This is a genomic window from Modestobacter caceresii (assembly GCF_000761485.1).
In the GTDB taxonomy this organism is placed as follows: domain Bacteria; phylum Actinomycetota; class Actinomycetes; order Mycobacteriales; family Geodermatophilaceae; genus Modestobacter; species Modestobacter caceresii.
Genome location: NZ_JPMX01000002.1, coordinates 1 through 44043, shown reverse-complemented (window position 1 = coordinate 44043; position 44043 = coordinate 1). Strand labels below are relative to the sequence as shown.

The 44043-nt window shown below is 74.9% G+C and carries 44 protein-coding genes and 3 tRNA genes; 24 read left to right on the top strand and 23 right to left on the bottom strand.

Annotated features, from left to right (window positions below; all coding sequences use genetic code 11):
* Nucleotides 1-225 precede the first annotated feature (225 nt).
* Nucleotides 226-1071, top strand: a complete 846-nt coding sequence (locus tag IN07_RS00655) for a hypothetical protein (protein WP_052090439.1) — start codon at nt 226-228, stop codon at nt 1069-1071.
* 10 nt (nt 1072-1081) lie between these two features.
* On the opposite strand, the gene IN07_RS00650 is transcribed toward IN07_RS00655, so the two are convergent.
* Nucleotides 1082-1780, bottom strand: a complete 699-nt coding sequence (locus tag IN07_RS00650) for an NYN domain-containing protein (protein ID WP_036332547.1) — start codon at nt 1778-1780, stop codon at nt 1082-1084.
* Nucleotides 1781-1958: 178 nt separating this feature from the next.
* The gene (locus IN07_RS00645; RefSeq protein ID WP_036332545.1) at nt 1959-2354 is read right to left on the bottom strand and encodes an SRPBCC family protein; all 396 of its coding nucleotides are present in this window, start codon (nt 2352-2354) and stop codon (nt 1959-1961) included.
* A gap of 190 nt (nt 2355-2544) precedes the next feature.
* Between IN07_RS00645 and IN07_RS00640 the strand changes: the two genes are divergently transcribed.
* Entirely contained in the window at nt 2545-3084 is a 540-nt protein-coding gene (locus IN07_RS00640) for a GNAT family N-acetyltransferase (protein ID WP_036332563.1), read from the top strand.
* A 7-nt stretch (nt 3085-3091) separates the two neighbouring features.
* Here the strand turns inward: IN07_RS00640 and IN07_RS00635 are convergent, their stop codons facing one another.
* The gene (locus IN07_RS00635; protein ID WP_036332543.1) at nt 3092-4375 is read right to left on the bottom strand and encodes a competence/damage-inducible protein A; all 1284 of its coding nucleotides are present in this window, start codon (nt 4373-4375) and stop codon (nt 3092-3094) included.
* A gap of 150 nt (nt 4376-4525) precedes the next feature.
* Between IN07_RS00635 and IN07_RS00630 the strand changes: the two genes are divergently transcribed.
* Together IN07_RS00630 and IN07_RS00625 are read left to right on the top strand one after the other, a co-directional pair.
* Nucleotides 4526-5371 carry a hypothetical protein gene (locus tag IN07_RS00630; RefSeq protein ID WP_036332541.1) on the top strand — a complete coding sequence of 282 codons (846 nt, stop codon included), beginning with the start codon at nt 4526-4528 and terminating at the stop codon, nt 5369-5371.
* Entirely contained in the window at nt 5368-5703 is a 336-nt protein-coding gene (locus IN07_RS00625) for a hypothetical protein (RefSeq protein WP_036332539.1), read from the top strand. The genes IN07_RS00630 and IN07_RS00625 overlap by 4 nt, the downstream gene beginning before the upstream one ends.
* A 9-nt stretch (nt 5704-5712) precedes the next feature.
* On the opposite strand, the gene IN07_RS00620 is transcribed toward IN07_RS00625, so the two are convergent.
* From IN07_RS00620 to IN07_RS00610, 3 genes are all read right to left on the bottom strand, one after another.
* Nucleotides 5713-7479 carry a SpoIIE family protein phosphatase gene (locus tag IN07_RS00620; protein ID WP_197058295.1) on the bottom strand — a complete coding sequence of 589 codons (1767 nt, stop codon included), beginning with the start codon at nt 7477-7479 and terminating at the stop codon, nt 5713-5715.
* Nucleotides 7480-7637: 158 nt separating this feature from the next.
* Nucleotides 7638-9335: a protein kinase domain-containing protein gene (locus IN07_RS00615; RefSeq protein WP_036332537.1), complete on the bottom strand. Its 1698-nt coding sequence runs from the start codon at nt 9333-9335 to the stop codon at nt 7638-7640.
* A gap of 148 nt (nt 9336-9483) precedes the next feature.
* On the bottom strand, nt 9484-10587 hold the full coding sequence (locus IN07_RS00610) for a glycerate kinase family protein (RefSeq protein ID WP_036332535.1): 1104 nt from the start codon (nt 10585-10587) through the stop codon (nt 9484-9486).
* Nucleotides 10588-10789: 202 nt separating this feature from the next.
* On the opposite strand from IN07_RS00610, the gene IN07_RS00605 reads away from it, so the two are divergent.
* The 4 genes from IN07_RS00605 (at nt 10790) to IN07_RS00590 (ending at nt 14317) form a co-directional block, all read left to right on the top strand.
* Complete coding sequence (locus tag IN07_RS00605) at nt 10790-11173, top strand: hypothetical protein (protein ID WP_156118980.1); 384 nt, start codon at nt 10790-10792, stop codon at nt 11171-11173.
* A 386-nt stretch (nt 11174-11559) separates the two neighbouring features.
* On the top strand, nt 11560-12459 hold the full coding sequence (locus tag IN07_RS00600; RefSeq protein ID WP_036332531.1) for a 3-hydroxyacyl-CoA dehydrogenase family protein: 900 nt from the start codon (nt 11560-11562) through the stop codon (nt 12457-12459).
* A 10-nt stretch (nt 12460-12469) separates the two neighbouring features.
* Nucleotides 12470-13270: an enoyl-CoA hydratase-related protein gene (locus IN07_RS00595; RefSeq protein WP_036332529.1), complete on the top strand. Its 801-nt coding sequence runs from the start codon at nt 12470-12472 to the stop codon at nt 13268-13270.
* Nucleotides 13271-13678: 408 nt separating this feature from the next.
* Nucleotides 13679-14317 (top strand): MBL fold metallo-hydrolase, encoded by a 639-nt coding sequence (locus tag IN07_RS00590; protein WP_036332560.1) that lies wholly within the window; start codon nt 13679-13681, stop codon nt 14315-14317.
* Here the strand turns inward: IN07_RS00590 and IN07_RS26120 are convergent.
* Both IN07_RS26120 and IN07_RS26115 read right to left on the bottom strand, forming a co-directional pair.
* On the bottom strand, nt 14278-15486 hold the full coding sequence (locus IN07_RS26120; RefSeq protein ID WP_052090437.1) for a PAS domain-containing protein: 1209 nt from the start codon (nt 15484-15486) through the stop codon (nt 14278-14280). The genes IN07_RS00590 and IN07_RS26120 overlap by 40 nt on opposite strands.
* Before the next feature lie 2 nt (nt 15487-15488).
* Nucleotides 15489-16157: an EAL domain-containing protein gene (locus tag IN07_RS26115; RefSeq protein WP_052090436.1), complete on the bottom strand. Its 669-nt coding sequence runs from the start codon at nt 16155-16157 to the stop codon at nt 15489-15491.
* A 105-nt stretch (nt 16158-16262) separates the two neighbouring features.
* On the opposite strand from IN07_RS26115, the gene IN07_RS00580 reads away from it, so the two are divergent.
* Nucleotides 16263-17378, top strand: a complete 1116-nt coding sequence (locus IN07_RS00580; RefSeq protein ID WP_036332527.1) for a GAF domain-containing protein — start codon at nt 16263-16265, stop codon at nt 17376-17378.
* Between the two features lie 11 nt (nt 17379-17389).
* On the opposite strand, the gene IN07_RS00575 is transcribed toward IN07_RS00580, so the two are convergent.
* A complete protein-coding gene (locus tag IN07_RS00575; RefSeq protein WP_036332525.1) occupies nt 17390-18130 on the bottom strand; it encodes a GntR family transcriptional regulator in 741 nt (246 codons plus the stop codon).
* Nucleotides 18131-18215: 85 nt separating this feature from the next.
* Between IN07_RS00575 and IN07_RS00570 the strand changes: the two genes are divergently transcribed.
* Nucleotides 18216-19244 carry an ATP-dependent 6-phosphofructokinase gene (locus IN07_RS00570; RefSeq protein ID WP_036332523.1) on the top strand — a complete coding sequence of 343 codons (1029 nt, stop codon included), beginning with the start codon at nt 18216-18218 and terminating at the stop codon, nt 19242-19244.
* A 138-nt stretch (nt 19245-19382) separates the two neighbouring features.
* On the opposite strand, the gene IN07_RS00565 is transcribed toward IN07_RS00570, so the two are convergent.
* The gene (locus IN07_RS00565) at nt 19383-20606 is read right to left on the bottom strand and encodes a metallophosphoesterase (protein WP_036332521.1); all 1224 of its coding nucleotides are present in this window, start codon (nt 20604-20606) and stop codon (nt 19383-19385) included.
* Between the two features lie 36 nt (nt 20607-20642).
* Nucleotides 20643-22220 (bottom strand): CYTH and CHAD domain-containing protein, encoded by a 1578-nt coding sequence (locus tag IN07_RS00560; RefSeq protein ID WP_036332519.1) that lies wholly within the window; start codon nt 22218-22220, stop codon nt 20643-20645.
* 120 nt (nt 22221-22340) lie between these two features.
* Between IN07_RS00560 and IN07_RS00555 the strand changes: the two genes are divergently transcribed.
* Nucleotides 22341-23324 (top strand): endonuclease/exonuclease/phosphatase family protein, encoded by a 984-nt coding sequence (locus tag IN07_RS00555; protein WP_052090435.1) that lies wholly within the window; start codon nt 22341-22343, stop codon nt 23322-23324.
* Between the two features lie 172 nt (nt 23325-23496).
* Here IN07_RS00555 and IN07_RS00550 read toward each other — a convergent pair whose 3' ends face one another.
* Nucleotides 23497-23712: an RNA-binding S4 domain-containing protein gene (locus IN07_RS00550; RefSeq protein WP_036332558.1), complete on the bottom strand. Its 216-nt coding sequence runs from the start codon at nt 23710-23712 to the stop codon at nt 23497-23499.
* 59 nt (nt 23713-23771) lie between these two features.
* Nucleotides 23772-24707, bottom strand: a complete 936-nt coding sequence (locus IN07_RS00545; RefSeq protein ID WP_036332516.1) for an aldose epimerase family protein — start codon at nt 24705-24707, stop codon at nt 23772-23774.
* Nucleotides 24708-24879: 172 nt separating this feature from the next.
* Between IN07_RS00545 and IN07_RS00540 the strand changes: the two genes are divergently transcribed.
* From IN07_RS00540 to IN07_RS00525, 4 genes are all read left to right on the top strand, one after another.
* The gene (locus tag IN07_RS00540; RefSeq protein WP_036332556.1) at nt 24880-25401 is read left to right on the top strand and encodes a DUF1707 SHOCT-like domain-containing protein; all 522 of its coding nucleotides are present in this window, start codon (nt 24880-24882) and stop codon (nt 25399-25401) included.
* 85 nt (nt 25402-25486) lie between these two features.
* Nucleotides 25487-25864: a nuclear transport factor 2 family protein gene (locus tag IN07_RS00535; RefSeq protein ID WP_036332554.1), complete on the top strand. Its 378-nt coding sequence runs from the start codon at nt 25487-25489 to the stop codon at nt 25862-25864.
* A 145-nt stretch (nt 25865-26009) separates the two neighbouring features.
* Nucleotides 26010-26660, top strand: coding sequence for an RNA polymerase sigma factor (locus IN07_RS00530; RefSeq protein ID WP_197058293.1), 651 nt, complete (start codon nt 26010-26012; stop codon nt 26658-26660).
* On the top strand, nt 26657-27706 hold the full coding sequence (locus IN07_RS00525) for a hypothetical protein (protein ID WP_036332514.1): 1050 nt from the start codon (nt 26657-26659) through the stop codon (nt 27704-27706). Before IN07_RS00530 ends, IN07_RS00525 begins: the two co-directional genes overlap by 4 nt.
* A gap of 45 nt (nt 27707-27751) precedes the next feature.
* Here IN07_RS00525 and IN07_RS00520 read toward each other — a convergent pair.
* Nucleotides 27752-27834, bottom strand: a tRNA-Leu gene (locus tag IN07_RS00520).
* Nucleotides 27835-28057: 223 nt separating this feature from the next.
* On the opposite strand from IN07_RS00520, the gene IN07_RS00515 reads away from it, so the two are divergent.
* The 7 genes from IN07_RS00515 to pknB all read left to right on the top strand — a co-directional run bounded on the left by IN07_RS00515 (nt 28058) and on the right by pknB (nt 37258).
* The gene (locus IN07_RS00515; protein ID WP_036332512.1) at nt 28058-28855 is read left to right on the top strand and encodes an FhaA domain-containing protein; all 798 of its coding nucleotides are present in this window, start codon (nt 28058-28060) and stop codon (nt 28853-28855) included.
* A 21-nt stretch (nt 28856-28876) separates the two neighbouring features.
* Nucleotides 28877-29338, top strand: a complete 462-nt coding sequence (locus IN07_RS00510) for an FHA domain-containing protein FhaB/FipA (RefSeq protein ID WP_036332510.1) — start codon at nt 28877-28879, stop codon at nt 29336-29338.
* Nucleotides 29335-30750 carry a PP2C family protein-serine/threonine phosphatase gene (locus IN07_RS00505; RefSeq protein WP_036332508.1) on the top strand — a complete coding sequence of 472 codons (1416 nt, stop codon included), beginning with the start codon at nt 29335-29337 and terminating at the stop codon, nt 30748-30750. The genes IN07_RS00510 and IN07_RS00505 overlap by 4 nt, the downstream gene beginning before the upstream one ends.
* A complete protein-coding gene (locus IN07_RS00500; protein ID WP_036332506.1) occupies nt 30750-32177 on the top strand; it encodes an FtsW/RodA/SpoVE family cell cycle protein in 1428 nt (475 codons plus the stop codon). The genes IN07_RS00505 and IN07_RS00500 overlap by 1 nt, the downstream gene beginning before the upstream one ends.
* A complete protein-coding gene (locus IN07_RS00495) occupies nt 32174-33613 on the top strand; it encodes a peptidoglycan D,D-transpeptidase FtsI family protein (RefSeq protein WP_036332504.1) in 1440 nt (479 codons plus the stop codon). The genes IN07_RS00500 and IN07_RS00495 overlap by 4 nt, the downstream gene beginning before the upstream one ends.
* Nucleotides 33613-35340 carry a serine/threonine-protein kinase gene (locus IN07_RS00490; RefSeq protein ID WP_052090434.1) on the top strand — a complete coding sequence of 576 codons (1728 nt, stop codon included), beginning with the start codon at nt 33613-33615 and terminating at the stop codon, nt 35338-35340. The genes IN07_RS00495 and IN07_RS00490 overlap by 1 nt, the downstream gene beginning before the upstream one ends.
* A 136-nt stretch (nt 35341-35476) precedes the next feature.
* Nucleotides 35477-37258, top strand: coding sequence for a Stk1 family PASTA domain-containing Ser/Thr kinase (pknB, locus tag IN07_RS00485; protein ID WP_036332502.1), 1782 nt, complete (start codon nt 35477-35479; stop codon nt 37256-37258).
* A gap of 28 nt (nt 37259-37286) precedes the next feature.
* Here the strand turns inward: pknB and IN07_RS00480 are convergent, their stop codons facing one another.
* Together IN07_RS00480 and IN07_RS00475 are read right to left on the bottom strand one after the other, a co-directional pair.
* Complete coding sequence (locus tag IN07_RS00480) at nt 37287-37949, bottom strand: aminodeoxychorismate/anthranilate synthase component II (protein ID WP_036332500.1); 663 nt, start codon at nt 37947-37949, stop codon at nt 37287-37289.
* 142 nt (nt 37950-38091) lie between these two features.
* Nucleotides 38092-38838, bottom strand: a complete 747-nt coding sequence (locus tag IN07_RS00475) for a DUF881 domain-containing protein (RefSeq protein WP_036332498.1) — start codon at nt 38836-38838, stop codon at nt 38092-38094.
* A 150-nt stretch (nt 38839-38988) separates the two neighbouring features.
* On the opposite strand from IN07_RS00475, the gene crgA reads away from it, so the two are divergent.
* Complete coding sequence (crgA, locus tag IN07_RS00470; RefSeq protein WP_036332496.1) at nt 38989-39261, top strand: cell division protein CrgA; 273 nt, start codon at nt 38989-38991, stop codon at nt 39259-39261.
* Nucleotides 39262-39853: 592 nt separating this feature from the next.
* Here crgA and IN07_RS00465 read toward each other — a convergent pair.
* Nucleotides 39854-41014, bottom strand: a complete 1161-nt coding sequence (locus tag IN07_RS00465) for a thiolase family protein (RefSeq protein ID WP_036332494.1) — start codon at nt 41012-41014, stop codon at nt 39854-39856.
* A gap of 99 nt (nt 41015-41113) precedes the next feature.
* Here IN07_RS00465 and IN07_RS00460 point away from each other — a divergent pair, with 99 nt between their 5' ends.
* Nucleotides 41114-41515 (top strand): PH domain-containing protein, encoded by a 402-nt coding sequence (locus tag IN07_RS00460; protein ID WP_036332492.1) that lies wholly within the window; start codon nt 41114-41116, stop codon nt 41513-41515.
* Here the strand turns inward: IN07_RS00460 and IN07_RS00455 are convergent.
* The 6 genes from IN07_RS00455 to IN07_RS00435 all read right to left on the bottom strand — a co-directional run.
* The gene (locus IN07_RS00455) at nt 41512-42255 is read right to left on the bottom strand and encodes a rhomboid family intramembrane serine protease (protein ID WP_036332490.1); all 744 of its coding nucleotides are present in this window, start codon (nt 42253-42255) and stop codon (nt 41512-41514) included. The two genes, IN07_RS00460 and IN07_RS00455, sit on opposite strands and share 4 nt — an antisense overlap.
* Nucleotides 42256-42386: 131 nt before the next feature.
* A complete protein-coding gene (locus IN07_RS00450; protein ID WP_036332487.1) occupies nt 42387-42923 on the bottom strand; it encodes a peptidylprolyl isomerase in 537 nt (178 codons plus the stop codon).
* Between the two features lie 106 nt (nt 42924-43029).
* A tRNA-Ala gene (locus IN07_RS00445) sits at nt 43030-43102 on the bottom strand.
* A 37-nt stretch (nt 43103-43139) separates the two neighbouring features.
* Complete coding sequence (locus IN07_RS25560; RefSeq protein WP_197058292.1) at nt 43140-43280, bottom strand: DLW-39 family protein; 141 nt, start codon at nt 43278-43280, stop codon at nt 43140-43142.
* A 116-nt stretch (nt 43281-43396) separates the two neighbouring features.
* Nucleotides 43397-43470, bottom strand: a tRNA-Ile gene (locus tag IN07_RS00440).
* A 72-nt stretch (nt 43471-43542) separates the two neighbouring features.
* The coding region (locus IN07_RS00435) for a DUF3566 domain-containing protein (RefSeq protein WP_052090432.1) at nt 43543-44043 on the bottom strand (501 nt) is incomplete at its 5' end.

The following is a 44043-nucleotide window of genomic DNA, read 5'->3' as shown; positions in this document are numbered from 1 at the left end:
AGACACGCTGCCAGCCTGCCGCCCCCAACCGCCAGCGGTTAGGAGACACGCCCTAGCCGTACCGACCGGGACGCCGGTGCGGTCCGCCGCTACTGCCCCAGCACCGGTTGGTCACCTCCTGTTCACGCAGAAGTCCCCCAGTTGTCAACTGTTCGTCGACCGACCTACTGTGCTCGGGGACCTGGGTCGCCGCTGCGATCGGGGCGTCGACTGCAGGGACCCACCATGCTCACCGTCATCCGGCCGCGGCGTCTGCTCGTGGTCCTGGCCGGGGTGAGCCTCCTGCTGGGAGCCGTCAGCCTCGTGCTGAACCTCGTCGTGCTCGGCGCCGACACGCCGGGCCAGCTGGCGGCGGGGATGCGCTCCGGGGTGCTCGACCTGCTCAGCGTCAACCGGGAGGCGAACCTCCCGACGTGGTTCTCCTCGGCCCTGCTGCTGGCGGCCGCTGCATCGGCGGCCGGAGTGGCCGCGTGGGCCCACCGGACCCGCGACCGCTGGCGGTGGCACTGGACGGTCCTCGCCGCGGCGTTCTGCTACCTCTCGGTCGACGAGCTGCTGCGGTTGCACGAGCGCGCCAACCACCAGGTGGGCAAGGTCGTGGAGACGAGCGGGGTCTTCACCTTCGGCTGGTGGGTGCTGGCCGCCCCGCTGGTGGTCGTCTTCGCCGCCGCGTACGTCCGCTTCCTCCGCGGGCTCCCCGGACGGATCGGGCTCCTCATCGTCGTGGCGGGGACCCTCTACGTCGGCGGCGCCATCGGCATGGAGGTGGTGGGCAGCTGGCTGGCCGACGACCGCGGGATGCTGTCCGCTCCGTACGTCCTGGCCACCACGGCCGAAGAGGTGCTCGAGATGCTCGGCGTGGTCGTCTTCCTCTACGCCGTGACCACCTACGCCAACTCCCGGATGAGCGTCGTCGACGTACCGGCCGAGAGCGCCGCCACGCGGCTGGACGAGGCTGCGGACCGCGGTGGTCGAGGTCGGCCCGATGACGCTGCGCGCACCACCGCCACGGCCCCGGGCGTCTCGGAGTTCGGCGACGACACCGGGATCGGCGGCACCCGCGCGGCCTGACCGGCCTCCGTCAGCCTCGGCGGGCGGCGAAGAGACCGGCGGCGTCCCGCAGGCTCTTGGTCGGGCGCAGCCAGGCGCCGTCCGTCGGCAGGGCGTCCAGCCGGACGCGGTCCAGCGGCTCGACGAACGCCCCGGGCACGTCCTCGATGTCGACGAACTGCAGCAGCTCGGAGCTGATCGCGTAGCCGGCGACCTCGCTGAACGCGACGACGACCACCTCGGTGCCCGCGCGCGCCAGGTCCTCGAGCGGCTCGGCGAAGTTCCGGCCGTCACCGGAGAAGACGACCAGGCGGCGCAGCTGGTGGCTGTGCGCCCGCACGCTGATGTGGTCGAGCATCGACTGGTCGATGTCGTCGTCGGGCTGGAGCTTGGGCCGGGCGAAGACGGCGTAGCCGAAGCTGCGCAGCGCCTCCACCCAGCGCTGCAGGGAGGTGGCGTGCTGCGGCGGCACGTTGGCGAAGACGCAGGCCTCGACCTCCGGCGGCTGTACCGCCCCGAGCTCCTCGGCGCCCTCGACGAACCACGCGGCGATCGCGTCGAACCGCGGCCGGGACGCCGCGGTCGGGCGCGCGCCGATCACGTTCGCCAAGGTCATGTCGATGTTCGGTGCGTCCCACACCAGCAGGTCCAGCGACGGGCGCGGCCCCTCGGACGAGAACCCCTCGTGCCCGTCCACCGATCCGGTCGCGTCGTCGAGGATCTCGGTCATCGGCCCAGTCTGCCGGTCGGGGTCCACCGGCGGGACCGGTGGGCGCACGACCGCGGTGGGCGTGCCGCCCGGGGCCGTCGCCCGACGCCGACGGCGGCCGGTCAACGGGCCGCTCCGACGCACCGACGACAGCACCGCGACCAGCTCACCCCGGCACCGTACGAGACGCACCGGACGCTCAGGTCGGGATGGTCACCAACCGCTTGATCGCCAGCAGGGCCAGCGGGGCGTAGCCGAACACCAGGGGCGCAAAGCCGCTGATCCGCAGGCCGGTCGTCGTCCCGCCGTCCGGGCCCGCGCTCACCCAGTGCGCCAGCCCCAGCCGGGTCGGCCCGACGGTGACCTGCCAGCTCCACCACCGCGCCGCGTCGGACACCTCGTCGACGACGAACGGGACGGAGGTGCGCAGCGGGTCGTGCACCCGGCCGGTGACGCCCTGGGCGATCCGGGGGGCGGTGGCCTCCACCCGGCTGATCTGCGGGGACCACTCCGGCCAGCGGGCGGGGTGCACGAAGCGGTCCCACACCTCGCCGGGGTCGACCGGGCCGGTGGCGTGCAGGGTCACTGTGGTCACCCCGGACGGGTGCCCGCCCAGCTGCCGACTGACACCCGGGCGGGCTGACGACCGGGGTCCGCCCCCGAGAGTGACCCAGGCCGGTCCATCCGCGCCCGACCAGCATGCCCCGCGCCCGCCCACCGCGCAGGTCAGGTTCCACGTGGAACCCCCGCTCGGCGCCGCCCGGGCCGGACGCGAGGATGGCGGCGTGCCCGGGCCCTCCCCCTCACCGGTCCTCCGCGCGATGACGGCGGACGACTGGCCCGCCGTCCGCGACATCCACGCCGCCGGCATCGCCACCGGCCTCGCCACCTTCGAGACCGGGCCACCGACCTGGGCGGCCTTCGACTCCTCCCGCCTGCCCGGTCACCGGCACGTGGCCACCGACGGCAGCGGCACGGTCCTCGGCTGGGTGGCGTGCACCCGCGAGTCGCCGCGGGCGGCCTACGCCGGCGTGGTCGACCACTCGGTCTACGTCGCACCGCACGCAGCCGGCCGGGGCATCGGGCGAATGCTGCTGCAGCGGCTGATCGACTCGACCGAGGCCGACGGCATCTGGACGATCCGGGCCGGGGTGTTCCCCGCCAACACGGCGAGCCTCGCGCTGCACGAGCGGCTCGGGTTCCGGGTGGTGGGCCGTCGTGAACGGATCGGCCGCCGGGTCGTCGACGGGCGGGCGAGCTGGCACGACGTGCTGTTCCTCGAGCGCCGCAGCCGGGTGGTGGGCCGGGACGGCGACCCGGCCTGACCCGCCGTCAGGCCGCGGGGCCGCCGAGCAGAAGCTGGCGCAGCAGGTGCAGGGCCAGCGTCGTCGTCCGCTGGCGCACCGCCTCCCGTGACCCGAGCAGGGTCAGCGAGCGGGCGGCCGCGCCGTCCGGGCCGGCGGCGGCCAGGTGGACGGTGCCGACCGGCTTCTCCGCCGTACCGCCACCCGGACCCGCGATCCCGGTGACGCCCACCCCGACGTCGGCGCCGAACCGGCGCCGGGCGCCCTCGGCGAGCGCGGCGGCGACCTCCGGGCTGACCGCACCCGCGGCGGCCAGCATGCCGGCCGGCACGTCGAGCAGCTGCGTCTTGGCGTCGTCGGCGTAGGCCGCCACCCCGCCGAGCACCCGGCGCGACGAGCCCGGCGGCGCGGTGAACCGCGCGGTGAGCAGCCCGCCGGTGCACGACTCGCCGATGCCCACCGTCCACCCACGCTCGTCCAGCGCAGCGGCGACCAGCTCGTCCACCGTGGGTCCGTCGCTGAACAGCGTGTCGCCGAAGTCGGCGGTGACCGCCTGCACCAGCCGCTGCTGCGCCGGCTCGGCGTCCGGGCCGTACCGGGTCACGATCTCCAGCTCGCCGTCCCGCAGGCAGGTGGTGACCTCCAGGCCGATCAGCTGGTCCTCGACCCGGCGCAGGGCGGCCGCCAGCTCCGACTCCGGCGTGCCCCACAACCGCAGCGTCGACTGGCGCAGCTCGGTGGCCCCGGCCAGCGCCCGGCGCACCGGCTCGGCCGCCAGCGCCGCCGGCCACATGCCCTGCAGCTCCGACGGCGGCCCGGGCAGCACCAGCACCGGGGGCCCGGTCCGGCCGTCGGCCACCGGGACGACGAGGCCCGGCGCCGTGCCGACCGGCTCCAGCACGGTGGCGCCCGCCGGGACCTGCGCCTGCTTGGCGACCCCGGCCGCGGTCGACGCCGGGTCCATCCGCCAGCCGCGGCGGGCGCTGAGCCGGGCGACCGCCTCGGCGATCCGCTGCTCCAGGGCCGGGTCCAGCGCCGAGGGCCGGCCCTGGAAGTCACCGACCAGGGCGGCGGTCAGGTCGTCGGCCGTCGGCCCCAGCCCGCCGGTGGTGATCACCAGGTCGGTGCCGGCGCCGGCCAGGAAGCCGAGGGCGGCCCGCAGGTCCTCGGGCCGGTCCCCGACGACGACGACCGAGCCGACGTCGACGCCTCGGGCGCGCAGCGCCTCGGCCAGCCACGGCCCGTTGCGGTCGGCCACCCGGCCGGTGAGCACCTCGGTGCCGGTGACGACGATGCCCGCGCGTGCTGCCACGGGACCGACCCTAGGGGGGGCGGCCGGACCACGGCGCGGGGGCAGGCTCCCGGTGGCCCTCCGCGGCTACGGTGTCCAGCGCCCTGCCCCGCCGTCCAGCCCGGTCCGACCAGGCCGTCGGCGCCTCGGCGCACCCCACGAGGAGGACACGTGAGCCAGCCGCACCCGCCGATCCCCGAGCCACAGCCACAGCCGGGGCCGGCACCGACCGGCGCGACCCGGCACCCCGCCGACGAGCCGGCCGGGGACCAGCACGCCACCACCGGGCACCCCGTCACCGAGCACGCCGTCACCGAGCACCCGGCCACCGAGCCCGCGGTGACCGGCACGACCGACGATCCACGCACCCAGTCGATCCTGCTGCCGCCCAGCCAGCGCCAGACGGTCGAGCCGGAGCAGCCGGACGCCGGAGCGCACGGCAGCCACCCGCCGTACCACCCCTCCTACGACCCGCCGACCGCCGTGCACGGGACCGGCGCGGTCGACGTCGGCCCCGGGTCCACAGCCACCCCGCCACCGGTCCCGGGCCCGGCCACCACCCCCGGCGCCGCACCCGGCACCCCGTCAGCAGGCGCGCAGGACGGCGGGTCCTCGTCGTCCTCGGTCCGTTCCCGCCTCGCCGCCGTCCGCTCCTCGGGCCGGCCCGGCAAGGAGCTGGTGGCCCTCCTGCTCGGCGTGCTCGGGCTCGCACTGCTCGAACTGGGGCTCAACCTCGACTTCGTCAACCAGTCGCTGTGGGACGTCGTGCCCACGTGGTCGGCGTTCGCCACCGTCGCCGCCCTCGTCGCGCTGGTGCCCTCAGCCGTCGCCCTGGCCGGGCGGCGGGAGTCCGCCCGGACGGCGTGGCGGGTCGGGGCCGGTGGCCTGGTCGCCCTCGCCGCCTTCTGGGTGCTGATCGCCCTCCCGCTCGTCGCCAGCGACCGCGGCTTCTGGCTCACCGCCGCCCTGGCCGCCACGGGCGCCGCGGTGGTGCTGGCCCCGGGCCGTCCCGAGTGACCCGGGGCCGCGGCTGGTTCCTCGGCGCCGGGGTGCTGGCCCTCGCCTCGTTGGGGTTGCCGTGGGCCGGGCAGCTGTCCGGTGCCGGGCACCCGGCGCGGGTCGCCGTCCTCGCTGCCCTGGCCCTGGCGGTGGTGGGGCTGCGCCGCCGGCAGGACCAGTGGCTCACCGCCGCGCTCGCCGCCGCCGGCGTCGGGCTGCTGCTCGGCGGGGTCGACGCGTCGTCCGGCCGGGTCGCACTGGCCGCCGCAGCGACCTGCCTGGTCCTCGGCTGCCGGGCCGCCGGGCACCGCCTGGTCCCGTCCCGGTGGGCCGGGGGCACGGCGGGCTGAGCACGGGCACTACCCGCGCACCCGCACCGCCAGCACCGCGACGTCGTCGTCCACGGAGCCGTCGAGCTCCGCGAGCAGCCGATCGCACAGCTCCTCCAGCGGGAGGTGCGCCCACTGGGCGAGCGCCTGGGCCAGCCAGGCCGTGCCGTCGTCCAGCACGGCGCCCCGGCGCTCCACCAGCCCGTCGGTGTAGAGGACGACCGTCGAACCGGGCACGAGCAGCTGGGTGTGGTCGCTGCGCAGGACGGACGGGTCGACGCCCAGCAGCAGGTCCGGCTCACGCTCGAGCACGGTGACCGTGCCGTCGGGCTCGAGCAGCAGCGGCGGTGGGTGCCCCGCGTTGCTCCAGCGCAGCAGCCGGTCGCCGGTGCCCACCTCCTCGACCGTGGCCAGGACGCCGGTGGCGAGGGTGGCCACCTGCAGGTCCTGCAGCGCCCGGTCCAGCGCGCTGAGCACCGCACCGGGGGCGCCGCGCCGGCTGTGCGCGACGCCCCGGAGCACGTTGCGGACCTGCGCCATCGCCGCCGCCGCGTGCCGGTCGTGCCCGGTGACGTCCCCGATCACCAGGGCGAGCCGGCCGTCGCCCAGCAGGAAGGCGTCGTACCAGTCCCCGCCCACCTGGGCCAGCGACGCCGCCGGCAGGTACCGGACGGCGACCTGCAGGTCGTCGGCCTCGGGCGGCTCGGTGAGCAGGCTGCGCTGCAGCGCCTCCGCCATGCCCTCGACCACGGCGTGCTGGGCCCGCTCGTCCGCCCGGGCCCGGATCCGCTCCAGCGCCAGCGCGGACTGGGCGGCCAGCGCGTGCAGCAGCTCGAGGTCGCTCTGCGCCAGTGCCGGGGGGTGCATCCAGCCCACGCTCAGCGACCCGATCCGCCGGGAACCGCTCTCCAACGGCACCGCGGCCCAGGCCTGGACGCCGGTCGCCGCGGACAGCCGGGCCAGCTCGGGCGAGAACGCCTCGGTGGCCGCGCGGTCGGGCAGGACCACCCGCGCCCCCGTGCGGGCCGCCACGCAGCTGGGGTAGGGCCCGTCCAAGGGCAGCACCGTCTCCGGGCCGACGCCGACCGGGGCGATGCCGTCGGTGAGCACCAGCCGCAACCGGCCCTCGCCGTCGCAGACCCCGAGCACGCCGCCGTGGGCGCCCAGCACGACCAGGCCGCGCTCGTTGACCACCCGGGCGAGGTCGTCGAGGGTCTCCGCCCGCCCCAGGGCCAACGCCACGCCGGAGAGGGCGGCGAGTCGGCGCGCGGTGTCCGCCTCGGCCTGCCGGGCGGCGCGGAGCTCGGCGCCGCGGGCGAAGAGGTCGCTCTCCACCTCCAGCACCCGGCGGTGCCAGCGCTGCCCCCGGCCGCTGGGGTGGTCGGACATGGCCTGCTGGCGCACGTAGTCGGTGATGTCCTCGACCCGCTGGAGCAGGTGCCGGCAACGCCCCTCGTCGTCCGGCACCGGGACGCTGATCAGGCTCCAGAACCGCTTGGTGAAGCCACCGGAGCCGTCGGGGATGTCGAACTCCTGGACGGGCAGGGTCTGCGGGCGGCAGGTGTCCCGGGCCCGCTCCAGGGACGCCCGGATGCGGCTGCCACTGGCGTCGGGGGCGGTCGAGTCGGGGTTGCCGGGGAACGCCTCGAAGACCGGCCGCCCGACCAACTCGGCCAGGGTCCGACCGGTGTTGGCCAGGTAGGCCGGGTTGGCGTCGACGATGACCAGCTGCGGCGTCAGCACCAGGTAGGGGGTGGGCATCGCGGCGAAGAGCGCCGCGTGATCAGGGGACGACACCGCCAGGTGCGCGCCAGGACCCCCGTTGCCGATCGGGTGGTCCGACCTGTTCGCCCCCGCGCTCATGACCCTGGATGCCCCCCATGGCCACTGCCTCGTCGGACCGGGCCTGTGGCGGGCAACATACCGGCGCGGGACCTCGCCGGGGGGCGCCTCGCTCAGTCCTTGCTGGGCTTGCCGTTCCCGTTGCCGTTCCCCGCGCCGTTGCCGTTCCCGTTGCCGTTCCCGTTGCCGTTCCCCGCGCCGTTGCCGTTCCCGTTGCCGGTGGGCGGGGCGGACGTCTCCGGGTCGGGGGTGGTCGCGCCGTCGTCCGTCTCGTCCTCGGCCGGCTCCTGGGTGCCGGGCACCTCGGTCTCGCCGCCCTCTGCCGACTCACCTCCCTCGGCCGGTCCCTCCTCGACCGTCTCGCCGGTCGTCGCGGTGGGCGTCGGGGTCGGGGCCTGGGTCGGCTCGGGGGCGGCGGTGGTCGCCGGGGCGGGAGCCGGCTGCTGGACCACGGTGTCGACCGTCCGCTCCCGGCTCGGCCGGACCGGCGCCGGGGTGTCGCTGGGGGCGACGGCGTAGCTGACCAGGACCGTCTCACCCGCGCGGAGCTCCGTCGCCAGCGGCGCCACGTCGACGACCGTGCCGGGGTCGGCGGAGTCGGTCTCCGTGGGCTGCGCCTCGACGACCAGGTCGAGGGCCTCCAGCTGGGCACGGACGGCGTCGACCGGGCGGCCCAGGTAGTCAGCGGCGTCCAGGACCACGGTGGCCGGGGAGGCCACCACCTCCCCGGGGACCTCCACGGCGGCCGCGATCGGCGTCGTCCCGGTCGGGGCGAAGGCCTGGAGCACGACGGCCGCCATGCCGGCCCCCACCAGCAGCGCGACGAGCGGGACCAGCAGCCGGCCCAGGCCGCCCTGCGGAGCGGGACGGCGGGTGGAGCCCTCGGTGGCCGACGACGCCCCGGCCAGCGCAGCCGCGTCCGGCAGCAGCCAGAAGCTCTGGGTGTCGGTGCGCTGCACCGCCGGCAGCTGTCGCCCGGCGAGCACCTCGTCGATCGCCGCGACGACGGCTTCGCCGTCGGGGTAGCGCTGGGCAGGGTCCTTGACGATGGCGCGCTCGACCAGCCGTCGCACGCCCTCGGGCAGCTCCGCGGGGAGCGGGGCGGGCTGGTCGCGCAGGTGGCGCAACGCGATGGTCACCGAGTTGTCACCGTCGAAGGCGCGCGCGCCGGTCAGGCACTCGTAGCCGACCATGCCCAGGGCGTAGACGTCGCTGGCCGCCGTGGCGTGGGCACCCGCGGCCTGCTCCGGGGAGAGGTAGGACGCGGTGCCGACCACCTGGCCGGTCTGGGTGAGCGGCACGCTCCCGGCCGACCAGGCGATGCCGAAGTCGGTGATCTTGACGGTGCCGTCCCACCGGACCAGCACGTTCCCCGGCTTGACGTCCCGGTGCACCACCCCGGCAGCGTGGGCGGCCGCCAACGCGGAGGCGGTCTGCCGGAGCACGTCGAGCGTCCGGTCCGGCGACAGGCGCTCCTCGCGGGCCAGCACGGTCGACAGCGACTGGCCCTCGACCAGCTCCATGACCAGGTAGGCCAGGTGCTCGCCGGAGCCGTCGACCGCCGACTCCTCGCCGTAGTCGTAGACGGCGGCGATGTTCGGGTGGCTCAGCGCGGCCGCGTGGTGCGCCTCGGCGCGGAAGCGGGCCAGGAACAGCTCGTCACCGGTGTACTCGCTGCGCAGCACCTTGACCGCGACGGTCCGGTCGAGCAGCTGGTCGTGCGCGCGCCACACCTGGCCCATGCCGCCGGAGGCCAGCAGGGTCGCCAACTCGTAGCGGTTCCCGAGGCTCCTCCTCGTGGGCTCCACCACCGTGCGCCGTCCCCTCGTCCTGCGTCGTCATCACGTGCGAACCCCAGCCGGCCGGCGCTGGCGGGCTGGACGCACCGAAGGGGTGGATGCCCCGCCGGAGCGTTCCTACACATGCCGGCGACCGGCTCGTCGGCCGAGGTGAGCAACGTCAGGTCGAGACGGACCGTTCCCGCGCGAGACGCTCCCCTGCGGCAGCCAGCCAGTGGGCCGGGTCGGCCATGGCGCCCTCGACCGAACCGGCCAGCTCGGTGAGCGAGAGCGCACGGGCCACCGGCAGCTCGTCTGCCGCCACGACGCGGCCGGCGACCACCGCCACCGGCACCGCCGCACCGCGTGCCCGCTCGACCAGGTCGCCCACCACCTTGCCCCGCAGCGACTGGGCATCGAACTGCCCCTCGCCGGTCACCACGAGAGCCGCCCCCCGCAGGGCCTCGTCCAGACCCGCGGCGGCGGCCACCGCCTGCGCGCCGCTGACGAACTCCGCCCCCCAGCAGGCCGCGAAGCCGTAGGCGGTGCCGCCGGCCGCCCCGGCCCCCGGCGCCTCCCGGTCGCCCCCGAGCAGGTCGGCCAGCCGGGCCAGCGCCGCGTCGAGCTCGGACACCTGCGTGGGGTCCGCGCCCTTCTGGGGCCCGAACTGGCCGGCGGCGCCCAGCGGCCCGAGCAGCGGTGCGGTGACGTCGACCAGGCACTGCACGCCCCCGGCCGGCGGCGGGACCAGCCCGGCCAGGTCGACCCGGGCGAGCCGGGACAGGGCGCCGCCGCCGGGGGGCAACGGCGCCCCGTCGGCGTCCAGGAAGCGGGCACCCAGCGCAGCCAGCGCACCGGTGCCGCCGTCGGTGGTGGCGGAGCCGCCCAGGGTGAGCATCACCCGGTGCACGGCCGGGTCGGCGAGCACGGCTGCCAGCAGCTGCCCCAGCCCCCGGGTGGTGGCGCCCAGCGGGTCGGGCTGCTCGAGCAGCGGCAACCCGGCCGCCCGGGCCATCTCCACCACCGCCGTCCCGTCGGGGAGCAGCAGCCAGGCGGCGTCCACCGGGCGCCCGTCCGGCCCGGTCACCGGCGCACTGCGCCAGCAGGCGGCCGGCAGGTCGTGCCCGAGCGCCTCGAGCGTGCCCTCACCGCCGTCGGCGAGGGGGACGGCGACCAGTTCGTCGTCCGGCCGTACCCGGCGCCAGCCGGCGGCCAGCGCCTCCGCGGCCGCCGCCGCACCGAGCGTGCCCTTGAACGAGTCGGGGGCGATCACCACCCGGGTCACCCTCGGTCACCGTCGCCGTCGTCGCCGCACCACATGACCGGCAGCCTCGCCGGTGCCGGGGGCGGGCGGCAAGCCGGGTGGGTCGGGCCGGCGAGGAACGTGCCGCCAGCCGGTACCGATCGGCCCGGGAACTGCCGAGGAGGACCGCGACGGCCGCTCGCGCAAGTCCACGACCAGGAGTGCAGGTCCGATGATCGGTGCCATGTCCACGTCCGCCACCCCCGCCCGGGCACTGCGACCCCTCACCGTGAGCGCCGCACCGGCGCGCTGGCGGCGGAACGCCCTCGCCGCCCTCACCGCCGAGGACCGCGCGCTGCTCGCCGAGGCGACCGGCGTGCAGCTGACCGCGGACGGCGAGCGGGCCGACGGTCGCGAGCTGGTGCCGGCCGTCGCCTCCGCCGTCGCCCGGGATCGGCTGACCGGGCTGCTGCCCACCGGCCGACCGGTCAGCCGGGGCTACCTGGAGCAGATGTGGGCCGCACTGCCCCTGGGGCCGGGCTCGGCCGGGACGATCAGCGACATCACCGCGCTGCTGGACGTGCTGGCCCGCCGGGACGCGCACCAGGCCCTGGCCCGCCCGGCCTGACCCAGTCTGACCCGGCCTGACCCGGCCTGACCCGGCCTGACCCGGCCTGACCCGGCCTGACCCGACTCGGCCTGACCCGAGCCGACCCGACCTCGCGCAGGCGTCGTCGGCGTCGGCGTCGGCGCCGTGCCGGACAGGTCGACCTGCGTGGCTAGTGCTCTGGTGCACCAGTGCAACCAGAGCACTAGCGCACCGGTCACCACACGGTCAGCCGCGCCTGAATCCGGTCGGGGGACTCGGGAGGACGTAGGAGGTCCGCGGGCGCGCCGCCGGGTCGACGGGGTCGACTCGGCCTGCTGCCGCGCGGTGCCCCGGCTCGCGGCGCGGGAACTGCCGTACCAGCAGAATGGGCCGCGCCCGGAACGCCGTCAGCAGAGGAGCTGTCGATGCACCCCCAGGACACGCCGTCGACCAGCGAACGGACCAGCACCGCACTGCCGGAGCAGGTCGGGGTGATCGGCGGCGGTCGGATGGGCGCCGGGATCGCCCAGGCGTTCCTGGTCGCCGGGGCACGGGTCGAGGTGGTCGAGGCCGGTGACGAGGCAGCCGAGGCCGCCCGCGGCCGGGTGTCGGCCGGCCTCGAGGAGGCCGCCCGGCGCGGCAAGCTGACCGCTGAGGTCGCCGAGGTCCTCGACCGGCTGACCCTGGTCGACTCACCCGCCGAGCTGACCGAGGACGCCGGCCTGGTGGTGGAGGCGGTGCCCGAGCGCGCCGATCTCAAGGTCGCCGTGCTCACCGCCGCGGAGGCGGTGCTGGGGCCGGACGCCGTCCTGGCGACCAACACCTCCTCGCTCTCGGTCACCGAGCTGGCCGCAGCGCTGCAGCGGCCGGCGCGCTTCCTGGGCCTGCACTTCTTCAACCCGGTGCCGGCCTCGAAGCTGGTCGAGGTGGTCGTCGCGCCGGAGACCGCCGAGGACGTCGTCGCGGCCTCCCGCGACTGGGTGCGGGCGCTGGGCAAGACCGACGTGGTCGTCCGCGACTCCCCCGGCTTCGCGTCGTCCCGGCTGGGCGTGCTGCTCGGTCTGGAGGCGATCCGGATGCTGGAGGAGGGTGTCGCCGACGCCGAGGCGATCGACGCGGCGATGGAGCTGGGCTACCGGCACCCGATGGGCCCGCTGCGCTCGACCGACCTCGTCGGTCTGGACGTGCGCCTCGCGATCGCCGAGTACCTCGCCGGCACCCTGGGCGAGCGCTTCACCCCACCCCAGTTGCTGCGTGACAAGGTGGCCGCCGGAGAGCTGGGCCGCAAGACCGGTCGCGGCTTCCACGACTACGCAGAGGACTGAGAGGACGACGATGTCCACACCCGGCTCCGAGCCCACCGTCACCCGCGCCGACGCCGACGGCGTCGCCACGCTGACCCTGCAGCGACCGGCGCTGTCCCACCGGCTGCGCACCGAGCTGCTCGCGCACGTGCGGGACGTGGCCGCGGACGAATCGGTGCGCGCCGTGCTGCTCACCGGCAGCGGTCGGGCCTTCTGCGTCGGCCAGGACCTCGCCGAGCACGTCGAGGAGCTCCGCTCCGAGCGTCCGGACGCCGGGCCGTCGCTGTCGGTGGTCGAAGCCGAGTACAACCCGCTGATGCTGGCCCTGGCGGCACTGCGCGTCCCCCTCGTCGTGGGGGTCAACGGCGCCTGCGCCGGAGCGGGCCTGGGCATCGCGCTCGCCGGCGACCTGCGGGTCGCGGCCGCCGGCGCCAAGTTCACCACCGCGTTCACCGGCATCGGGCTGTCCAGCGACTCCGCGCTGGCCTCGCGGCTGGTGCACTGCGTCGGCGGGTCCCGTGCCACGGAGCTGCTGCTGCTCCCCGAGCCGTTCCTCGCCGAGACCGCCGCCGAGTGGGGGCTAGTGCACCGCGTCGTCCCGGCCGCGGACGTGCTCGCCGAGGCGACCGCGCTCGCCACCCGGCTCGCTGCCGGGCCGACCCGGGCCTACCGGGCGGTCAAGACGGTGCTGGCGACGGCGGCCACCGACAGCCTCGAGGACACCCTGGCGCTGGAGGCCAGCCTGCAGACCGACCTCGGGGCGACCGCCGACCACCGCGAGGCCGTCGAGGCGTTCCTGGGCAAGCGACCGGCGGTCTTCACCGGCCGCTGATGGATCGAGGCCCCCTCCCTGGAGGGGCCCGGGTTCCACGTGGGACCGCTGGCTGGCGGCGGTGCAGGCTGAGCAGACGTCGACGCCGGACACCGGCCAGTGCGCCTCGGTGGTCACCCGGGCCAGGGTGCCGCAGACGGTGAGCTCGCAGGCGCCGTCCAGGTCGGCGGGGGCCCGGTGCACCTCCACGGCGTGCCAGAGCGCGGCGGCCGGCCCGTGCGCACGGCTGCGGGCGGCGGCGAACGTCAGCGTCTGCGTGGTCACCCCTGGGTCGTCGGCAGCACCGGCCTGCCGGTGCAGGGGCTCCGCCGCCGGCTCACCCCATCGGATGACCCGGCCCGGTGCCCAGGTGTGGACCCGGCGTGGCAGCGTGCACGGCGACGTCCCACCGCCTGCGAGGAGACCCTGGTGCAGCTGACCAAGCACGGACACGCCTGTGTGGTCCTGTCCGACGGCGACCGACGGCTGGTCGTCGACCCGGGTGCGTTCACCGCCGACGACGCCTGGCACGGCGCCTCGGCCCTGCTGGTCACCCACCAGCACCCCGACCACTTCCTGCCCGACCGGGTCCGCGCGGCGCTGGACGCCGACCCGGCGCTGGAGGTGTGGACGAACTCGGCGGTGGCCGAGCAGCTGGCCGGCGCGGGCCCGCGGGTGCACGTGGTCGGTGCCGGCGACGCGTTCACCGCCGCGGGGTTCGGGGTCACCGTGCACGGGGAGTGGCACGCCGTGATCCACCCGGACCTCCCACGGGTCCGCAACGTCGGGTTCCTCGTCGAGGAGCGGGTCTTCCACCCCGGCGACGCGCTCACCGTGCCGCAGGCCGCCGTCCCCACGCTCCTGCTGCCGGCGCACGCCCCGTGGTCCAAGACCGGCGAGCTGATCGACTACCTGCGCGAGGTGCGCGCCGAGCGGGCGCTGGCCGTGCACGACGGCCTGCTCAACGACACCGGCCTCGGTCTCGTGGCCGGGTTGCTCGGTGAGCGTGGCCCCGGCCAGCCGGTGCCCTACGCGCGCCTGGCCCCCGGGGAGTCCGTCGAGGCCTGAGGCCCGTCGGCCGGCGGTGCGAGGGACAGCGGCACCCCGACCCGCGGGTCCAGCTCGGCGATCCGGGCCGCGTAGCGCCGCACCCGGTCCCGCTCGGTGAGCAGCGCGCGCTCGGTCTCCACCTGGTCGGTGACATCGGTCTGGATCCCGATGTACTGGACGACGGCGCCGGTCTCGTCCGTCACCGGGGTCAGCGTGCACTCGTTCCACCAGGTGCTGCCGTCGGCCCGCCGGTTGAGCAGGACCTCCCGGCACTCGGCACCGGCCGCGATCGCCGCGCGCATGCGGCCCACGGCGGCCGGGTCGGTGTCGGGGTCCTGCAGGAAGCGGCAGTTGCGGCCCAGCAGCTCGGCGGCGGGCTGGCCGGCCAGCCGCTCGAACGCGGGGTTGACGTAGACCAGCGGCTGGTCGGGCAGCCGCAGGTCCACGATCGTGACGCCGGTGCCGACCGCGGCCAGCGCCCGGTGCAGAAGCGCCTCCCCCGGATCGCCGGCGGAGCGCCCGGTGAGCAGCGAGACCACGCCGGCCGGGACCGCTGGCACCTCGCCGTCCTCCGTGGACGCACGCCGCAGGGTGTTCGGCGCCACCCGGGAGAGCAGCGCCCGGGCGGCCCGCACCACCGTGTCACGCTCGTAGGTGAGGGCGAAGGCGAACCGGCGCGCCATGTCCGGGCCGTCGTCCCCGAGGTCGCGGGCCAGCAGCGCGGCGCTGAAGTGCGGGCTGAGCACCACGACGTCCCACTCGCCGCGCACCGGGTCACCGGCCGCCAGGTCCGCGCCGCGGAGGCCGGGCATCGGCTCCACCGGCAGGTCCTCGCCCAGGGCGGCGACGAACCCGACCCGCTCGACCAGGTCCCGGTAGCGGAGCCGGGTCGCCGGCGTCACGTGCCGCGCCTCCTGGAACGTCGAGGCGACCACGCAGGTCTCCCCCAGTCGCAGGGCCTGCCGTTCCAGTTGCTTGCTGAGCTCGATCAACAGCGCCTTGGGCGCCTCCCGGACCGGTACGCGCGCCGGCAGGCAGGCGAACGGGGACACCAGCTCGCCGCGTGGGTCGGCGGGCTGGACGGCGGGCAGCCGGAGCGTGCCCGGTCGAGCACCCGAGGCGGCACCGGGCCCCGGGCGACCGAACAGCCAGCCCTGCCCCAGCGTCGCCCCCAGCGCCCGCGCCATGGTCAGGTGCGTGCCTTCTCGATGCCCTCGGCGAGCACGAGCGCCCCGGTCGACTCGGCGTAGGCGTTGACCGCGTTCATGATCTCCGCGATGGCCGGGCCCGGACGTTCCTGCACCAGGCGCAGGTCGAGCTTGACGACGTCGGGCCGCAGCAACGGCATGAAGGCCAGCGAGAGGGACTCGGCACCGACGTCGTCCAGGGCGATCGCCCAGCCGAACTCCCGCACCCGCTCGACGGTCCGCAACAGTTCCGCCGGCCGGGCGGCCAGCGCGCGCTCGGTGATCTCCAGGACCACCCGCAGGTCCCCGGGCACGGGCAGCTCCGGGTCGAACAGCGCCGCCACGGGGGCGTCGTCGAGGACCTCGGGCTCGACGTTGACGAAGACGGTCGAGGGAGCCAGCAACCCCTGCGCCACCGCGCCGCGCAGTGCGGCGGCCCGGCACGCCTGGTCCAGCTCGGTGAGGCAGCCCGCGTCGCGCGCGGCGGCGAACAGCGCGTCCGGCGCCTCGAACGGGCCCTCCGGGCCGCGGGCGAGCGCCTCGTAGGCGACCACCCGTCCGCTGTCCAGCTCGACGATCGGCTGGAACACGCTCCGGACCGCACGGTCCGCGATCACCGCACGGATGTCGGTCGTCCGCTGCTCCCCGAACTGCGCCACGTCGTCCCCCATCGGAGCCGGGCATCGACCCCTGGAGTCTGACAGCATCGTCGTGCTCCGGACGGGTGAGCACACCGGTGGGCGTCACCGGACAGGCCGCAGGCGAGAGGGGGCGCGGTGAGCGCTGCGTACCAACTGCCGACCTGGGCCGTCCTGCCGGCCCGGGCCGACGCGACCTTCGACCGGCTCGCCCGGTCGGCGGCCGAGGCGCTGCGCGCCCCCCGCGCACTGGTGGTCCTGGTCAGCAAGGCCGGGCAGGTCTTCCCGGGCGCCTTCGGGCTGCCCGAGCCGTGGGCCAGCCGCCGTTCGATGCCGTTGAGCCACTCGATGAGCAAGTGGGTGGCCACCAGCGGCAGCCCGCTCGCGCTGCGCGACGCCCGGGAGCACGCCGAGTTCGCCACCGGCCCCTCCGTCCAGGAGCTGGACGCCGTCGCCTACGCCGGGATGCCGCTGTGGGGCGTGCACGGGCAGCCCATCGGCGTGCTGTGCGTCATCGACACCAGCCCCCGGGACTGGACCGAGCCCGAGCTCGCGGCGCTGCACCGGATGGCCGACGACAGCTCCCGGCAGCTGCGGTTCCGGGTGATCGAGCTGGCCGAGCAGGAGGCGCACGCGGTCGCCGTCCGGGACGACAGCGCCGCCCAGAGCGCCGCCGAGGCGGCGCGCGCCGCGTTCGTGCTGGCCGAGGCCGATGCCGACCGGGCCCGGGTGGTCGCCCGGCTCAGCACCGCGCTGCTGCCGGCGGAGACGCTCCCCGAGCTGTTGCACACGGTGGACCGGCTGGTCCGGTCCCCGCTCGGCGCCACGACCGTGCTGCTCGGGGTGGCCGAGGTCGGTGCCCCGGAACTGCAGGTCTGGTCGACGGCGTCCAGGGCACCGCGGGGCACCGGCCCCGTCGCGTGCCTACGGGTGGACGACGCCCACCCACTGGCGGCGGCGATGCGCGAACGGCACCTCGTGGCGGTCGCGACCCCGGAGGAGGCCGGGGCCTTCCCGGGGCTGCTCGAGCTGCCCGGTGCGGGTCCGGTCCTCGCCGTCCACCTGCCGCTCGGTCAGCACCACTCCGACGCAGCGCTGCTGGTCGGCTGGCGACAGCCCCGCAGGCTGGACGCACCGGTGCGGGCCGTCGTCACCGACCTGGCCCGGCCGGTCGGCCACGCACTGGACCGGGTGCTGCTGCGCGACCAGCGGCTGCGGCTGGCCGAGCTGCCGCCGGGGCCGGCCCAGGCCTGACCCGGCCCGGCTCAGCGACCGCCGACGGACACCTCGAACTCGACCTGGCTCACGTCGGGCCGCAGCCGGCTGAACGAGTGCACCAGCGGGTGCCCCGACGTGTCCCGGACGGTGGTGCGCACGACGAGCAGCGGCGAGCCCGCGGTCACCTGCAGCACGTCGGCCTCGTCCGCGGCCGCCGTCCCGACGTCGACGAAGATCCGGGCGTGCGCCAGATCGGCGGAGTACTCCCGGCGCAGGAACTCGTAGAGCGAGCCGTGGCTGAAGTCCTCGGTGGCCGCCTTCGGGTAGCGGGTGGCCGGCAGGAAGCTGCGGACGACGTGGTTGGGGAGCCCGTCGACGCTGCGCAGCCGGACCAGCTCCACGACGTCGTCGGCGGTGCCCACCCCCAGCTCGGTGGCGATCGGCGGAGCGGCCGGGACGACGCGCTGGGTGAGCACCGAGGTGCCCACCTGGGCGCCCTGCTCGGTCATCACCGAGTGGAAGCCGGCGATCCGGTGCACGAAGCTCTCGCGGTACTCGTGCCGGATGCCGGGCCGGCTGACGAAGGTGCCGCGACCCTGCTCGCGGATCAGGTGTCCGTCGGCGACGAGCCCGTCGACCGCCCGGCGCAAGGTGATCCGGCTGACGCCGTACTCGGCGCACAACACCGGTTCGGGAGGGAGGAGGGTGTGTTCCGGCAGCGCGGACGCGCGTCGCCGCAACGCCTCGCGCACGGCGAGGTACTTGGGCCCCGCCTCCGAACTCGCCACGCCCAGAAAGGTACTGCACCATGAGACGTCTAGACGTCATGACGTACGGTTCACCCGCCCGACCCCCTCGTCCGGAGGAGAGCACGTGCGCATCGGAGTCCTGACCGGCGGCGGAGACTGCCCCGGCCTCAACGCCGTCCTCCGGGCGGTGGTCCGCACCGCGGAGAAGCAGTACGGCAGTGACGTCGTGGGGTTCCGCAACGGCTGGCGCGGCCTGCTCGACAACGACGCGATGCCGCTGGACCGGCCCATGGTCCACAACCTGCTGACCCGGGGCGGCACGATCCTCGGCTCCGCCCGGGTGGCGCCGCAGAAGCTGCACGACGGGCTGGGCCGGATGCGCGAGGTGCTCGACGCCCACGGGGTGGACGTGCTGGTGCCCATCGGCGGCGAGGGCACGCTCACCGCTGCGGCGTGGCTGTCGTCCGAGGGTGTGCCGGTGGTCGGCGTCCCGAAGACGATCGACAACGACATCGACGGCACCGACCTCACCTTCGGCTTCGACACCGCGGTCAGCATCGCCACCGAGATGATCGACCGGCTGCACACGACCGCCGAGTCCCACCAGCGCGTCCTGCTGGTCGAGGTGATGGGCCGGCACGCCGGCTGGATCGCGCTGAACTCCGGGATGGCCGCGGGCGCGCACCTGGTGATCACCCCCGAGGAGCCCTTCGACATCGAGGCGGTCTGCGAGATGGTCACCGCCCGGTTCGAGCGGGGCCACCGGCACGTCATCGGGGTGATCAGCGAGGGCGCCACGCCCAAGCCGGGCACGATGCCGCTGCGCGACGGCGGGCTGGACGAGTTCGGCCACCGGCGGTTCACCGGGGTCGCCCAGCAGCTGGGCGAGGAGTTGGAGCGGCGCACCGGCAAGGAGGTGCGGACGACGGTGCTCGGCCACGTGCAGCGCGGCGGCACACCGACGTCCTTCGACCGGGTGCTGGCCACCCGCTTCGGCCTGCACGCCACGATCGCCGCCCACGAGGGGCACACCGGGCAGATGGTCGCGTTGCAGGGCACCGAGATCGGGCTGGTCCCGCTGGCCGATGCCGTGGCGCGACTGAAGACCGTGCCCCCGTCGCGGCTGGGCGAGACCACCGCCTTCACCGGCTAGCGGCCACCGCCCCTGTTCGCACGCTCTCCGTGCGCTCTGCTCGTGCCGCAGCACGTGCACAGCGCGCGGAGAGCGTGCCATGCGGGCGGCCCGGGCCTCAGCGGCGCGGGGCGGTCGGCTCGCCGGGCAGCAGCTCGATCACGTGACCTCCGGGCGCGCGCCCACGCGCATCGGCGGCCCCCAGTAGCCGGCTCCGGAGGAGACGTACAGCTGGGTGTCCCCCTGCTGCGACCAGCCCTCGACCACCGGCTGGTCCAGCAGGACGGCGTAGTCGAAGGGCCAGAGCTGGCCGCCGTGGGTGTGCCCGGACAGCTGCAGGTCGACCCCGGCGGCGCGCGCCTGCTCCACCTGCACCGGCTGGTGCGCCAGCAGGACCACGGGGACGGCGTCGTCCCGGCCGTCCAGCGCGGCGTCCAGGTCGGCGCCGTGACCGGGCAGCCCGGAGGCGGCCGCCGTCCGGTCGTCGATGCCGGCCAGGTCCACCGTCGCGCCCCCGCGGCCGATGGACACCCGCTCGTTGCGCAGCACGTCGACCCCGAGGGTGGACAGGTGCCGCAGCCACTGCCCGGTGTCGACGAAGTACTCGTGGTTGCCGGTCACGAAGTAGACGCCCTGGTCGCTGACCAGGTCGGCCAGCGGGGCGACGTCCTCGCGCAGCTCGCTCACCTCGCCGTCGACCAGGTCCCCGACGATCGCCACCACGTCGGGGCGCTGGGCGTTGACCGTCTCCACGAGCCGCTCGAAGCGCCGCCCGCCGTAGGTGGAGGACAGGTGCCCGTCGGAGAAGGTGACGATCCGGAGCCCGGCCATGGCCGGGTCCAGCCGCGGGATCCGGATCGGCACGCGGCGGACGACCGGGGCCGAGTTGGCCAGGACGACGCCGGTGCCCGCCGTCCCGACCGCGACCGCACCCGCCCCGACCACCAGCGAGCGGGCCAGGAACAGCCGGCGGGAGGGGTCCTGCACGGGGCGGTCCGCCCGGACCGCACCGCCGCCCGACGCTGTGCCCGGCTCCGGCGGAGCCGCCTCGTCGAACGGCTCGGACCGGCGTCGACGCTGCACCAGCCGGGCGACCACGCGGATCGGCTCGGTCGCCAGCGTGGCGAGGAACAGGTAGAACGCCAGGCCCAGCCAGGTGTACCCGACCCAGTCCAGCACCCCGTCCCCCACCGAGAGGCGGCCGCGCAACAGCACGACGAGCACCGGCAGCACGGCCAGGACGACGAGCAGCACCGTCAGCCGGCGCCGGACGCGCCCGGGCCGGGTGGTGCTGCGCACCAACCGCCACCAGAGGTAGCCGTGCAGCAGGACCATGACGAGCAGCACGGTCAGGCCGAAGCCGAGCAGGCCGATCAGGGACACCGGCGCGCTCCTGGGGTCGGGGTGGTGCGCCCGACGCTACGTCGACTGGGTCTTCAGCACCGTGCGCAGCTCCGGCCAGCGCAGCCAGAAGTCCCGCTCCGCCTGCTGGCACCGGGCCTCCTCGAGGGCGTGCAGGCGGCCCCAGGTGAAGGCGTTCTCACCGGCTGCGAACGCCGCCCGGCCGAGCTGGACGCAGAGCGGCCGGGTGATGAAGGTGTCCTGCCGGTCGCCGAGCACCTCCTGGACGCCCTTCAGCGTCGACACCAGCTCGGCCACCGGTGCGCCCAGCACCGGCACCGCCGCCTCGGCGGTGTAGCGCAGGCGCTTGGCGGCCTTGCGCACGTCGTGCAGGGCCTCGGCCTCGTCGCTGTCATGGGCCGCCTCGACGCTGCGCCGCAACCGGCGGCCGGTGCGCGCGACGACCTCGCGGAGCACCTCCTCCGCCGGCCGGGCCGCGGCCTCGGTGAGCGGTGGCGCCTCGACCAGCGCGTCGAGGTCCTCGCGCAGCTGCAGGTAGGCGGGTGTGTTCAGCGCCTTGCGCGCCTGCGCGTCACCGGCCTGCTCGTCCCGGACCGCCTCCTGCTGCAGCCGGGCGACCACCGGGCCGAGCACCAGCTCGGCCGGCTCGGCGTCGACCAGGTCCCGCAGGTGGGCGACCGCCACCTCGCCGTCCCGGCTGGGGGACAGCGCCGACCCGACCTGCGCGAGCTCCTCGCGCAGCGGGTCCGTCTGCGTGCGGTCGAGCACCGGGCGGAAGGCGGCGAGCGTGCTGCGCAGCCGACGGCAGGCGACCCGGACCTGGTGGACGCCGTCGGGCTGCCCGGTGCGGACCATCAGGTCGGCGTCCTGCAGCGCCCGGACCTGCGCGGCCAGCGCGGCACGGACGACGTCGCCGGCGGGCGTGCCCGGCGCGTGCCGGTGCTTCTTCTTCTTGCCCTTCTTCTTCCCGGCCCGCTCCGGGGCCGCGGCGGGCGGCTCGACCGCTCCGTCGGCGTCCGCCAGCCGGTGGGCGAGCACGCGGGTCAGCTTGGCCGGCGAGGACGCCGGCCGGGCGCCGGCCGTGACGAGCAGCCCGGCGACGTCGGCGAGCAGCTGCTCGTCGCCGTCGACCAGCTCCACCTCGACCTCGCGCCAGGTGGTGACCACGGCGGCCTCCCCCGGCGCGGCCGGCAGCGCGGTGCCCGTGACGTGGTCGTCGGCGACCTCGACCAGCACCCGGCCGTCGGCGTCGACGAGCTCACGGACCACCCGGCGGGTGCGCAGCGAGGCCACCTGGGCCGCCGGAGCGCGGCGGACGATGCCCAGCACCGGCTCCAGCACGGCCTTGGGCGGGGTCTTGGTGGCCCTGCCGAGGGGGGAGTGCAGCTCCCGGCGCGCGCCGGCGACGGCCGGCAGCTTCACGTGCCAGCCGGCGTCCGGGCCGCCGGTGCGCCGCCGCATCGTGACCCGGGCCCGGGCCAGCCGCAGGTCGGTGGTGTCGTAGTAGGCGGCCTCCAGCGCGTGCTCGACCGGCTCGCGGACCTCGACCACGCCCGGCGCACCGCCGAGGTCGGGCAGTTCGAACGCCTCGTCGACGTCGAACTTCCGCTCGATCTCCACATGCTCGACAGCCACCGGCGTCACTCCTCCTGCACCGGGCCACCCTCTGCTGGGCGCCCCGTTGTGAGCCCTCCGTCCTACCGCACGCGGGTGAACAGCGCACCCGGCGGTGATCACCGTCCCGCGCTGGGCACCATGGACCCCGTGCCCCGCCGACCTCCCGCGCGCCGTCGATGGACCCCCACCGTCTTCGCGGTCCCGTGGGCCGTGGCGGCGACGCTCCGGCTGACCGGCACCGAACGCGGCTTCCCCCTCGTGCCCGCACTGGCCTTCACGCCGTACGTCGCGGCCACCAGCGTGCTGCCGCTGACCGCCGCGCTGGTGTCCCGTTCACGCGGTGCCACTGCGTTGTCGGCCGCCGCAGCCACGGGGCTGGCGGCCGCGGTGCTCCGGCCGACGGCGCCCGCCGCCCCGGCGCGACGGCCATTGGGGCCACGGCTGCGGGTCGTCTCGGCCAACATGCTGCACGGCCGGGCCGATCCAGCCGCCCTGGTGGCCCTCGCGGCCGACCAGGAGGCCGATGTGCTGGCCCTGATGGAGGTCACGCCCGAGGCGGTCTCCGGCCTGCTCGCGGCCGGGGTGGCCGACCTGCTGCCCGCCGGACACGTGGTGCCCGCCGGCGAGGGCCAGCCCGCCGGCGCCGGCGGGGCGCTCTGGACCCGGCTGGAGATCCGGGGGCGCACGGTGGTGCCGGGACGCTTCGGGCAGCCCGCGGCCCGGCTGGTCGTGCCCGGTGCGCCCGACGTCGAGCTGACCGCGGTGCACACGGACCCGCCGACCAGCTCCCCCGCTCAGGTCGCCAGCTGGGCAGGGGACCTGCGACTGCTGCCCGACCCGGAGCCGGGGGTGCTGCGGGTGCTGGCCGGCGACTTCAACGCCACCCCCGACCACGCCGCCTTCCGACGGCTGCTGCGCCGGGGCTGGGTGGACGCCGCGGCAGCGGTCGGCGCGCCCCGGCGGGCCACCTGGTGGCCGATGCGGGTGTCCCAGCCACGGCTCACCCTGGACCACGTCCTGGTCGACCCCCGGATCGCGGTGGACGACCTGCAGGTGGTGCACGTGCCCGGCACCGACCACCGGGCCCTCGTCGCGGACCTGCGGCTGCCGGCGCTCAGCTGACCGGAGGGACGGAGTGTCCCGGGCGGCGGGTTCGCGGCACCGCCGCCCGGGCAGTGACCTCATGCCCCGCATCCCGACCGGGTGCACGCGAGTTGTATGACATCTGCGTTAACTCACCCGACCGCCCGCGCAGGGTGACCGCACGCGCACGGGCACGCACCCGATCGGCAGGTCAGCCGATCCGCACGTCGTCCTGCCCGGCCACCGAGACGACGTCGCCGCGGTGCAGCTGGCGGCCGCGACGCTCCTCCGGCTCACCGTTCACCTGCACGTCCCCGGCGACCAGCACGTCCTTGACCTGGGCGCCGGTGGGGACGGCGTCGACCAGCTTGAGCAGCTGACCCAGCCGGATGGTGTCCTCGCCGGAGCGGAGTTCGATGGTGCGCACGACGCTGATCCTCCCCGCCGCACGCCGGGGTCGGCACATCGCCCACCGTGCGTCGCTGCTCAGGCCGGGGTCCACCCGACGGTCCAGGTCCCCGACCAGCTCTCCCCCGGCGCGAGCACCAGCACGTCCACGTCGTCGGCCAGCGCGTTCGGCGGGCAGGTCATCGGCTCCACGGCCACGCTGCGCCGCCGCTGGTCCGGGGGGAGGGTGTCACCGGTGTAGACCTGGAGCCAGGGCCAGGTCGGGTCCACGGCCACCTCCAGCGCACCGGCCGGCCCGCTGAGCCGGGTGCGCGCCCAGCCGTCGTCGTCCCGGACCAGGTCGGTCACCGCGGTGTCGATCGACTGGTCCCCGATCCGGCCGACCGCGCCGTCGTAGGGCCGCCGCTCACCGGTGGGCAGGCCGCCGTCGAGCACGAGAGCGGTGCGGGCCGGCACGGTCAGCTCGGCCGCGGCCACGTCGCCCGGGGTCGGCGCGCCGACCGAGAAGTAGGGGTGCATGCCCGCCCCGAACGGCGCGTCCTCGTCCCCGGCGTTGCGCACCCGCACGGTCACGGTGAGCTGGTCGGCCGTCAGCGTGTGGTCGATGGCGGCGGCCAGTCGGAAGGGCCAGCCGGTGCGCGGCTCGATCGTCGTCCCGACCGTGACGGCGTCCGCGCGCTGGGCCAGCACGTGCCAGGGCTGGGCGGTGACCAGCCCGTGCACCGCGTTCGGGGAGGACTCGCTGACCACGTCCAGCTGGAGCTCCCGGCCACGCCAGGACCAGCGCCCACCGCGGAGCCGGTTGGGCCAGGGCAGCAGGACGCCGCCGCGCCGGCCGGCCGGGACGGTGCCGGACGCATAGCCGTCCAGCACGTGCCAGTCACCGACGACGAGCTCGCGCAGGGCTCCGCCGCGGAGGTCCACGGCCAACCGGGCGGGGCCGGCGGTCACCTCGACGTCGCGCGGTTCGGTGGCCGGCCAGCGGAGGTCGGTGGACGAGGGCTCGAGCGGCATGCGGTCCTCCCGGGGAGACGGTTCGCGGACAGCTCACCACAGCGCAGACGTCGCCGTTCCACGTGGAACCTGCCGCCTGACCCAGGTCACCGACGGGTCGTGACAGACGTCAGTGGCCTCGGCGGGCCGTGCGGCGACAGACTGGACGGGCACCGACGACGAGGAGCCCCCGATGCCCGAGCCCCACCTGCGCGCCGCCGATGCCGACCGGACGGCGGTCGCCGAGGTCCTCGGCCGGCACATGTCCGCCGGCCGGCTCACCGTCGCCGAGTACGACGACCGGCTGGCCCGGGCCTACGCGGCCCGCACCTACGGCGAGCTCGCCGAGCTGACCACCGACCTCCCCACCGCCGAGCCGGCCGGGAGCCGCGCCCCCGAGGCCCCCGCCGTCGCCGGCCCGCCGGCCGGCCCGGCCGGCGGGGGCCCCTGGGCGGCCCACGGCTGGTACGGCAGTTCCGTCCCCTGGGCCGGCGGCGCGAGCATGCGGGCGGCCTGGGCGAGCTGGCTGAGCACCGCGGTGATCGTGGTGGGCATCTGGCTGATCACCTCGCTGGCCAGCGACGGGTGGCTCTACCCGTGGCCGATCTGGGTGATCGGGCCGTGGGGGCTGGTCCTGCTCGCCCAGACCGTCGGCGGGCAGCGCGGGACCGGCTGCGACGACCAGCGCCGGCTGCCGCACGGCGGCCGGGGCTGAACCCCGGCGTGTCCCGCGTCAGCCGGCGACGGTGGGGGTAGCGGACGGGTCCGAGCCCAGGACCTCCGGAGGACCCGTGCACACCATGACCGACCGTTTCGCCGATGCACTGCACCGGCTGGACGCCGACCGCGACCCCGGCCCCCTCGTCGAGCTCGCCGGGGAGGACACCCAGCTGGTCAAGCTCGACGAGCACCACGAGACCCGGGGCCGGGAGGGCGCGCAGACGTTCTGGACCGACTACCGCGACGTCTTCGACGAGATCGAGACGACGTTCACGCACACCGTGGTCGGTGAGTCGAGCGCGGCGCTGGAGTGGACCTCCACCGGCACCCTGCGCGACGGGAAGCCGTTCACCTACCGCGGGGTCACCCTGATCGAGGGCGACGAGGAGGAGCTGTCCGGCGTCCGCACGTACTACGACTCGGCCGCCTTCATCCAGGGCCGCAGCGGCACCGCCTGACCTCGGCAGCACAGCAGCGCTCCGGTGACCGGCGGGCCGCCGGGGCGCTGCGGTACCGACGGCGGTCGCCCGTGAACCGGATCGCCGGGTCCGGCCATGAAGGGGTGTGACGAGCCCACCCTCCGCTGCCGGAGAATCACCACCCGTGGTCGGACTCCGCTCCGCGCACCGGTCGATCGACCCTCCGCCGGATCCGGTTCCGTTGTGGGCCCTCCCCTCGGCGCTGCCCACCGACGCCGAGCTGATCGCCCGCTCGACGTCCGAGCCGGAGCAGTTCACCGCACTGTTCGACCGGCACGCCGCCGCCGTGCACCGCTACCTCGGCCGGCGCGTGGGCGACCTCGCCGACGACCTGCTCAGCGAGACGTTCCTCATCGCGTTCCGCCGGCGCGCGGCGTACCGCCCGCAGCACGTCGAGGTCCGCCCCTGGCTGCTGGGCATCGCCACCCACGTCGTGCACGGGCACGAGCGCACCGAGCGGCGCCGCTACCGGACGCTGGCCAAGGCCGCCGGGCAGCCGGAGGAGCACGCCGCCGATCCTGCCGAAGCAGCCGACCGGATCGACGCCCAGGCCTTGCGCGGCCCGCTGGCCGGCGCGCTGGCGGCGCTGGAGCCCCGGGACCGGGACGCGCTGCTCCTGCTCGCCTGGGGCGACCTGAGCTATGCGGAGATCGCCGCCGTCCTCGACGTCCCGGTCGGGACGGTCCGCTCCCGGCTGCACCGCGCCCGCCGGCAGACCCGCACCGCGCTCGGGGACGTCTCCCCGTCCAGCGACACCCCGGAGGAGACCCGATGAACGAGCTGACCGCACTCCGCGAGGCCGGCCCCGAGGCGCCGGCCCTCTCCTCCGCCGCTCGCTCCGCCGCCCGGGCCGCCCTGCTGGCGGAGATCGACGGCCCGGCCCCGGCCCGCCGTCGCAAGCCCAGCCGGCGGACGACGCTGCGGCTGGGTGCCGCGGGGGTCGCCGTCGCCGCGGCCTGGACGGCGGCCGTCGTCATCGCCGCGCCGGACGGTCCGGGGACACCGGCCGACAGCGTCACGCTCGTCGACTTCACGATGCCGACGTTCCCGCTCTCGCTCGACCCGGTCCCCGACGGGCTCCGTCCGGCCTTCGACGGGGACGGCGACGGTGCCTCGATCGCCGCCTACGACGACCCCACCGGCGAGCACGGCTTCACCCTGTACGTGGGCGACGACGAGTCCCCGCGGCCCGACGAGGACGTGGCCGGCGTCGAGGTCGCGGCGGTGGAGGAGGTCAGCGTCGACGGACGCGACGCCGAACTGGTCCGCTGGTCCCAGGACTGGTGCACCGGCGACGGCCTGGGCGAGGACTGCGGTCGCCGCGCGTTCACCTGGCTGACCTGGGAACGGTCGGAGGACCAGTGGGTGACGATCGAGGCCCACGGCCGGTACCGGACGTCCGAGCAGGTGCTGGCCATCGCGCGGTCACTGGTCGACCGTCCGCAGCCCGCGACCCTGGACATCGGGCTGGCACCGGCCGGCTGGTCGGTGCAGTTCTTCAAGACGGGCCGGGTGCTGACGCTGGTCAACGACGCGTACGAGCAGCAGGAGATCACCGTCCACGTCCCGCTGCCGGAGGACGTGGCCCCGGCCGACCAGGTGCGCAGCAGCATCATGGGGCCGATCGGCCCCCAGCTGGACGTGGTCGTGCACGGCCGGCCGGCCCAGCTGGTGCTGGTCGACACCGGGTACCTGGACCAGCGCGGCTGGTTCCTGCAGGCGCAGTTCACCGACGGGACGACGTTCACCCTGCAGGTGCCCGACGCCTTCACCCAGGAGCAGGTGCTCGAGTTCGCCGAGCAGGTGACCCACCGCCCCTGACCACGACGAAGGCCCCCACCCGGATCGGGTGGGGGCCTTCGACTGTGGGCAAGGGGGGAGTTGAACCCCCACGTCCTCTCGGACACACGGACCTGAACCGTGCGCGTCTGCCATTCCGCCACTTGCCCTGGCGAGGAAGAACAGTAGCAGCCCCCGGCGCCGCCTCTCGCAGCCCCCCGCTCGGCACGGCACCGACCATCGCCGGCGGCGCGCTGGTAGAACGGTGTGTCGACACGGCACGGACGAGATCGTCCGGGGCGTCCTGTGCTTCCCGACCGTTCCGGCGACCCTCCCCCGGTTACGATCGGCACTCAGGGCAGTGGGAGGTCGACCGAGCGCAAGGGAGCGACTGTGGGTGCGCTGCAGCGCTTCGAACGACGCCTCGAGGGCATGGTCGGGCTGGCCTTCGCCCGGGTGTTCAAGGGGAAGGTGCACCCCGCCGAGATCGCCCACGCCCTCCAGCGCGAGGCCGATGAGCAGCGCTCGGTGCTCAGTGGTGACCGGGTGCTCGCCCCGAACGTCTTCGTCGTGACCCTCGGCCCCACCGACCACGAGAACCTGGTCGAGTGGTCCGAGCAGCTGGCCGCTGAGCTCGCCGACATGGTCGCCGAGCACATCCAGCGCGAGGGCTACCAGACCTTCGGCGACATCGAGGTCCGGCTGGAGCTCGACGAGGAGCTGCGCACCGGGGTCTTCGAGGTCGGCTCGCACGTCACCGGCGGGGCCTCGCAGCGCTCGCCGGCCGCGCCACCGCCACCCCCACCCGGCCTGCCCCCGCTGCCGCGGCTGCCCGGCGCCGCCATGGGGGCCACCGACACCGGCGCCCAGGAACCCTCGGTCGTGGGCCGCCCCGGCCAGCGGGTCAGCCACGTCCTGGTCGTCGACGGCCCGGGCACCAAGCACGTGCTCGAACAGGGCAGCAACGTGCTGGGTCGCGGCACCGAGGCCGACGTCCGGCTGCCCGACACCGGGGTGAGCCGCAAGCACGCCGACGTCCAGCTCGTCGGTGGCGCGGTCGTCGTCGAGGACCTCGGCTCGACCAACGGCACGCTGGTGAACGGTCGCCGGGTGGGGCGCCAGGAGCTGGCCGACGGCGACGTCCTCCGCATCGGTCACTCGGTGCTGGTGTACCGACAGGACGGCGCGTGAGCGCGGTCCCCGGGGGTCGCTGTGCCGGCTGAGATCGTGCTGCAGGCCTTCCGCTTCGGGTTCCTGATCCTGCTCTGGCTGTTCGTCTTCGCCGCCTTCCGGGTGGTCCGCGCCGACCTGTTCGGGGGCCGGGCCGGCCGGGTGGCCTCGGTGCCGCCCCGCGCCGCCGCCGCCCGCAAGCGCGGCGGCCGCGGACCCCGCCACCTCGTCGTCACCGCCGGCCCGCTGTCGGGCACCCGGATCACCCTGGGGGAACAGGCCATCCTGATCGGCCGCGCCGACGACTCGACCCTGGTGCTCACCGACGACTTCGCCTCCTCCCGGCACGCGCGGCTGACCAACCGCGGCGGCCAGTGGTACGTGGAGGACCTCGGGTCCACCAACGGCACCTACCTCGACCAGCAGCGGGTGCAGGGCCCGCTGCTGGTGGCCCCCGGTCAGCCGATCCGGATCGGGCAGACCGTCCTGGAGCTGCGTTCATGAGCTTGGTCCTCCGCTATGCGGCGCGTTCCGACCGCGGTCTGATCCGCGGCACCAACCAGGACTCGGTGTACGCCGGGCCCCGGTTGCTGGCCGTCGCGGACGGCATGGGCGGGCACGCGGCGGGCGACGTCGCCAGCAAGGTCGTCATCGCGGCGCTGGAGCACCTCGACGAGGACGCCCCCTCCGGCGACCTGCTCCAGGCGCTGCGTCACGCGGTGTTCGAGGGCAGCGAGCACCTGCGCGAGGTGATCCGGGAGTCCCCGCAGCTGGAGGGCATGGGGACGACGCTGACCGCCGTCCTCTTCGCCGGTGGCCGGTTGGGGCTGTGCCACGTCGGTGACTCCCGCGCCTACCTGATGCGCGACGGCGAGCTGCACCAGATCACCCACGACGACACCTTCGTCCAGACGCTGATCGACGACGGCCGGATCACCGAGGAGGAGGCCAACAGCCACCCGCAGCGCTCGCTGCTGCTGCGCGCCCTCAACGGCCAGGACGTCGAGCCGGACCTGTCGATGCGCGACGCCCGCGCCGGCGACCGCTACATGCTGTGCTCCGACGGCCTCTCCGGCGTGGTCAGCCACGAGACGCTCGCCGGCGCGCTGCATGAACCGGACGCCCAGGCGACCGCCGACCGGTTGATCGAGCTCGCGCTGCGCAGCGGCGGCCCGGACAACATCACCTGCATCGTGGCCGACGTCGTCGAGGACGACGGCCGTGGCGTGCTCGTCGAGCCGGTCGTCGACGGCGCCGCCGGCGACCACGTGGGCCAGCGGGAGGTCGACCCCCGGTCGGCCGCCGGTCGCGCCGCGCTCGCCGACCCACAGGCCACCGGGCAGTCCACCGCGCTGACCACCAGCTCCCCACCGCCGCGCCGTCGCCGGCCGCTGCGCACCGCGCTGTTCGCGCTGGCTGCCGTCGTGGTGCTGGGGGCCGCGACGATCGGCGCCTACCTGTTCGTGATGGGCCACTGGTTCGTCGGGGTCGCCGAGACCGCCGACGGCGACCGGGTCGGGGTGTTCCGCGGACTCAACGCCTCCGTCGTCGGGCTGGACCTCTACCGCCTGGACGAGGCGACGGCGCTGGCCACCACCGACCTCACCCAGGCCGCCCGTAACCGGGTCAGCGACGGGATCCCCGCCGACGACCCGGACGACGCCGCGCGGATACTGTCCAACCTCCGCGGCCAGCAGCTGCCGCTGTGCCGGACGACGTCCGCGCTGGCCACCGGCACCCCGTCCCCCACCCCGGCCCCTCCGGCGGAGCCCGCCCCCGTCCCGGGGCAACCGGACGCCGCCGCCGCCACGACGACCGTCACCACGACCGTGCCCGGCACGGACGCCACCGAGCCGACGACCTCGGCGCTGTCCCGTTCCGGTGAGCCGGGAGTGGACTGCCGGGAGGCCGACTAGTGGCTGCGCCGGTCAACGGCCCCGGCACCGACCCGCGCGCTGCCATCGCCCCCGGCACGGCCATCCCCACCCGACGGGGCACCGAACTGCTCCTGCTCGGCTTCGCGGTGCTCATCACACTGGCCGCGCACCTGATCATCGACATCACCGTCACCGGGTCCCCGGGCACCGAGCTGGTCACCTTCGGCATCTGGTTCTCCGCGCTGTGGGTCGTCGCGCACGTCGTCGTCCGGCGGTTCGCGCCCTACGCCGACCCGCTGCTGCTGCCCTGCGTCGCGGTGCTGTCCGGGCTGGGCCTGTCGATGATCCACCGGCTGGACATCGCCGGTACCCAGCTCGGCGGCAGCAGTTCCGCGAGCGTGGACGCCCCGGTCCAGTTGGTGTGGGCCACGGTCGGGCTGGTGCTGTTCATCGCCGTCCTGGTGATCGTGCGCGACCACCGGGCGCTCGCCCGCTTCGCCTACACCCTCGCCCTCATCGGGCTGGTGCTGCTGGCGCTCCCCGCGGTGCTGCCGAACTCGGAGATCAACGGTGCCAAGCTGTGGATCCGGTTCGGCGGCTTCTCCATCCAGCCCGGTGAGTTCGCCAAGATCTGCCTGATCGTCTTCTTCGCCGCCTACCTGGTCGACAAGCGCGACGTGCTGGCGCTGGCCAGCCGCCGGGTGCTCCGCCTGGAGCTGCCGCGCGGCCGCGACCTCGGCCCGGTGCTGCTGGCGTGGGTCGCCTCGATCCTGGTGCTGGTCTTCGAGCGCGACCTGGGCAGCTCGCTGCTGCTGTTCGGCATCTTCGTGGTGATGCTCTACGTCGCCACCGAGCGCGCGAGCTGGCTGGTCATCGGCCTGCTGCTGTTCGCCGGCGGTGCGTTCGTCGCCTACCAGCTCTTCAGTCACGTCCGGGTGCGGGTGGACACCTGGCTGGACCCCTTCGCCTACGCCGACACCGGCGGCTACCAGGTGGTCCAGTCGCTCTTCAGCCTCGGCACCGGCGGTCTGTTCGGTGCCGGCCTCGGCGGCGGGCGGCCGGACCAGGTGCCGGTCGCCAAGAGCGACTTCATCGCCGCCGCCATCGGTGAGGAGCTGGGTCTCTTCGGCCTGGTCGCGATGATCGTGATCTACCTGGTCCTGGTCGAGCGGGGGCTGCGCACCTCCCTGGTGGTCCGCGACGGCTTCGGCAAGCTGCTGGCCGCCGGGCTGGCCTTCTCCCTCGCCTGGCAGGTCTTCGTCGTCCTGGGCGGGGTCACCGGGCTGCTCCCGCTCACCGGGTTGACCACGCCCTTCCTCGCCTACGGCGGATCGTCCCTGGTCGCGAACTTCGGGCTGGTGGCGCTGCTGGTGCGGATCAGCGACGCCGCCCGCCGGCCGGCCGCCACGGCCGCGACCACGCCGCCGAGGCTCACCGATGCCCCGACCGAGGTGGTCCAGCCGTGAACGCCCCGCTCCGCAAGGTGGCGATCAGCGTGCTGGTGCTGTTCACCCTGCTGATCGTCAACGTCAACGTGATCCAGGTGCTCCGCGCCGACGACCTGCGCGCGGACGCCCGCAACACCCGCGTCCTCACCGAGGAGTACGGCCGGGAGCGCGGGGCGATCGTCGTCGACGGCAACGAGATCGCCTCCTCCGTCGAGACCGACAGCACCCTGCGGTACCAGCGCACCTACGCCAACGGGCCGCTGTACGCAGCGGCCACCGGGTACTACTCGGTGCTGTTCGGCAACCGCGGGATCGAGCGGGTCGAGAACGACGTCCTGCGTGGCACCGACGACCGGCTCTTCGGCCGGCGGCTGGCCGACCTGTTCACCGGCCGGGACCCCTCCGGCGGCAACGTCGAGCTCACCCTGGACCCGGCCGTCCAGGAGGCGGCGATGGCCGGCCTGGCGGGTCACGTCGGCGCCGTCGTCGCCCTCGACCCGTCCACCGGGGCGGTCCTCGGCCTGGCCAGCACGCCCACGTACGACCCGGGCCAGTTGGCCGGCAGCGACACCACCGCGGTCCGCGCCTACGCCGAGCAGCTGGACGCGATGGAGACCGACCCGCGGACCAACCAGGCCATCTCCGAGCGCTACCCGGCCGGCTCGATCTTCAAGGTCGTAGTCGCCGCCGCAGCGCTGGCCAGCGGCGACTACACGCCGGAGACGGTCGTCCCGGCCCCGCAGGACTACGTCCTGCCGGGCACCTCGACCGACCTGCAGAACTTCGGCAACGAGCCGTGCAGCCCGTCCGGTGAACAGCCGCTGATCGACGCGCTCACCATCTCCTGCAACACCGCCTTCGCCCAGCTCGGGATCGACCTGGGTGAGGAGGCCGTCCGGGAGATGGCCGAGGCGTTCGGCATCGACGGGGAGCGCTTCGAGATCCCGCTGACCGTGCAGGGCAGCACGATCGGCGACATCGAGAGCGACGCCGCGCTGGGGCAGACCTCGATCGGACAGCGGGACGTCGCCCTGACCCCGATGCAGGCCGCGATGATCGCCGCCGCGGTCGCCAACGACGGCGACCTGATGAACCCGTACCTGGTCGAGTCGATCCAGGCCCCGGACCTCTCGGTGCTCGACCAGACCGAGCCCGAGCAGCTGTCGGAGCCCTTCTCGGAGGAGGTCGCCGACCAGCTCACCGCGATGATGACCAACGTCGTCGACGAGGGCACCGGCCGGCGTGCCCGGATCAGCGGCATCGAGGTGGCCGGCAAGACCGGCACCGCGGAGAACGCCGGCCCCGACCACAACTGGTTCATCGGCTTCGCCCCCGCGGACGACCCGAGCATCGCGGTGGCCGTCTTCATCCGCAACGGCGGCGGCACCGGCGGGGACATCTCCGCCCCGATCGCGCGCTCGGTCATCGAGGCCCACCTGCAGGGCGGCGGCTGATGGCCGTCCGCGTGGGCAGCCAGCTGGCCGGCCGCTACGAGATCACCGCCCCGATCGCCACCGGTGGGATGGGGGAGGTCTGGCAGGCCCGCGACCGCACCCTCGGCCGGATCATCGCGGTCAAGGTGCTGCGCAGCGAGTACACCGGCGACTCGAGCTTCCTCATCCGGTTCCGGAACGAGGCCAGGCACACCGCCGCCCTGTCGCACCCGAACATCGCCTCGGTCTACGACTACGGCGAGACCACCCAGGACGGCCAGCGCCTGGCCTACCTGATCATGGAGTTCGTCGAGGGCAAGCCGCTGGTCACCATCCTGGCCGAGCGCGGGCGGCTCACCGCCGAGCAGACCCTCGACGTCCTCGGGCAGGCCGGCGACGGCCTCTCCGCCGCGCACGACGCCGGCATGGTGCACCGGGACATCAAGCCCGGGAACCTGCTCGTGCGGCCGGACGGCGTGGTCAAGCTGACCGACTTCGGCATCGCCTACGCCCGCGACGCCGCCCCGCTCACGCGCACCGGGATGGTGGTCGGCACCGCGCAGTACCTCTCCCCCGAGCAGGCCCAGGGGCACGTGGTGACCGCCGCCTCCGACGTCTACTCGCTCGGCGTGCTCGGGTACGAGTGCATCGCGGGGGTGCGTCCCTTCGACGGCGAGTCGCAGGTGGCGATCGCGCTGGCGCAGATAAACCGACCTCCGCCCCCCATGCCCGCGGACGTGCCATGGCAGGTGCGGGCGCTGATCGAGCGCGCCCTGGCCAAGGACCCGGCGGCACGCTTCCCCGACGGCGCGGCCTTCGCCGCCGCGGTGCGGCAGGTGGCGGCCGGTGGCACCGTGCCGGCCGCCACCGCGATGACCCAGGTGGTCGGGGACGACGGCACGGCGACCACGATGTTGCCGGCGACCGGTCCGGGCACCACCGTGAACCCCTCGACCGCGCCCCGCACCATGCCCCCGCTGCACGGCCCCCCGGTCGACGGCGACGGTGCGAGCAGCTGGACCGGTGACGAGGCCGACCCGCAGGACCTCCGCCGCACCCGGCTGCTGTGGGCCGCGGCGGCGCTGGCCCTCGTCGGGCTGGTCGCCGCCGGGGTGTTCCTCGTCCTCTCCAGGTCCGACGACCCGGACAGTTCGGCGGCGCCGGGTGGCGCCAGCTCCCCCTCGGCATCCGCATCGGCGTCCACCAGTGCCTCCGGGGCCATCGCGTTCGACGTGGCCGACTACGTCGGGGACGACGCCGATCTCGTCAGCGCCCAACTCGTGGGCCAGGGCTTCACGGTGCGGCAGGAGGAAGCCACTGCGGACGAGCTGGAGGAGGCCGGGATCGCGCTGGCCGAGAACGCCGTCGTGACCGCCTCCCCCGCGCGCGGTCCCCTCGCGGAGGGGGCGACGATCACGCTTGCCGTGGCCGCCCAGGCCTACGCCCCCGGGGACGCCGGGGACGCCGAGGAGAGCAGTGCGCCGCCGCCGGCGGCACCCGCACCCGACGACGGGGACGACGAGGGCGAGGACGGCGGGCCCACCACCCCGACGACCGCCACGGTGACCGCGACGGTGACCCAGCGGAGCTCGACCAGCGCCAACACGTCGACCAACACCCCCACCAACACCCCGACCAACACACCGACCAGCGAGCCCGTCGACCCGGCCCCGTCTTCGTCTCCGGCCGCCTCTGTCTCCCCGAACGCGGACGCACCGTCAGCGGGCAGCATCTCAGGCAACCAGTGACACACGCGTCCCGAGGCGCTCGCGTCGCGCCTGCCGCGAGCCCGCCAGCGATTAGGCTCCGCGACGGCGTACCGCTCCCCGGTCCAGCCACCCCGGAGCCGCGACCGCCGCACCGCACCACCCGAGAGGACCACCGATGACCACCCCCCAGGTGCTCGGCGAGCGCTACGAGATCGGCGGGGTGCTCGGCCGCGGCGGCATGGCGGAGGTGCACCGGGGGCGCGACCTCCGGCTGGGCCGGGAGGTCGCGGTCAAGGTGCTGCGTCAGGACCTCGCCCGTGACCCGTCGTCCCAGGTCCGGTTCCGCCGCGAGGCCCAGGCCAGCGCGTCGCTGAACCACCCGGCGATCGTCGCGGTCTACGACACGGGGGAGGACCGCACCGCCACCGGCGCTACCCCCTACATCGTCATGGAGTACGTCGAGGGCGACACCCTGCGCGACGTGCTCCGCCGCGAGCGGCGCCTCCCCCCCGAGCGCGCCATGTCGCTCACCGCCGACATCTGCGCCGCGCTGGACTTCAGCCACCGCAACGGCATCGTGCACCGGGACGTGAAGCCCGGCAACGTCATGATCACGCCGCAGGGCACCGTGAAGGTGATGGACTTCGGCATCGCCCGCGCGGTCTCCGACTCCGCCGCGACGATGACCTCGACGGCCGCCGTGATCGGCACCGCCCAGTACCTCTCCCCCGAGCAGGCCCGCGGCGAGGGCGTCGACGCCCGCTCCGACGTCTACTCCGCCGGGTGCCTGCTCTACGAGCTGGTCACCGGCGCCCCGCCCTTCACCGGCGACTCCCCCGTCGCCGTCGCCTACCAGCACGTGCGGGAAGACCCCCGGACGCCGTCGTCGATCAACCCGGAGATCACCCCGGAGCTCGACGCCATCCTGCTCAAGGCGATGAGCAAGAACCCGGCGAACCGCTACCAGTCCGCCGCCGACATGCGCGCGGACCTGCTGCGCGCCGTCGCCGGCCAACGGGTCGAGGCGACACCGGTGATGAGCGACGCCGAGAAGACCACGATCATCGGCGTGACCCCCGGCGGGTACGGCAACGACGAGTGGGACGACGGGCAGGCCGACGACAAGCGCCGGCGCAACCGGATCATCGCCATCGTCGTCGCCGTCGTCGTGCTGATCGCCGGCGGCGTCGGCCTGGCACTGGCCCTGACCTCCGGGGGCGACGAACCCACGGCCCCCGTGGTCGAGCAGGTCGCGGTGCCCGACCTCGTCGGTGACCCGCAGGCCGCCGCCGAGGCCGAGATCCTGGCCGCGGGCCTGCAGGTCGGCACGGTCACCCGCGAGCCGAGCACCCAGGCCCAGGAGGACACCGTGCTCAGCTCCAGCCCGGCCGCGGGCACCCAGCTGGACCCGCAGGAGCCGGTGGACCTGGTCGTCGGCGGCGGCCCCAACACCATCGCCGTACCCAACGTGCTGGGCGACGACCAGGACGAGGCGATCGACCGGCTGGAGGGCGCCGGCTTCACCGGGAGCACCAGCACCGATCAGGTCGACAGCCTGCAGCCCGCCGGCACCGTCGTGGGCCTCGACCCCGCGCCGGGCAGCCAGGCCGCCCCGGACGTGTCGTTCCGGCTGAGCATCTCCACCGGCTCGATCACCCTGCCCGACGTCCGCAGGCTCACCGAGCCCGCCGCCCGGGAGGCCCTCGTGGACGCGGGGCTCGACAACGGCGTCATCGTGCCGAACAACGTCGAGCGGGACGACGCCACGCCGGGCACGGTCGTCGACACCGACCCGGGGCCGCGGGCCTCCGTCTCGGCCGGCGAGACGGTGACGCTGCTGATCGCCGTCCCGACGCCTGCTCAGCCCACCCCGACCCCCACGCCGACGCCCACCCCGACCACCCCGGCGGCTCCGCCGACGGAAGAGACCACCCCACCGGCGCAGCCCACCAGCTGAGCGCGGGCCACCCGGCGGGGTGGCCGGTTCAGATCGTGACGGTGGTGAGCCGGCGGGCGGTGGCTGCCGCCGCCTCGACCCGGGCGGGATCCGGTGCCAGTCCACAACTGGACAGCCAGTTCGCCAGCAACCGGTGCCCGCCCTCGGTGAGCACCGACTCGGGGTGGAACTGCACCCCCTCGATGGGCAGCTCCCGGTGCCGCAGCGCCATCACGATGCCCGACGGCGTGCGGCCGGTGACCTCCAGCTCGGCCGGGACGCTGTCGGACTCCACCGCGAGCGAGTGGTACCGGGTGGCGGTGAACGGGCTGTCCAGCCCGGCCAGCACGCCCACGCCCTCGTGCACGACCTGGCTGGTCTTGCCGTGCAGCAGCTCGGGCGCCCGGCCCACGACGCCACCGAAGGCCTCGGCGATGGCCTGGTGCCCCAGGCAGACCCCGAGGACCGGCAGCCCGGCATCGGCGGCGGCCCGCACCATCGGCACGGTCACGCCGGCGTCGACCGGTGTGCCGGGGCCGGGGGAGAGCAACACCCCGGCGAGGTCGAGGTCGGTGAGCTCGTCGACGGTCACCGCGTCGTTGCGGCGCACCACGCTGGGCACCCCGAGCTGGCCCAGGTACTGGACGAGGTTGTAGACGAAGCTGTCGAAGTTGTCGACGACGAGCACCGGCCGGACGGCGGGCAGGCTCATCGCTGGACACTCACGTCGGTGCGGGACACGAGGGGCTCGATCTCCAGAGGGCGGTGTCGGGCGGCCGGGTGGGCCCCCACGGTCTCAGGTGTACACGGAGGAGTGCGCCGTCACCACGATCGGGACGGTCGGGCGCAGACGGTCAGCCGACCCTGGCGTACTGCATGTCCAGGGCCCCGTCATAGGCCGGCAGGGTCAGCTTGTCCTGCTCCTCGACGTCGAAGGTCAGCCCGTAGGCGTCGGCCGCCTCCTGGAAGACCTGCACCCCCGGGGAGGCGGCGAGCTCGTCCCGCATCTCGTCGGCGTCCCCGACCGCGGTGACCACGTACGGCGGTGAGTACGTACGGCCGTGCAGCAGCAGGGTGGGGCCGACGCAGATGACGGCGCTGGTGGAGATCAGCCGCTGCCCCATGATGGCCACGCCGTCGGCACCGGCGGCCCACAGCGCGTTCACCACCGCCTGGACGTCGGACTGGTGGATCACCAGGTTGTCCGGGTTGCCCTCGGTCGGCGTGGTGCCGGCGGACGTGCGCGGGGCGTCGTCCAGCGCGATGGCCAGCCCCGGCCCGGTGAGCTCCGCGAGCCCGGCGGAGCCGACCCCGGGGGCGGCCTCCTGCTGCACGGCGGCGACCTCCCCGTTCCGCGAGGCCGCCAGGTCGGTGAGCGCCTGCACCTGCTGCTGCAGGGCGGCCAGCTCGGCCTGCTGACCGGCGACGGTGGAGTCACGCTCCTCGATCAGCGCGGACAGCTCGGTGACCTCCCCACCCCGCAGGTCGGTGCCCTGCGCCGTCGTGCTGGAGGTGGCGAACAGCAGACCGGCGGCCAGGGCGACGACGGGCACGAGCCCGACCCACGGGTCGAACCGGCGGGGGCGCCCGATGCGGGTCATGCACACCTCCTGGTGTCGGCGCCCACCCCGGAGGGGCGAACAGGGGTGACGCCACCGCGCGACGGGGCGGGACTGCTGGCCGTCTCAGCTTAGGCTGGTAGGCGTTCACGCCGGGGCGTCAGGCCACCGGCCCGGGAGGGAGTCCGCCAGGTGCCCAAGTCGAAGGTGCGCAAGAAGTCGGTCTACACGCCGCCGGAGGGCGTGCTGCCCGCGAGCGCGGCCCGGGCCCAGGCCGCGCAGCCGAGCCCGCGGTGGTACGCGCCGGTGATGGTCGCGCTGATGTTGCTCGGTCTGCTGTGGATCGTCGTCTACTACGTGGCAGGCGACCGGATCCCGCTCATGACGACGCTGGGCCCGTGGAACTTCGCCATCGGTTTCGGCGCCATGGTCGCCGGGCTGATCATGTCGATGCGCTGGCGCTGACGCCCGCGCACGGCTCGACCGACAGGCCCTCGTCCCTCCGGGACGGGGGCCTTCGTCGTGTGGGCCTCGTCCCCCGAGGGGACGCTGACCGGTCGGTACTCCGCTCGGTGACCAGTGCACAGCGAGCCGTCACCGGCCCGCTGGGTCGACAAACGGTCAACGTGCAGGTCAGGGGCTCGCCGGAAGATCGTCTGTGCACAGCGGGCCGCTCCGTCCACAGGCAGGCTGCTCCGCCATCCACCGGGTTGTCCACGATCTGTGGGTTGCCCGGACCGAGGGACCCTGGGCTGACCTGCGGGAATGCCTGCGATGTGACCACTGGGGCGGAAACGGCACAGGGGTAACTACACCCGTGGAACTCCGTCCCCAGCTGTGTACACACCTGTGGGAAAACCGGTCGCTCTGATCCTTCTCCCGAAGGCGATCAGGCGCTTACTACCCGACTCCCCGAAGCGCAAACCAGCAGCGTGACGGGCCGTTCCCGCGCGTGTCCGGGCGAGTTGTCGACATCCCCACCCCGGTGGACGGTCGCCGGGACAGCACAGCCCCCGTCCGCGTGGACGGGGGCTGTGGACGACCGGGACCGGGTCGGTCAGCGGTCGAGGAGCTCCAGGATCGTCGCGTTGGCCATGCCACCGCCCTCGCACATCGTCTGCAGCCCGTACCGGGTGCCGGTGGCCTGCATGTGGTGCACCAGCGTGGTCATGATGCGTGCGCCCGAGGCGCCCAGGGGGTGCCCGAGCGCGATCGCGCCACCCAGGGGGTTGACCGCCTCGGCGGCGGCGCCGATCTCCCGGCGCCAGGCGAGCGGCACCGGGGCGAACGCCTCGTTCACCTCGAAGACCCCGATGTCGGCCAGCGCCAGCCCGGAGCGGTCCAGCACCTTGCGGGTGGCCGAGATGGGGGCGGTCAGCATGATCACCGGGTCGTCACCGGCGACGACCGTCGTGTGCACCCGGACCACAGGGGTGAGCCCCAGCTCGCGGGCCCGTTCGGAGGTGGTGACCAGGAGCGCGGCCGATCCGTCGGAGATCTGGCTGGCGTTGCCGGCACTGATCACGCCGTCGGCCTGGAAGGGGGTCTTGAGCGCCCCGAGCGCCTCGAGCGTGCCGCCGGTGCGGATGCCCTCATCGGCGGTCACCACGGCGCCCTCGGGGGTGTGGACCGGGACGAGCTGCGTGTCGAAGGCCCCGTCGGCCTGGGCCTTGGCCGCCCGCTCGTGCGAGCCCAGCGCGAACTCGTCGAGCTCGGCCCGGGACAGGCCCCACCGCGCCGCGATCATCTCCGCCCCGACCCCCTGGTTGGGCGCGACCCCGCCGTAGCGGGCCAGGTACTGCGGCCCCAGCGGGCGGCCGGCCGACCCGTCACCGGCCGAGGAGCCCATCGGCACCCGGCTCATCGACTCGACCCCACCAGCCACCACGACGTCCGCCTGACCGCTGATGACGGTCGCGGCGGCGAAGGCGACCGCCTGCTGGGAGGAGCCGCACTGCCGGTCGATGGTCGTGCCGGGCACCGTCTCCGGCCAGCCGGCCGCCAGTGCCGCGACCCGGCCGATGTTGCTGGTCTGCTCACCGACCTGGCTCACGCAGCCCCAGAAGACGTCGTCGACGACGGCCGGGTCCAGGCCGGTGCGCTCCACCAGGACACGGAGCACCGTGGCGGACAGGTCGGCGGCGTGCACGCCGGACAGCCCGCCGCCCCGCTTCCCCACCGGTGTGCGGACGGCGGCACAGATGACGGCATCGCGCATGGACCACTCCTCATCGCAGACGGTGACGTCTCAGACGTCCGGTTCCCCGATGCTAGGCGCCGCGTACAGGTCCGCAGCCGGTGCTGACAAGCTGGCCCCGTGCACTGGTCGCCCCGGATCGGCGAGGCGGTGGCGATGGCCGCCGCCGGCGTGGCCCTCGCGCTGGCCACCCTGCTGGTCGACCCGGTCGGGCGGGTCCTCGTCGGTGGCGGCGCCGTCCTGCTGCTGGGCCTGGCCGCCCGCGACCTGCTGCTGCGCCCCCGGCTCCGCGCCGACGCCCACGGCGTGACGGTGCGGGCGATCAGCGGCGGGACGACGATCGCCTGGCCGGCGCTGCGCGCCCGGGTGCGGACGTCACGACGGTGGGGGTTGCGCGCCCGCACGCTGGAGCTGGAGGACGTCACGGACGACGCCGTCCTGGTCGTGCTGGGCCGCCGGGAGCTGGGTCAGGACCCGGACGCGGTCGCCCGGGACCTGCACGCCGCCGGCGCAGGGCGCTAGCGCAGCCCGCCGAACACCAGCACCAGCAGCACGACCACCAGGACGGCGACCCCGCCGACCACGACCGGCCGCCGGCGGCCGCCCAGGACGAGGATGCCGGCCGTCAGTGCGCCGACGACGAGCCCGCCGAGGTGCCCGAGCAGGGAGACCCCGGGCAGGAAGCTGATCGCCAGGTTGATCACCAGCAGGGTGAGGAGCCCGCGGAGGTCCTGCTTCTGCTTCAGCAGGACCACGCCGAAGGCGCCCAGCAGGCCGTAGATCGCCGCCGATGCGCCGACCACCGCACCGAGGTAGTTGCCGAACAGCTGCAGGGCGGCCACGCCGCCCAGCGCGGAGACCAGGTAGACGGTCAGGAAGCGGCCCCGACCCAGCTGGCGTTCGAGTTCGGAGCCGAACAGCAGCAGGGCGAGCATGTTCAGCGCCAGGTGCACCGGCCCGACGTGGGTGAAGGCGCTGGTGACCACCCGCCACCACTCACCGGCGTCGACCAGGTAGGGGACGATCGCGAAGTCGTCCTGCAGCGGCGAGCGGAAGCTGCGCAGCGGGTTGACGCCGACGCTGATCGCCGAGCCGGCGGTCGCGAGGGCGACCAGCAGGTTCAGCGCGATGAGGGAGAGGGTGGCTGCCCCCCACCGCCGGGCTGCGCTGCGCAGCCCGGTGGTGCGCTTGGGACGGCGGACGGTGGCGTTGCCGGCCCGCACGTCGTCCGGGCACTGGAAGCCGACCGCGGCCGGGTTCATGCACTCCGGGCAGATGGGCCGGCTGCAGCGGGCGCAGCGGACCCCGGTGGGCCGGTCCGGGTGCCGGTAGCAGGTGGCAGGGGGCGCCGGCTGCGGCTCCGCGCCGGCGCCCCCGCTGCCCTCGGGGGTGCTCAGCTGCGCTGCACCTCGACGGAGTTGATCACGATGTCCTCGACCGGGCGGTCGCCGCGGGCGGTCGGGGCGGTGGCGATCGCGTCGACGACCTGGCGGCTGGCGTCGTCGGCCACCTCACCGAAGATCGTGTGCTTGTTGTTCAGGTGCGGGGTGTTGGTGACGGTGATGAAGAATTGGGAGCCGTTCGTGCCGGGGCCCGCGTTGGCCATGGCCAGCAGGTAGGGGCGGTTGAACGACAGGTCGGGGTGGAACTCGTCGCCGAAGCGGTAGCCGGGGCCACCGGTGCCCTGACCCAGCGGGTCGCCACCCTGGATCATGAAGCCCTGGATGACCCGGTGGAACACCGTGCCGTCGTAGAGCTTGGCCGTGGTCTTCTCCCGGGTACGCGGGTCGATCCACTCGCGGCTGCCCTCGGCGAGCTCGGTGAAGTTCGCGACCGTCTTGGGGGCGTGGTCGGGGAACAGGTCGACGGTGATGTCGCCGTGGTTGGTGTGCAGGACGGCGCGCCGTGCGGCGGAGGTCTGTTCAGTCACGACGACCACTCTCCCACTGCCGACCGGGAGGCCGCTGGGCGCCCGGTGCGTCCGGGCTGTGCCCGGCGGCCGGCGAAGGTCCTCGAGGGCCCTGGCGGGCCCGGAGTGGAGACGAGGGGAATCGAACCCCTAACCCCCGCCTTGCAAAGGCGGTGCTCTGCCAATTGAGCTACGTCCCCGGGGGACTGCGGTGGTCGGTCGACCGCAGTCGCGGGATCAGGCGCCGGGCGTGCTGACCGAACCCGGGCCGCGGGTCGCCTCGGCCCACAGGTCGGTCTCGCCCTTGCCGGAGCTGCGCTTGCGCACGGCCGCCAGGGCACCGGCCGCGAGCGCTGCCATCGCCAGCTTCTTCAGCACGCGGGACCTCCTCGAACGGTGTGGGCCACCGCGGTGCCGGTGACCGCTGCCGGGACCCAGCGGCGGGCGACCGTGATCCCCGTGGAGATCGCTGCCGCCCGCCGTCGGTGCACGGGTGGGCCTGGGAGGACTTGAACCTCCGGCCTCATCCTTATCAGGGATGCGCTCTAACCGTCTGAGCTACAGGCCCGTGGACCGGTGAACAGCTTACCTGCCCGGCTGAGGCCCTCCGACCCGGGGGGCCTCAGCGGGTGTGGCTCGCTCAGTCGCGCTCGGCGAGGGTGACCTCGAGACCGCCGACCAGGTCGGAGCAGAGGTTGTAGACGAACGTCCCCACGGTGCACAGCGCCGTGAGCAGCACGATGTTGATCGCCCCGATCACCGCAGCGCCACCGAAGACGACGCCGGCGGTGATCACCTCACCGCCCCCGTCCGTGGTCTCGGTGGTGGTGGCCAGCTGCCCGATCAGGTCGTTGACCGTGTCGAAGACGCCCAGGCTGCTGAGCACCCCGTACAGGATGCCGACCGCGACCATCCACACGAAGAACAGGGCGATCGAGAGGACGAGTGAGATCTTCAGCGCCGACCAGGTGTCGATGTGGCGCAGCTGCAGCCGGGCCCGACGCGGGCCACGGTTGACGGCGCCGCGGGCCTTGCCGGAGGGGGCCCGACCGGCGCCCTGGCCGGCCGGCCGGGATGCCGGCCTGGCCGTGGGGCGCGCGGGGTCGGGTCGGGCCGCCGGGTCGATCGGGCGCGCAGCCGC

Excerpts from the sequence above, each read along its gene's own strand:
- IN07_RS00655 (WP_052090439.1), top strand. The coding sequence starts at position 226 with ATGCTCACCGTCATCCGGCCGCGGCGTCTGCTCGTGGTCCTGGCCGGG.
- IN07_RS00650 (WP_036332547.1), bottom strand. The coding sequence starts at position 1,780 with ATGACCGAGATCCTCGACGACGCGACCGGATCGGTGGACGGGCACGAG.
- IN07_RS00605 (WP_156118980.1), top strand. The coding sequence starts at position 10,790 with ATGTCCACGTCCGCCACCCCCGCCCGGGCACTGCGACCCCTCACCGTG.
- IN07_RS00600 (WP_036332531.1), top strand. The coding sequence starts at position 11,560 with ATGCACCCCCAGGACACGCCGTCGACCAGCGAACGGACCAGCACCGCA.
- IN07_RS00595 (WP_036332529.1), top strand. The coding sequence starts at position 12,470 with ATGTCCACACCCGGCTCCGAGCCCACCGTCACCCGCGCCGACGCCGAC.
- IN07_RS26120 (WP_052090437.1), bottom strand. The coding sequence starts at position 15,486 with ATGGCGCGGGCGCTGGGGGCGACGCTGGGGCAGGGCTGGCTGTTCGGT.
- IN07_RS26115 (WP_052090436.1), bottom strand. The coding sequence starts at position 16,157 with ATGGGGGACGACGTGGCGCAGTTCGGGGAGCAGCGGACGACCGACATC.
- IN07_RS00555 (WP_052090435.1), top strand. The coding sequence starts at position 22,341 with ATGGACCCCGTGCCCCGCCGACCTCCCGCGCGCCGTCGATGGACCCCC.
- IN07_RS00545 (WP_036332516.1), bottom strand. The coding sequence starts at position 24,707 with ATGCCGCTCGAGCCCTCGTCCACCGACCTCCGCTGGCCGGCCACCGAA.
- IN07_RS00540 (WP_036332556.1), top strand. The coding sequence starts at position 24,880 with ATGCCCGAGCCCCACCTGCGCGCCGCCGATGCCGACCGGACGGCGGTC.
- IN07_RS00535 (WP_036332554.1), top strand. The coding sequence starts at position 25,487 with ATGACCGACCGTTTCGCCGATGCACTGCACCGGCTGGACGCCGACCGC.
- IN07_RS00525 (WP_036332514.1), top strand. The coding sequence starts at position 26,657 with ATGAACGAGCTGACCGCACTCCGCGAGGCCGGCCCCGAGGCGCCGGCC.
- IN07_RS00505 (WP_036332508.1), top strand. The coding sequence starts at position 29,335 with ATGAGCTTGGTCCTCCGCTATGCGGCGCGTTCCGACCGCGGTCTGATC.
- IN07_RS00490 (WP_052090434.1), top strand. The coding sequence starts at position 33,613 with ATGGCCGTCCGCGTGGGCAGCCAGCTGGCCGGCCGCTACGAGATCACC.
- pknB (WP_036332502.1), top strand. The coding sequence starts at position 35,477 with ATGACCACCCCCCAGGTGCTCGGCGAGCGCTACGAGATCGGCGGGGTG.
- IN07_RS00480 (WP_036332500.1), bottom strand. The coding sequence starts at position 37,949 with ATGAGCCTGCCCGCCGTCCGGCCGGTGCTCGTCGTCGACAACTTCGAC.
- IN07_RS00475 (WP_036332498.1), bottom strand. The coding sequence starts at position 38,838 with ATGACCCGCATCGGGCGCCCCCGCCGGTTCGACCCGTGGGTCGGGCTC.
- IN07_RS00465 (WP_036332494.1), bottom strand. The coding sequence starts at position 41,014 with ATGCGCGATGCCGTCATCTGTGCCGCCGTCCGCACACCGGTGGGGAAG.
- IN07_RS00455 (WP_036332490.1), bottom strand. The coding sequence starts at position 42,255 with ATGAACCCGGCCGCGGTCGGCTTCCAGTGCCCGGACGACGTGCGGGCC.